Below are 55533 nucleotides of genomic sequence, written 5' to 3'. Positions count from 1 at the left end.
AGCTTCGGTGCTTTTTAAGTTCAGGCGGCGTCAGTAATCGACCTAACACGTCTTCGTATTCGGCTTGTGTGAGTTGTTGAGGTGCCCCCCGTAATCAGTGCCACCGGCAATTTAGTAAAGTCCGTTTTCGAGAAGGAGAATGGACTTGAAGAAGCGGTTTTCAGAAGAGCAGATCATCGGTTTTTTGCAGCAGGCGGAAGCCGGCGTGGCGATCAAGGAACTGTGCCGGCAACACGGCTTCAGTGACGCCTCGTTCTACAACTGGCGGGCGAAATTCGGCGGCATGTCAGTTCCGGATGCGAAGCGCCTGAAGGAACTGGAAGCCGAGAACGCCAAGCTCAAACGCCTACTGGCCGAATCGATCCTTGATGCCGAAGCTCTCAAAGCGGCCTTGGGCCGAAAGCGCTGAGCCCCCAGCAAAAGCGTGAGTCAGTCATGGTGATGCGGAAAGCGACAGCAATTTCCCAACGCCGTGCCTGCCAGCTGGTGGGTTTGTCACGCACGGTCCTGCATTACGTATCGAAGGCGCAGCCGGAGAACGAGCAGTTGCAAGCCAGGCTGGTCGAACTGGCCGGCGAGCGCCGCCGGTTCGGCTATCGCCGCTTGCATGCGCTGGTTCGGCGAGAGGGCGTTCGAGCCAATCACAAACGGATTTATCGGCTCTACAGTGATGCCGGTCTGTCAGTTCGGCGCCGCAAAAAGCGACATGGTGTGGCTGTTGAGCGGCAGGCACTGGAACGCCCTACCGAGCCCAACCAAGTTTGGTCGATGGATTTTGTCAGTGACGCGCTGGCCAATGGCCGCCGGATCAAGGTGCTGACCATCGTCGATGATTTCAGCAAGGAGGCCATCGATCTCGCGGTCGACTTCGGCATTTCAGGCCATTACGTTACGCGTGTTCTTGATCAGGCGGCTCGCTTCCGGGGCTACCCCAAGGCCATTCGAACTGACCAGGGACCAGAATTTACCGGCAAAGCGCTCGACCAGTGGGCCTGCCAGCATGGCGTTCAGCTCAAACTGATCCAGGCCGGGAAACCCACGCAGAACGCGTTCATCGAGAGCTTCAACGGACGCTTCCGAGATGAGTGCCTGAATGACTATTGGTTTACGAGCTTGCCACAGGCTCGTATCCTGATCGCCGCCTGGCGCCGGGACTACAACCAGCATCGGCCGCACAGCGCATTGAATTATCAAACCCCGGCAGAGTTCGCGGCCGAGCATCGGGCAACCACCTCTGCCCAGCCAGCCGCCGAAGAATGTCTTTAACGGTACAACCCAAGGACTTTTACTAAAACGCCCTTGGCACTAAAACCGGGGGCACCTCACAATCAATTTGGCATGTTGCCATTGAACCAATAGAGAGCAATATGACCTCAGCCATGCTCCTCCTGTGGATAGCCTTGGGCATTGTTGTTCAGCTGGCACTTTGGCTGGGCATTGTCTTCTGGCGCCACTGGCAGCGCTATATATCGTTGCAGGATCAGGCCAATGGCAAGAGTCCTGCAACTCTGTCCGATAGTTTGCAGACTGACACTGCTTCCGAGGGCTGGAAAGGATTCAGGACTTTCAAGGTTATTCAGAAAACCCTTGAAGATGGTAACGGAGCCATTTGCTCCTTCTATCTACGTCCAGAGGATCGGCAGTCACTTCCCGTATTCAAGCCAGGACAGTTTCTTACCTTCAAACTGGCCATCCCGACTCCAGGAGGCACGGCGGAAGAACTCATCCGTTGCTACTCCCTCTCGGATTCGCCTGCTCATGATACTTACAGGGTTTCGATAAAGCGCGTCCCAACGCCTAACGGCACCTCCCTACCTCCTGGCCGCTCATCCAATTTTTTCCACGACCATGTACACGTAGGCACATCATTGGCAGTTCGGGCTCCATCAGGACATTTTTATCTCAACCACGAAGCCTCTCCAGTTGTACTGATTGGCGGAGGAATCGGTATCACACCGATGTTGAGCATGCTCAACTGGATCGTGAATCACCAGCCTGAACGTGAAGTTTGGCTGTTTTACGGCGTGCGAAATAGCGCTGAAGTGATTATGAAGGCGCATCTTCTGGCGCTCGCAGCCCAACACCCGAATTTCAAGCTGCACATCTGCTTTAGCGCGCCGCTACCGGGTGACATGATGGCGCGCGATTTTCACCATAGGGGTCGTATTGATGTCGCGCTGTTAAGGACAGAGTTACCGCTGAAACCGTTCGATTTCTATATATGCGGTCCGACGCCGATGATGGAAAGCTTGGTCGATGCCCTTGAAGACTGGGGAGTTCCGGACTCACGAATTCATTTTGAAGCATTCGGACCTGCGTCGATAAAAAGAGGTGGCCCCGCGCAGTTGGACAGAAATTTGGTTTTCTTAAGTGAGTTCTCTGCGGGTTAAGCCGCTGCGGCGAGCAGCGGCTGGTTGAAGTAAGCCGTATCCGGGGTTTGCCCGTCAAGCGTTGAGTGCGGGCGACGACGATTGTAAAAATCGAAGTAGCGGGCCAGCGCCTGTCGGACCTCGGAAACGGTGTCGTAGCCGTGCAGGTAAATCTCCTCGTACTTGACCGATTTCCAGAGGCGTTCGACGAATACGTTATCGCGCCAGCAGCCCTTGCCATCCATGCTGACCTGAATGCTGTGCTCCTGAAGCAAGCCAATGAAGGCCGAACTGGTGAATTGGCTGCCCTGGTCTGTGTTCATGATTTCCGGTCGGCCATACTTCATGATGGCCTCTTCCAGAGCATCGACGCAGGGATCAGCCGTCAGGCTGTTCGACAGGCGCCAACTCAGCACCCGACGGGTTGCCCAATCAAGCACCGCGCTCAGATAGACGAAGCCCCGGCGCATCGGGATGTAGGTCGTATCCATGGCCCAGACCTGATTCGGACGCTCGATGGCAAGGCCGCGCAGCAGGTAGGGATAGATGCGGTGTGCCTGGTTGCGCCGACTGGTGTTGGCCTTGCGGTAGATGGCCTGGATATCGAGCTTCTTCATCAGCGTACCGACATGTTTGCGACCGATTTCATGGCCTTCGAGCTTGAGCATATCGCGCAACATCCGCGCACCGGCAAAGGGATGCTCCAGGTGCAGTTCATCAATCCGCCGCATCAGCATCAAATCGATTTCGGATGTGGGCTGCGGCTGGTAATAGACAGAAGAACGCGAAAGCTCAAGTAACTGGACTTGCCTGACGACAGGCAGATCGTGGGCCTTGTCGATCATCGTTTTGCGCTCGCATCGCCGATGCGACCGAGCGCGACGGCCAAAAAATCAATCTCCAACGCCTGCTGGCCTATCTTTGCATGCAAATCCTTCAGGTCCGGCGTGGCCGCCTGCTTCTCGGCAGCCGTCGCAAAGACACCCGAGGCGTTCTCGAGCAATTGTGTCTTCCATTGCGTAATCTGATTCGGATGAACGTCAAACTTCTCTGCTAACGCAGCCAGCGTCTCATCGCCCTTGAGGGCGGCAATCGCCACTTTGGCCTTGAAGGCGGCTGTGTGGTTACGGCGGGGTCTTCTCATTGCTTCTGCTCCTAGGCAGGCGATTTCCATCGCCCATTGAAGCAGAGATTTCACTTAACTCGATGTCCGGATTCGCGGAACCACCTCTATGCTCAGAGCGCCACGGCGAAACAGGAAAGTTTAAACACTTGCCTGAACCCCAGGGGGCTACTTTGTGGCCGGGGACTAGTTTGTGTCTTGGTGAATTTCGGGCTGCGGGGCTAAATTGTGGTCTTTGGGGGCCAAATTGCGGTCACAAAATAGGGAATCCAGGGTACTTATTCGTGTCACCTGACTTTGCCAGCAGTAAGGGAAGAGGATCTTAACTGATCTTTTTTCTGGCCATCATTTAACATAATACAAATTATGCGCACAACGAAGGCATTAAAAAAAGCGCCCACAGCGCCGATAACAAAACCTTTGTGCATAAGATCACCTCACCAGAACAAGAAGAAGCTAAGCGCCCGCAGATGCGCCTCGAAGGGCGCCCAGGCTTCCGGTGCCTCTTGAAACGCCGCTAACTCGCGCACGAATCCATAGCGCGCCGCGATGGTGCCTTGATCCCATTCGCTCGGGAACTGGCACACGACCCGCCTGAGCTTTTGCATCACCTCGGTACTGCCCGGTCGGCGTAGAAGGTTATTCATCTCCATGCGCCCGGTAGCGTTGGGGTCGGGGTCGGCGATCAGGTTTTTCAGGTGGTTCGAATCGCAACGCTGATCGTTCGGAGCACTGTCGTCGTTGATGAAACACCAGCCTTGGATTGGCAGGAAATCGGCATCGCTGAACTTGTAGCTGCCTTCGGCATTGAGATCGGCCCACACGGCTTCGGTGATTTGTCGCCAGTGGGCGGCATTGGCCGGGAGCGGGTCTTTGTCGGCGGCGTTCGGGCCGCGCCCGAGGTTGCGCCCGAAACGCAGCAGTTCATACCAGCCGCTGGGGCTGCTGCGGTTTCGGTCGGCTTGCGGCAAGGCATTGTGGCGGGTGTTGGCCGTGTTGTAGAGGTTGTATTCGCCTTCGTTTTCCAGTCGGGCATTGCCAATTGGCCGCCCTTGATTGTTGAAGGTGGTGAAGGTGCAGGAACCGCCGTCGTAATGCATCTTGACCCACACCGCTTCGCCCAGCGTGGTCTGGCTGGCGGCGCGCAGGTGGGTGGTGGGTGCGGTGCTCTGAGTTGGGGTGGATGCCGGTAGGTAGAGCCAGATGGCGCCAAACACGGCATCGATTCGCCCATCGGCGGTCGGTGCCGGGATATTGGCCGGATCAACCCAGGCGGGCGCATGCCTGAGTTATCGGTTATGGCTTATTCACAGCGGTCAATTTTTGTTAATTATTTTTCAATTCAAGATGGCGTGAATCAATACCTAACCGAATACTTCCTTTTAAAAAATTAACCACTTTTTTTGTGTTAATTTTTATTTCATAAGATTTCCCGGCATGACTGCTTGATTGGTCTATCTCGATACGGCTTGAAGCAAAGAATTTCCCTTTTGCATCAAAGTTCCGACTACAGGGCGTGTTTGATAAGAATACGTAGGTAACCCTTAAGCCATCTCCTCCATTTCCAATCAGATAGATATAATTGTTATAAAAATTTTTCGACCCAAACGGCGTTGATGCTTGTCGAGAAAAGCAAATTCCTATTGTGCCATCAGCAGATATCTTCTTTTTGACTTTTCCGTACAGGCTTAGATCTTCAATTTTAAGTACAGATCCAATCTCTATCGGAACAATGCTCTGGAATTCGCGATCTAGGTATTTTAGTTCAAAATCCTTAGCGTCAACGACATATCTAACCGATTCATCATTTTTCAACTCAAAATAGGTTATATTTCTATCTGTGTCTTCAACCAATATCCAGTCGTTTTTTTCGCCTGAATATGCGTAAGCAGATGGGAAAACCAGAGTCGACGAAAGCAGTATTTTACAGATATTCTTTTTTGTAGTTAAAGTGATCAACATAGTCTTTGTTCATTTTCCAAAAAATTGTTCCTGTGAATTTCTCAATCTCTTCAACAACCTTGTGGGGGTTTTTATCTTTTCCAATCACGGTTTTCTGTTTTTTTATTACATAGAAGCCACCGTAAGCTGCCGTTGATTCATATACCCATTCGCACTCTTTCACCAACTCTTTTTTCTTATCTTTTCCCCTCCCAGTTGTTTTGTACTTCTGGTAATTAACGCTACTCTCCTTAATGTCAAATATATTGTGCGAAGAATCGGAGAAATGTATCCCCTTTTTTACCTTGAAATGATTTTTATAATTTGATTTTATATCATCACCATCCCAGAAGTATCCGCCATTTGAATAATCTTTACCACCATCCAGTGCATGCTTTACTGCCTTAAAAGCAGTAGCCATAGGCTCTTTTTCAACCACATCGCTATCTGATGAGTCACTCACTAACTTATGCCGAGGATTACCATCGGAAAATGCAAAAGCAAAGCTTTTTTCGTTTTGAACAAACTCCTTCCAAGTATCTCTGCCTCGTGATTTCTTTTGCCTGATCAAAACTGCAGCAATTGCTGCCATCTCTTCAAATTTATTTAATAAAGACGACTTACCAAGGACCCCTCCAATAAGTATCTTTAAATCCGGGTCAATGTGATTATTTTTTTCAGACATAACGGCTCATCTTTCCAGAAAACGAATCAATAACCAAAGCAGAGTCTACGTCTTCATGCGACTTTCCATCCGGAATGTTGCTTGTTTTTCCTTTAGGATTCAATTTTGAAATGCCTATATGTTCGTTATTGCTATTAATGAGCGCATAGTCAGACAGATGATTTTTATTTCCGTCGATTACGAATTGGTAGTACTTGCATTCATTTGTGCGCTGATAATCAGGAATCAATATATTGGACCTTGGGAAATTAACGCTTTCCGGCGCCGCACTCTTCGGCCCTGTCCAATCCTTCTTTGATGCCTTGAACTCCACCTTCTTGGGCGCATGCAGTTCGATATTCCCGCCCTCGATCTTGAGGTAAGCCCCCTGGGCGGTAGCGAGGATTTTCTGTGTGGCGCTGGCCGTGAGTTTGCCGGTGGTGCTGGCAATGGTCACTTCCTTGTCGGCGGCGGCTGTTGTCTTGCCGCCCTGACTTTGCACGCTGACCGTGCCGCTGGCGGCGTGCAGGTGGATGCCGGTTTCCTGGTTGGGTTTTTGTTTGTTGCTGGCCTTGCCGACGGTGAAGAGCGCGATGCCGTCCTTGACGGCGAGGCTGTGGTTGCCCTGGGCGATGAGGTTGGTGTCGTGCTCGGTGGCGATGGCGAGGTTCTGGCCGGCGGCGATGAGGTGATGTTCTGGGGTGAGCTGGGCGATGCCGGCCGGGGCGGCGAACTGGAGGCGGGGTTGGGACCAGGCGGGGACGGTGCCCGTGCCGCCGAGTGTAGCCTTGATGCCTTCGTTGTTTCCTTGCATGCTGGTCCCGTGGGTGGCGGTGGCGCCCAGGGTGGCTTCGGCTTGTTTCAGGCTGTCGAGGGCGGGGATCTTGTCAGCCGCCGGGTCGCCCTTGAGGCCGGCGTTTTGTTTATGGGCGACATCGGCCAGGCTGTGGCTGAGGTTCCTGGCTTCCTGGGTCTGGGTGATGGGTTCGCGGCTGTCCAGCTGCGTGCCGCTGGCGTTGGGGCGTGCATCGGCGCTGAGCAGGAGGCCGTTCCCGGCGCGCAGCGCCAGACTGGCCTGGGTGTTGAGTTCGCCGCCATGGCCGCGGTCGGCGAGTCGGGCGTTGTCGGTTTGCTGCTTGAGGTGGCCGAGTTGCAAGGTGCTGTTGTATTGCGTCGTACCCAGTTCGATACGTGCTTCGCCTGGGGTGTCGTCGAAGACGAACTGGTTGTAGCCGCCCTGCCCGCTCTGGCTGGTGGACAGTTGCTGGGTTTTGATGCCGGAGAGGCTGGCTTGATGGGTGTGGGCGCTGTCCTTTTCTCCGGCGAAGAAGGCCGGGGCGTTGGCGCTGGTTTGCTGGGTGCCGCCAGCGATCCGGTTGCCTTGGGCGTCGGGGTTGCCGCTGCCGTTGTAGGCGCTGCCGATGACGATGGGGCGGTCGATGTTGCCGTTCTGAAAGGCGACGAGGACTTCCTGCCCGGGCCGGGGAACGAGATGCCCGCCCCAGTTGGCACCGGCGACCGGGGTCATGACGCGCAGCCAGACGCCGAGGCTGGCATTGGCCGGAGCGTTGTTGCTTCCCGTCGGGTGGTCGTGCCGGGCGCCGGCGTCTTGTCCGCGTTGCCACGGGAACTGGACGCGGATGCGGCCGTCGCGGTCGGTGTGGGTGGGGCTACCGTTCCCTACCACGATGGCGGTCAGGGTGCCGCTGGCGGTGGGTCGTGGGTGGATGTGTCTTCCCTGACTGTCGGCCATCAGCGGTTTCCAGGGGATCACGGCGCGGATGGCGGTGAGGGTGTTGCGGTAGTAGTCGACCTGGGGCCTGCCCTGCTCCGCTGGGTCGGTGGCGCCGATTTCCTTGAGCGCAGCGCGGGCTTCGTGGGTGACGGCGGTGATCAGGAAGCGGCACTTTGGGGTGGTCCGCTAGAATCAGGGATCAAAGGTAAACGTTCGTCGACACATCCCTCACCCACGGATCATTTGCCTCGATAGCGCATTCGTCCTCGACCCACTGCGGCCATTGGGGAATCTTGCTGGTATGCATCGCTATCCAGCGGAACAGGCTTTGGGGAAACATGAAGACCTGGGAGACGATCTGCAAGAGAATCCAGCCATTGAGCTGCAGGGTGATGCGCTCCCAGCCGAAGCGCCAGGTCTCGCGCTGGAGATCGAGCCGGGGAAGGCAGATCAGCGGTTTTTCCAGCACGGGCAGAACGGCCTGCGGCCCCTCCTCCATGTAACGGCGATAGAACTCCCACAGGGTTTGGAGTTGATCCTTTTCGCCGCTGGCGCCGAGGGCGAAGGTTTCGCGGACCGTGACTCCGTCGGCATCCATGACATGGCCGGCCACATACAGGTCCTTCCAGGTCGTTTCGCTGCCGCCGATGGTGAAGTAGAGATCGTCCCAGCACGCCTTCAAGACAGTGCCGTTGCGGCGCCAGACATAGACCTGGCGGTTTTTCCGGTTGAAGCGGATGGGAAAGTGGGTGTAGGTGAAGGCGTCTCGGGTTAGAAGCCAGAGTGAGGCAATCAATAACAGTAGAGCTATACCGATAGGAGCAATAAAAATTTGTATTTCGTCATATCCAAGCATCGTTACTAGCAATACAAGCGAAAAACAAATCCCGAATACTGATGACATCGCTACGAATCCACGTACTGGATAGAACTTATCAATCCCCTCCAGGAAGGTGTCATTCAAGCGAATCACCGAAAGGTTGTAATGCGGAACCACATCCAGCCGTTTCTTCGGTTTTAGTGTTGACGCTCGTTGAAAACTGACCAGAAAAGTGGGGGTGTGCGCGCTGAAAATTGACCAGGGTGATTAACTCGTCCGCTCATTTTTTGAGCAGGATTTTAGGAGATGATCACCATGAAGGATCTGGGAAGGATTCGGCGGTTGTTTTATCGGGATGGCCTATCGCTGTCCGAGATTTCGCGGAAGACGGGGTATAGCCGGAACACCGTCAAACGTTGGTTACGGACACCGGAAGGGGCGGAGCCGAAGTACGAACGGCAGAACCCGAACATCAAGATTGCCCCGTATGCGGCGCGCCTGATCAAGGCACTGGAGGCGGATGCCCGCCGTCCGAAACGGGATCGGCGCACAGCACTGAAACTGTTTGGCGAATTGCAGGCCGCCGGATTCACCGGTACCTACTGCCGGGTCACCGAATTCATCCGGCGCTGGCGGGCCGATGGCGGTGCAGCCGTCAGTAAAGCCTTCGTTCCGCTCCACTTCGAGTTGGGCGAAGCCTTCCAGTTCGACTGGAGCGAAGAGCATCTGGTCATTGGCGGGGTCTGGCGCAAGATTCTCGCCTCACATCTGAAACTCTGCGCCAGTCGGGCCTTTGTCGTTCAAGCCTATCCGACGCAAGGTCACGAGATGCTGTTCGATGCCCATACCCGCTCGTTTGCGGCGCTGGGTGGCATTCCCCGGCGCGGCATCTACGACAATATGAAGACGGCCGTGGATAAGGTGCAGAAAGGCAAATCCCGCATCGTCAATTCGCGCTTCTCGGCGATGGCCTCCCACTACCTGTTTGATCCGGATTTCTGCAATGTCGCCAGCGGCTGGGAGAAAGGCGTCGTCGAGAAGAACGTCCAGGATAGTCGGCTCCGTCTCTGGCAGGATGCCGGCAAGGAGCGATTCAGTTCATTCACCGAACTGAACGTCTGGCTGCTCGAGCGCTGCCGGGGGCTGTGGCAGGAATTGCGTCATCCCGAGTACGCTGACCTGACAGTGGCCGAGATGCTCGAACACGAACAACCGAGCCTGATGCCGATGGTCGCATCCTTCGATGGCTACGTCGAAACCTTGGGCAAGGTATCGAGCACCTGCCTGGTGACGCTGGATCGCAACCGCTACTCGGTACCGTGCGAACTGGTGGGCCAAGCCGTCAGCCTGCGTCTTTATCCGGAACGGATCGACATTGTGGCGCACGATACTCGGGTGGCCAGTCATCCCCGCAACTTCAGTCGGCAGCAAACCCTCTACGACTGGCAGCACTACATCCCGCTGATCGAACGCAAGCCAGGGGCCTTGAGAAATGGCGCGCCGTTTGCCGACATGCCGGAGCCATTGCAACGATTACGCAGCTTGCTCCTGCGCCGGGAAGGTGGTGATCGGGTGATGGCCAAAGTGCTATCGGCAATTTCGCAGTTTGATCTGGAAGCGGTGCTGGTTGCCGTCGATCTGGTGCTGGAGTCCGGCCTACCCAGTGCCGAGCACATCGAGAACATGCTCAACCGCCTGAAGTCGGGTCCCATGCCGCCACCGGTGGAAACGCCACTCACCCTCAGCGAAGTACCGATTGCCGATACCGGCCGCTATGACCGCTTGCGTACCGAGGTGACTGATCATGCGTGAGCTGATGAGCGAGTTCAAGGAACTGCGTTTGCACGGCATGGCCGGTGCCTGGGAGGAGCTGACAGCCAACGGTAGCAGCCGTGTCGAAGCCTCACGTTGGCTGATCGAACATCTACTGCAAGCCGAGCATACTGATCGAGTGATGCGTTCGATTGGCTATCAGATGCATGCGGCCCGCTTCCCGGTACATCGTGATCTGGCCGGATTCGACTTCGAACAATCGAAGGTGGATCAGAAGCTGATCCGGCAACTGGCCGACCTCTCCTTTGCCGAGGAAGCCCAGAACGTCGTGTTCATTGGTGGCACGGGCACTGGCAAGACCCACCTCGCGACGGCGCTGGGTGTCTCGGGCATTACCCATCACAGCAAGCGGGTGCGTTTCTTCTCGACGGTTGATCTGGTCAATGCGCTGGAACAGGAGAAGGCTGCTGGCAAAGCCGGGCGGATTGCCTTGGGGCTGCTGCGCATGGATCTGGTCATCCTCGATGAGTTGGGCTATTTGCCGTTCAGTCAGGCCGGTGGCGCCTTGCTGTTCCACTTGCTGTCGAAACTCTACGAGCACACCAGTGTGATGATCACGACCAATCTGACCTTCGCCGAATGGCCGAGCGTCTTTGGCGATGCCAAGATGACCACTGCCTTGCTCGACCGGCTGACGCATCACTGCCATATCGTCGAGACCGGGAATGAGTCGTTTCGCTTCCGGCACAGCACGGCAACGGCCAAGTCGAGGATCAAGGCGCGGGAGCAGAGCAAGCGGGGAAATCCACCCGAAGCAGATCCGTTCTGATCGAGGCCGCGTTGGGAAATCCGTTCCGGACTCCGTCCTCCACGGCTTTCCCAACGCATTCGTCGTGGCTCGGAAATCAGTTGTTCTGAGCTACACTTATCCACAAGCCCACCTATGTCAGGTGGCTATCACACCTGGTCAAAATTCAACGCGCACAGGTGGTCAAATTTAAACGCGCGCCGACACCTACATTCCGAGGTACCCCTGTTTTATAGTAGATTTACCGAAGGACGTTATATGAAGGGCTTCAAGCCCAGTTCACTCTCCACAGGTGGAAGTTTCGGCTGCCGGGAATGGTCCTACTACCTGCAAAGCGACAAGCACCCCTACATCGATGTGACCTCCTACGGCAAAGACCAGTTCGGCCCCTATTCCTACATCCGCCCCATTCTCGGCTGGGGCCGCTTCGACATCCCGCCCAAACCCGTCATCGGCAAGCACGGCAAGGTTTGGGTCTGTCTGCACGAATGCCCGAACGGCGAAGCGCCCGGCATCATTCCCGATATCAAGGCCTGGGCGAAGGCAAACAACTGGCCCGTTCCCAAACCTCCCAAAAAACAACCGATGTTCCCGGACAGAGAATTCAAGCGCGGCGAATTCATCGATTGATGTCCCAAGACATGTAATGCCGTTGTTCCGGACTTGAGATGCCGCATTGCAGCGGACAGCCAACCCGCTACGCGGTTTGTCTGCCGCTGAATGCTCGCTGGGGTAGCCACTTCCTGCCGCGCATCGGTACCGAGGTGATGGTGGACTTCCTCGACGGCGACATCGACCGCCCCATCGTCGTCGGCCAAGCCTACAACGGCGCCGACCTCCCCTCTTTCTCAGAACCTGTTCACGATCTTCTGAGCAAAAGCGCGAGGAAGGCGAGATGAATGAACTGTAGGCTGGTGTTCAGCTTGCGTTCGCAGTTCCTCCAAAGACGGCGGCACTTTTCAATCCAGGCAAATGATCGCTCGACAACCCAGCGTTGAGGTATGACGGCAAAGGTATGCAATTCGCTGCGCTTGGCGATTTGAACCTCGGCGCCCAGCAGTTCATCTACTGCTTGGGCAAAAGGCTGGCCGACATAGCCACCGTCGGCCAGGATGCTCTGAACGGCTTGTAAATCCGCTGCACAGCGGCTCAAAGCCTGCAATGCCCCCTTGCGGTCGGCTACATCAGCGGTCGTGACGGCGATAGCGTGCGGCAGACCTTGGGTATCGACGGCAATATGGCGCTTGATGCCGGAAACTTTCTTGCCCGCATCGTAGCCTTTCTCGCGAGCGCTATCGCTGTTCTTGACGCTCTGCGCGTCGACGATCAAGAAGCTCGTCGAGGATTTGCGCCCCTGTTTTGTACGGACCGCGCCAACCACATTTTTTTAAAGCCCGTTCCAGAACGCTGAAACCGTCTGGACCAGGCTCACTCCACTTGGCAAAATAGGCATGCACCGTGCGCCATTTCGGATATTCGCTCGGGAGCATCCGCCATTGGCAACCGCTCTTCAGCAAATACAGCACGCCACAGAACACTTCATATAAATCCACCGTTCGGGGCTTGGTCTGCTTGCGCACACTTTCCAGCAAGGGCCTGATCTCTTCAAAGGCTTCCGGGCTGATGTCACTGGGGTATCTCTTTCTCATGCCCCAGTCTACGACATCCAATTGATCGTGAACAGCCTCTCAGCCGGCCACGAAGCCGGGGCCAATCATCCCGGCGTGCTCTCCGGCTGGATGAGCCACAACCATGAAGCCGGCTTCAACCAGTGGGTGACCGACGATGCCCCCGGACAATTGCGCTCCCGTCTCGCCACCAGCGAGAACGCCGGCCAGCTCGGCTTGGGCCATCTCATTCACCAAGCTCCCGAATCCGCCACGCGCGGTGCCTGGCGCGGTAGCGGCTTCGAGTTGCGTACCGACGGCTGGCTGGCGGTACGGGCCGGCGAAGGCATCCTCATTTCGGCCACCGCCCGAAACAATGCCCAGAGCACCCAGATGGACGTGGCGGAGACGGTCGGCCAACTGAAAGCCGCTGCCGAAACCGCCAAGGCCCTCTCGGAAGCTGCCCAGGGGCAAACGGCATTGCCGCTCAAGGGCAATGCGGCACAAACGGATTTCATCAAGGCCATCGACCCGCAACAGGATGGCCACTACCCGGGTAGCGTCGGCGGTCAGGAAGCCCGAAAGGCCGTCCCCGGCGGCCGCGAATTGGGCGAACCGACCGAACGCTTTGCCAAGCCCTTCATCGTCAACGAGGCGCCATCCGACATCGGCCTCTCGACCCCTGCCAGCACCCTGCTCTTCGCCGGCGGTCATCTGCATGCCACGGTGCAGCAGGACCTGCATGTCGCCAGCGCCCATACCGTCTCCACCGCCGTCGGCGAAGGGGTGAGTTGGTTCAGTCATTCAGGGGGCATCAAGAGCGTCGCCCAGGCTGGAACGCACACCCTCCAGGCGCATACCGACCAACTGGAGATTCTCGCCGACCAGTCGATCACCATCACCAGTTCCAACGACGAGATTCATCTGCTGGCCAAGGAGAAGATCGTGCTCCAGGCCGGGCAGTCTTCCGTCACCCTCGAAGGGCAGAACATCACCTTTGCTTGTCCGGGAAAATTCTCCGTCAAGGGCGGGGGAATCGCTTTCCTCGGGCCGTGGAAAAATCCGGCCAGCCTGGAAGCGTTGCCGGATTCAAGAGTCAAGATGTTTGATGAGCAAATTCGTGCCTTGCACGCAGAAACAGGACAACCGATTGCCGATTTACCCTACAAAATTGTAACGAGTGATGGCGAAGTCTTCTTTGGGTTCACAGACCAAGAAGGAAAGACTATGCGGATTGGATCTGCTGAGCCAAGTACAATAAACGTATATTGGGGAGAGACGTCCCCCAGCGGGGCATGATATGGCTGGTGGCAAGAAACCTTTCCAAGCAACGACCAACGATACCTACAAGAGTGTCGTTGATGACAAACTGAAGCCAACCGCCGAGATGCATATCTTGGTTGGCGGGCCTTATACCGACCCAGCAGGTGAAGAACACAAATACGGCCATACAGCTCTACGCATAAAAACCAGAAAATCAGATTTTACATACGACTTCGGTCGATATGGCAAGATCACAGGTACCTTTGGTGAGAGCGGCGATGGAATACTAAGGGTATGGAGTTCATTTCATCATTATATAAACGGCGAAATATCTCTTCAGAGAAAAACAACAGGATTTGTGTACTCAATATTCGATCATCAGGCATCATTATCTAACGGATATTTTGACAGCCTTATAAAATCCGGGAAATATATTGACGGGAAAAGCACCGTCGCAAAGAGAGTTTATAAATTAGCCATGGATTACCATGCCCTCGGTCCAAACTGTACAACTCTAAGCATTGACGGCGCAAAGCAAGCCATTAAAAACATTGACCACGGATATGAAAAATACAACAAACCTGAAGACGTGCTTAATTTTGCAGAACGCATGGCACTAAAAGCAAAAGGAGGAGCACCCAGATTATTTTTGCCAGCAAATTTACTGGCTTTTTTATACACAGGCCAACCAACAAAGCCTCTACGAATTGATATTTATGGTAGTGGAAAATGAATAAAACCATTTTATCCATTGGAATCACCGCATTAGCTATTGCACTATACATTTGCACAAAATGCTACGCACCCGAGGGTATGAAAATGACCAAAATCCACAAATTAGAGTATCCATTAATAATATCTAGCGATGCAGCATCAAAAAACACGCATATGCTACCAAAGGGTACAGTACTATATTTTGATAAATCTTACCCAGAAGGATTCTCACGGTACAAGGTTTATATAAATATTGATCGCACGCCTTTAAAACTTGAAAACTTGAGCGACCCCACTGAAATTAATCCAATTGATGCATTCGCGCCCAGTAAAGAAGATTTATTAAAAATAATTCGAGATTATCCTTTAACAAAGAGCGACCTTGAGTCAATTTTGGATTCAAAGCGAATTTCAAAAGATGAAATAAGAGAAATTCTTGAAAAATTTATTCGTTCATAGCGATAGGATTTTTCACGGATTGGCTGAACAAACCGGATAATCACGACTGGCTTCGCCGGTTTCCAGCTCCTTCAGGCGCCTAGGGAAACTCTGCATAAGCGCCCATCATGCAGCGCAATTTGAGAAAATGACGGCATTGTCATTGAGTTGGTGAGGCAGATGAATCTGATGAAGCAACTGAGCTTGGCTGAGACGGGATTTTTGCCGAAAGCCGGCAAGCAAACCCGCAAGGCAGTGTTCCTGGCGGAGATGGAAACAGTGGTGCCGTGGTCGCGTCTTGAGGCGCTGATCGAGCCGTTCTATCCGAAGAAGGGAAACGGTCGTCCGCCGATGCCGTTGGGCACGATGTTGCGGATTCACTTCTTGCAGCAATGGTTTGGTTACTCCGACCCAGCAATGGAAGAAGCACTGCACGATGTTCCGTTGTTGCGTCGCTTTGCCGGACTGGATGCCTTCGAAGACGTGATGCCGGACGAAAGTACGATTCTTCGCTTCCGTCATCTGCTGGAGAAGCATGACCTGGCGGTGGCGATCTTTGCCGAGGTCAATGCCGTGCTGTCGGAGAAAGGCCTGTCGATGAAGCGCGGTACGGTGGTCGATGCCACGCTGATTGCAGCACCGAGTTCGACGAAGAACGAAGACAAGAAGCGCGATCCGGAAATGACGCAGACCAAGAAGGGCAATCAGTGGCACTTCGGCATGAAGGCGCACATTGGCGTCGATGCCGACAGCGGCTTGATACATACCGTTGAATGCACGACGGCCAAGGTCGCCGACATTGCGATGATGGAGAAGTGCCTGCACGGGGAAGAAGCCATTGCGCTCGGTGATCGCGGCTATCACAAGAAGAACCGGACGATTGACGCGTTCCAGAAGGAAGGCAATCTGTCTGTTCTGACACCGACCAAGAAGCCGGCTGGCGGCACGCTGACTGTGGAGCAGAAAGCGTTCAATCGGATGCTGTCCTCGGTGCGGGCAATTGTCGAACATCCGTTCCGAGTAGTGAAGCGCCAGTTTGGCTTTGTGAAAGTTCGCTACCGTGGTCTGGCGAAGAATACCGGGCAAATCGTGACGTTGTTTGCGCTGGCCAATTTGTGGATGGCGCGCAAGCGATTGTTGCCCTTGCTGGGCGAGGTGCGCCCGTGAAACGTGAAATACAGGGAAAACTCCCTGGATTTCCCGGTCAACGGTCGAAAATCGCCTATTTCTCATCGCTTTTATGACGACCTACCAGTAAATGGCCGGTTGTTCAGAGAGTCCCTAGCGTTCGATACGCTCATCCCGTCAAATTTGCTGTCACAGAGGTAGTAACTCGCTTCCGAGAAGGCGTGCCTGCGGCACAATTCCGCAACCGGCATCCCGGCTGCCGCTTCCCGCGGAAACCAATAATTTGCTCTTCGGTGAATTGTTTCTTCATATTCAATCTCCTTGTCGTAGCGGATTGGACGCTAAAGTCAGGCGCTACTCAATTCTGGCGGGACGTCGAGGGGGCCATTTTGGCTACTGGAGTTCGAAGCAGGTGCGGCGGTGCTCTTGCTGAGCATCGAGGACGATTCCAGCCTGCATAAATGTCTCTATTACCCCAAGGATCTGGTGGCCTGGGCAAAAGAAAATTCCGAGTGTTTCACGGATGGTGGTTTGAACGCCAGAACAGCAACGCCCCAACGTCCCCACCAGTTCCCCTGTCCCGAAACCGGCTCGTGGTTCACCACGGCCCAATCCGGCTCGCGCCGCTATTTGAAGCAAGATATCGTGATACCGGCGTTCGATAGTGATTACAGTGATACCTTCTGGCAGCGGTCGCCGGATCAGTCGGCATCGACGTGTAGAACGATCGATTTGTTCGTGAGTGGGAGCACTGCAACAGATGCTCCAGTCGCCACGCGGCGGGTCCGCCGCTGAAGCTTTGCCGCCTCCTCGCCGACGAGGGCAAGCCCTGCCGTTGCGCGCATGACCAATCGTCCTTTACCGACGATGCCTCGTGTCTTGGCCACGTATCCAGACACAAAAATGCCCCGGAATATTCCGGGGCATTTTTCAGCTACAACAAGGACAAAACCAGCAACGTTGCTGTTACTTTCAGGACGCTTCGTCGATCCAGGCCTGTTGAATCGCTTCGAGAATCTTCTCGCCGCAATGCTTGGGGTCGTCGTTGAAGCCGGGCAAGGCCATGACCCAGTCACGAAGGTCGACGAAATTGACGCCTAGCGGATCCTTGTCAGGGTGGGCTTCGGTCAATTCGATGGCGATGTCGTTGATGTCGGTCCATTTCATTTGCGATGCCCCTCCTTTGCCATGTTGATGCTGTATTTTGGAATTTCGACCGTCAGCGGCGTCTTGCCAACGACGGCCTGGCAGCCGAGGCGGGAGTTTGGCTCCAGGCCCCATGCCTTATCCAGGAGATCTTCCTCGACCTCCTCTGCCGGTTCCAGGGAGTTGAAGCCTTCGCGCACGATGACGTGGCAGGTCGTGCAGGCGCAGGACATCTCGCAGGCGTGGTCGAGTTCGATTTCGTTGGCCAGCAGGTTTTCGCAGATGGACTTGCCCTCCTCCGCTTCGATCACCGCGCCATCCGGACACAGTTCGACGTGGGGCAATACGATGAGTTGGGTCATGCCTTTTCTCCGTCTTCTCCAACCTGAATGTCATCGACGTTACGGCCGGAGAGTACTTTCTTGATGCTTTGATCCATGCGGCGATGGGCAAAGGTTTGTGTTTCGTAGCCGAGGTCGTCCATGGCGATGTTGATCAGGCGGCGGTTGTCGCCGGCCATGGTTTCGGCGAGCTTGGCGATGGTGGCCTTGATCTTGGCGATCTCGGCCGCGTTCAGCAGATGGGCATCTTCGGCCAGAGCCGCTTCGGTCGCCTCGATCATGCGCTGAGCTTCGACCTGAGCCTCCTTCAGCGCACGCGCCACGGCGTCGTCCTTGGCGTGTGCCATCGAATCCTTGAGCATGCCGGCGATTTCGTCGTCCGACAGGCCGTAGGACGGCTTGACCGTAATGCTCGATTCGAGGCTCGTCGTTTGTTCGCGTGCTGTAACCGATAGAAGGCCATCGGCATCGACCTGGAAGGTAACGCGGATACGCGCCGCCCCGGCAACCATCGGCGGGATGCCGCGCAGTTCGAAACGAGCCAGCGAACGGCAATCCGAAACCATTTCCCGCTCGCCCTGGACGACGTGAATGGCCATTGCGGTCTGACCATCCTTGAAGGTGGTGAATTCCTGGGCGCGAGCCGTTGGAATGGTCGAGTTGCGCGGAATGACCTTCTCGGTCAGGCCGCCCATGGTTTCAAGGCCGAGCGATAGCGGAATGACGTCGAGAAGCAGCCAGTCATCCTTTCCCGTCTTGTTGCCGGCCAGCAGGTTGGCTTGCGTTGCGGCACCGAGAGCGACGACTTTGTCCGGATCGAGGTTAGTCAGCGGCTCCTGGCGGAAGAAATCGCCGATCGCTTTCTGGATTTGCGGCATGCGCGTAGCGCCACCAACCATGACGACGCCCTTGACGTCATCCGCGTGCAGCCCGGCATCGCGCAAGGCTTTCTTGACCGGCTGGAGGGTCTTGGAAATCAGGGTCTGCGTGATGCTGGCAAAGGTCGCCACGTCGAGCTTGACGTCGATCATTTCGCCGCTGGCGAGACGCAGCGAGATCGGGGCTTCCGGATTATTGGTCAGAAATTCCTTGGCCTCGCGGCAGCGCATCATCAGGCGGCGCGAATCTTCCGGCGACAGCGGCTGCGGCTTGGCCTGCTCGATCACCCAGCAGTAGATGCGATGGTCGAAATCGTCGCCGCCCAGAGCAGAATCGCCGCCGGTGGACATGACTTCGAAAACGCCTTTCGTCAGCTTGAGGATGGAAATGTCGAAGGTTCCGCCACCCAGATCGTAAACCGCATAGACCCCTTCGGCGGCGTTATCCAAGCCATAGGCAATGGCTGCTGCGGTGGGTTCGTTGAGCAGGCGCAGGACATTGAGGCCGGCCAGACGAGCGGCGTCCTTGGTAGCCTGGCGCTGCGCGTCGTCGAAGTAGGCCGGGACTGTAATGACAGCCCCGACCAGATCGCCGCCCAGCCCCGCTTCGGCTCGTGCCTTCAGGACTTTCAGTATCTCCGCGGAGGTCTCAACCGGGCTTTTGATGCCGGCATGGGTTTTGACGCGGACCATGCCGGGCGTTTCGACGAAGTCGTAGGGCATCGATTCGATGTGGGCGATGTCCTTGGTACCCCGCCCCATGAAACGCTTTACCGAAACGATCGTGTTCTTGGGATCGACCGCCTGGTTTTTCTGGGCGTCGTAGCCAACCTCGGTCGTGCCGTCGGCATGATAACGAACCACCGACGGCAGCAAGGGGCGCCCCTGATCGTCGTTCAGGCAGACGGCGATGCCGCTGCGTACGGTGGCCACCAGTGAATTGGTGGTGCCGAGATCGATACCGATGGCGAGCTTGTGCTCGTGCGGCGCCGCCGATTCGCCCGGTTCGGCGATTTGAAACAAAGCCATTGTTTATTCTTCCAGCGACGCCAGCGCGTCGTCGATTTCGTGCAAAAGTTTTTCCAGGAACATCAGCCGGCGCACGCGGTCCGTCGCCAGAGTGAAATCACCCACATCGTCCAGCAACTGGCCGAGTTCTTCGTAGCGGGATTTGATATCGCTGCGCAGGCGGTTGTGCAGGCGTTCCAATTCATGATGATCGCCGCCGCCACGAGCTTCCATCACGGCCTCGCGCCACTCCATCTGTTCCATCAGGAAGTCGGCCGGCATGGCGGTATTGTTTTCTGCCTGGATATCGTGCCCGGCCAGATGGAGCATGTACTTGGCCCGTTCCAGCGGCTTTTTCAGCGTCTGGTAAGCCTCGTTGGCATGCGTCGCCCACTGCATGGAGAGGCGCCTTTCGGCTTCGCCGGCATGGGCAAAACGATCTGGATGCACCTGCGCCTGGATGTCGCGATAACGCGAGTCCAGATCCGACAGGTCGAGCCTGAATGTCGGCTTGATTCCAAACAGGACGAAGTGATCGGCCTTGAAATCCATCAGACGTTGAACGACTCGCCGCAGCCGCACTGGTCCTTGACGTTGGGGTTGTTGAACTTGAACCCCTCGTTCAGGCCCTCGCGGGCGTAGTCCAGTTCCATTCCGTCGAGGTAAGGCAGGCTCTTGGCATCGACGATCACCTTGACGCCAGCGCTTTCAAAGACCAGATCGTCTTCGTTCACCTCGTCGACAAACTCCAGCTTGTACGCCATGCCGGAACAGCCGCTGGTACGCACGCCGAGGCGCAAGCCGATACCCTTGCCCCGCTTGGTCAGGAAGTTGGCGACGTGTTTTGCCGCCTTGTCGCTCAAGGTGACGCCCATGCTTATTCTCCGTGCTTTTTCTTGTAATCCGCCACGGCTGCCTTGATGGCATCCTCGGCCAGGATCGAACAATGGATTTTAACCGGTGGCAGTGCCAGTTCTTCAGCGATTTCGGTGTTTTTGATGGCCAGTGCCTGATCCACGGTCTTGCCCTTGACCCATTCGGTCACCAGGGAAGACGAGGCAATCGCCGAGCCGCAACCATAGGTCTTGAACTTGGCATCTTCGATGACGCCGGCCTTGTTCACCTTGATTTGCAATTTCATGACGTCGCCGCAAGCCGGGGCGCCGACCATGCCGGTACCCACGCCATCGTCTTCCTTGCCGAAGGAGCCGACGTTACGCGGATTCTCATAGTGATCAATGACTTTTACGCTATAGCTCATGCTGTTTCTCCTAAATTCGGTTGTCTGTTGCGCGTGACCGGTCGCCGCCTAATCGCGAGCGCCTGGTAGCTGGCAACTTAATGGGCCGCCCACTGAACGGTGCTCAGGTCAATGCCGTCCTTGTACATTTCCCACAGCGGCGAAAGCTCACGTAATTTGCCAACTTTTGCATGCAGAAGATTGATTGCATAGTCAATTTCCTCTTCAGTGGTGAAGCGGCCAATGCTAAAACGGATCGAGCTGTGCGCCAATTCATCATCGCGCCCCAGGGCGCGCAGGACGTAGGAAGGCTCAAGGCTGGCCGAGGTGCAGGCGGAACCCGAGGAAACCGCCAGATCCTTGATGGCCATGATCATCGACTCGCCTTCGACATAGGCAAAGCTGATGTTCAGGTTGTGCGCCACGCGCTGTTCAAGATCGCCGTTGACGTAGGTGGCCTCGATATCCTGCAACCCCTTGAGCAACTTGTCGCGCAAGGCGCCGATGCGCTTGTTTTCTTCGGCCATTTCTTCCTTGGCCAGACGGAAACACTCACCCATGCCGACAATTTGGTGCGTTGCCAGCGTGCCGGAGCGGAAGCCGCGCTCATGACCACCACCGTGCATCTGAGCCTCGAGGCGGATGCGCGGCTTGCGGCGGACGTACAGGGCGCCAATACCCTTCGGGCCATAGGTCTTGTGTGCGGAGAAGCTCATCAGGTCGACCTTGAGTTTCTGCAGGTCGATTTCCACCTTGCCGGTTGCCTGGGCGGCATCGACATGGAAGATGACACCCTTCTCGCGGCAGATTTCGCCCAATTCGGCGATCGGTTGTATGACACCGACTTCGTTATTGACGAACATGACCGAGGCAAGCACGGTATCAGGGCGAATCGCGGCCTTGAAAGCCTCCAGATCGAGCAGGCCGTTTTCCTGGACATCCAGATAGGTCGCCTCGAAACCCTGACGCTCCATTTCGCGCACCGTATCGAGGACAGCCTTGTGCTCGGTCTTCACGGTGATGATGTGCTTGCCCTTGGTGCCGGCATAGAAATTGGCAGCTCCCTTGATGGCGAGGTTGTTCGACTCGGTCGCGCCCGAGGTCCAGACGATCTCCTTCGGGTCGGCATTGACCAGCGCGGCCACCTGCTCGCGCGCCTCCTCAACCGCCGCATCGGCCACCCAGCCGAAGCTGTGCGAACGCGAAGCGGGATTGCCGAAGTTCTCGCACAGGTAAGGAATCATTTTTTCCGCAACGCGCGGGTCGACCGGGGTCGTTGCCGAATAATCCAGGTAGATCGGGAGTTTCATCGTCATTCTCGCTAAGTCGGGTTGTTCAGACAGCCAAGGCTGTCAGTCCTTGCAGGCGTCCGACCGTAGCCTGCAGGGCGTTGATGAATTGTTCAATATCGGCCTCGGTGTTGCCGGCCCCCAGGCTGACACGTACCGCACCGCGCGCGCTTTCCGGCTCCACGCCCATCGCCCGCAGCACATGCGAGGGTTCGGGGTTGGCGCTGGAACAGGCTGCGCCGCTGGCTACTGCAAAACCCTCGCGGTCCAGCTTGCCGACCAGGGTTTCACCATCGATGCCGGGAAAAGCGAAATAGGTGGTATTGGGCAAACGGTCTGCGCCTTGGGCGAATATTCTAGCGCCCAGTCCAAGCAGTCCGGCCTCCAGTGCTTTTTGCATGGCACGCAACCGAGCCGGCAGTTCGGCAACGCGCTGTGCCGCAAGTTCCGCCGCCACGCCAAACCCGACAAGGGCCGCCACATTTTCGGTGCCTGAGCGCAAACCGCGCTCATGGCCGCCACCGGCAATCTGCGGCTGAATCTCGACACGCTTATCCAGAATCAGCGCTGCCGCGCCTTTTGGTCCGCAAGCCTTATGCGCCGACAAGGTCATCGCATGCAGACCGGCAGCATTGAGCGCCCGGAAATCAAGCACCTGCTTGCCCAACATCTGGACGGCATCGGTGTGAAACCAGCCACTTCCCTTTGCAGCCTCGGCAAGCCGTTCGATGTCTTGAAGAACGCCCGTCTCATTGTTGGCTGCCATGACGGACAGCAGCCTGGGCTTGAGTTGCAGCGCTTCGGCAAAATCCGCCGTATCGATACGCGCGTTTGCATCGACCGCCAGCGTACGCACCCGCCATCCTTGTGCCTGGAGTTGCAGCGCGGGTTTCAGGATGCAGGGGTGTTCGACGGCACTGACGGCAATGACACCTGCCTTCAGACATCCCGCCGCTCCCTTGACAAAAAGGTTGTTGGCCTCGCTCCCACCACTGGTGAAAACCACTTCGGTGGGGTGCGCATTCACCGCCGCAGCGACGCGCTGCCTGGCCTCGTCGATTGCCTGCCGCGCCTGCCGGCCATATTCGTGGCGACTCGACGCATTGCCGTGCTGGCTTTCCAGCCAGGGCAGCATGGCGGCCAGCACCGCCGGGTCAATCGGCGTCGTGGCGTTATGGTCGAGATAGACAGGGCGAAACATGGCGCGAATCAGATGGCGACGGAAATCTTGTCACGCGAAATCTTGGCTCGCGGCTGCGGACCGAGGCGGCGCTGATCCTCAACGACCGCCATGCCGGGAGAGCGTTTCTGCCGCTCGCGTTGAACCAGATGCTCGAGCGTCACCGAGGCGAGATATTCGTACATCTTCGTATTCAGCGTCGTCCACAGGTCGTGGGTCATGCAGCGATGCTCGTCGTGGCAATTCTCACGACCACCGCACTGCGTGGCATCGAGTTGCTCGTCGACGGCACGAATGATTTCCGAAACCGGCACCTGATCAAGCGGTCGGGCGATGCAGTAGCCGCCGCCGGGGCCGCGGACGCTGTCCACCAGCTTGTGACGACGCAACTTGCCGAACAACTGTTCGAGATAAGACAGGGAGATTTTCTGGCGCTCGCTGATGCTGGCCAGTGCCACAGGCCCTTCTTCGCCGCGCAAGGCCAGATCCATCATGGCCGTCACGGCGAAACGCCCTTTGGTCGTCAAACGCATTTTCGAACTCCTGAAAATAACCTAGTAAGCGGGTCAACTATAAGCAAGCAACAGCCGATTAGTCAACTATTTTACTCAGGTATTGCGGATCGAAAGAATCGGCAGCCTCAACCTCGCTGTCGCACTTCACGCCTTGCGCCGCCAGTTCCCGAACCAGGGAGGCAAGGCGACGATCGGTTTCCGCGGCGTGATCGAGCAAGCCATGAATGGCCTTGGCCAGCGGGTCATCCTGATCACGCCCGACCGCGTAGGCAGAGAAGCCCATCTTCTCGGCCTGCGCCTGCCGTTGGCGGCCCTGCTCCGTATTGTCCAGAATCCGTGCCGGATTGCCGACGGCCGTCGCGCCGGCTGGAACAGCCTTGGTCACTACGGCATTGGAGCCCACCTTGGCGCCGGCGGCGATGGTAATCGGCCCCAGGACCTTGGCCCCGGCGCCAATGACAACACCACTCTCCAGCGTTGGATGCCGCTTGCCCTTGTTCCACGAAGTGCCGCCGAGCGTGACGCCGTGGTAAAGCGTGACATCGTCACCGATGACAGCGGTTTCGCCGATCACCACACCCATGCCGTGGTCGATGAAAAACCGGCGGCCGATGGTAGCGCCGGGATGAATCTCGATCCCGGTCAGCATGCGCGACAGATGTGCCGTGAAGCGGCCCAGCCAGCGAAAGCGGTGCCCCCAGAGCCAATGGGCGACACGATGCAGGATCAGGGCGTGAATTCCCGGATAGCAGGTCAGGACCTCCCAGAACGAGCGTGCTGCCGGATCGCGGTCAAAGACCGCACGAATATCCTCACGCAAATTCCGGAACATGGAAGCCGATCTCCCCAATTCAAAGAGGGGCAATTTTAGAATACTCGAGTGAATTTGTCAGCTATTTCACCAATCGGGGCTCCAATTTATCCGCTTATAATCCACGCTTCATCAAGCAGCCGCCATCGATGCTCCCCCGCCATCTTCCGGCTGTTTTCGGCATTCTCGCCCTGCTTGGCAGGTGCACGATGGCACCTCCCGCTGCTCGGAAGCCGTCTATCGCGCAAAAACGAATTGAAAAACCATGAACGAACTGCATCAGGAACTGAAAGCCTTCATCATCGAGACCATGAATCTCGAAGACCTTAGCCTCGCCGACATCGGCGACGACACCCCGTTGTTTGCCGACGAAGGCCTGGGCCTGGATTCCATCGATGCTCTGGAACTGGTGCTGGCACTCAAGAAGAAATACGGGATCGTGATCGAGGCCAACGACGAAGGCTCGCGCCAGCATTTGCGTTCGGTCAATACGCTTGCCAAGCTTGTTGCCGAGCAGCGGAAGATTTGAATATCAACTGATCCGAACTGCTCCGGGCATTGAGGAAGTGCCATTGCCCAAGAAAACGGAGCCACGGGCAAGACAGGCAATACGCCCAGGAAAAGAAAGAACGTGCTGCCCACATGGCGCAAACGGCGTGCGAGGCTTGGCCCTTGAGCGCTCTGCGTTCGAATCGATCACCTCGAAGCGTACCCCCGGCTCGACACCGGGCATGCCTGTCAATGAAAGTCCCGGCTGAAAGTCTCCAGTCTGCCCAGCCAGGCGGACAGGTCAACCAGCCGCTTGGCGACCAGGTGGACGACCTCGCCTTCCACCTGTAATTGCCCGAAAACACCGAGGAGGCTGGCACCGAGGAGTTCGCGGCGCTGCCTGTCGACCAGTCGGGGGTGAATGACGACGTTGGTCAGGCCGCTTTCGTCTTCCAGGGTAACGAACACGATGCCGGTGGCGGTTCCCGGTCGTTGGCGTCCGACGACGATGCCGGCCGTGCGGACCAGAGCCCGGTTTCCGGAGCGCTTGAGCTCGGCGGCCGGAACGAAACGACGCCCGGCCAGCCGGGTGCGCAGCAAGGTCAGGGGATGGGCGCGCAGCGTGAGGCCGAGGTGCTGGTAATCGGCGACCAGATTCTCGCCTTCAGTCGGCGGTAGCAGTGCAATTTGCGGCTCCGCTGGCGCGATGCCGTCGAAAAGATCACCCTGCACCACTGCTGCCGTGGCAGCCCAGGCCGCCTGCCGGCGGTGCCCGGCCAGGCTGCGCAGGGCATCGGCGGCGCCCAGCAAATCAAGGTCGCGGCGTTGCAGCCCAGCGCGTGCCGCCAGGTCGGCGACATTGCGAAAAGGACTGTTCCGTCGTGCCGTCGCGATGCGCTCGGCGACGGACTGCGAGAAGCCGCCGATTTCGCGCAGGCCGAGGCGCACCGCTCCGGCGTGCTCCAGCGTGCTACCCCAATCGCTGGCGGCGGCATCCAGCGGCAGGACGTCGACACCATGGCGGCGGGCGTCCTGGATCAGCATCGACGGCGAATAGAAACCCATCGGCTGGCTGTTGAGCAGCCCGCACAGGAAGATGGCCGGGTGATGGCGCTTGAGCCAGGCCGAGGCATAGACCAGCAGGGCAAAACTGGCGGCGTGCGATTCGGGAAAGCCGTATTCGCCGAAGCCCTGAATTTGCAGGGTGATGCGTTCGGCGAATTCGGCAGGCAGGCCGTTGGCGGCCATGCCGGCGCGCAGCTTGTCCTGGTAGCGCTGCAGGTTGCCCTTGCGCCGCCAGGCAGCCATGGCACGGCGCAGCTCGTCGGCTTCGCCCGGGGTGAAACCGGCGGCGACGATGGCCAGCTGCATGACCTGTTCCTGGAAAATGGGCACGCCATAGGTGCGTTCGAGCACCTTGTCGACGGCCGGTGAAATTTTTTCGATGCGTTCCCGCCCCTGGCGTCGCTTCAGGTAGGGATGCACCATATCGCCCTGGATCGGACCCGGCCGGACGAGCGCCACCTCGACGACGAGGTCGTAGTAGCAGCGCGGCCGGAGACGGGGCAGCATGGACATCTGGGCGCGCGATTCGACCTGGAAGACGCCCATGCTGTCGGCGTGGCCGAGCATGGCGTAGGTGGCCGGGTCTTCGGCCGGAATGTCGCACAGGCGCCAGACCCGGCCGGTCGTCCGGCTCAAGGTGTCGAGCATGCGGCGCAGCGCCGACAGCATGCCGAGCGCCAGCACGTCGACCTTCATCAGGCCGACGGCATCGAGATCGTCCTTGTCCCACTGGATCACCGTGCGCTCCGGCATCGCTGTGTTTTCAACCGGCACCAGACGGGCCAGCGGACCGCGCGACATGACGAAGCCGCCGACATGCTGGGTCAGGTGGCGGGGAAAGCCACGCAGTTGCCCGGCAATCCACAACCATTTCTCGACGCGCGGCGACGCAGGGTCGAGCCCCTGCTCGGCAAAGCGCTCGGGCAGCTGTTCCCGTTTATCCCACCAGGCCAGCGAGGCGGTCAGGGCGTCGATGCGCGCCGCCTCGAAACCAAGCACCCGCCCCGCGTCGCGCAGGGCGCCCTTGGTCCGGTAGGTAATCAGCGCCGCGGTCAATGCCGTGCGCTCGCGGGTGTATTTGCCGTAGATGTAGGCGATGATTTCGTCGCGCCTTTCGTGCTCGAAATCGACATCGATATCCGGCGGCTCGCCACGCTCCTTCGAGATGAAGCGCTCGAACAGCATGGCGGCGCGCGCCGGATCGACCTCGGTGATGCCCAGCGCGAAGCAGACGGTCGAATTGGCAGCGGCGCCCCGCCCCTGGCAGAGAATGCCGAGCTTGCGCGCGTGGCAGACGATGTCGTAGACCGTCAGGAAATAGGCTTCGTACTTGAGTTCGGCGATCAGGGTCAGTTCGTGCTCGACGCGCTGCTGAACGGCAGCGGGAACGCCTTGCGGGTAGCGGGATTGCAGGCCGCGTTCCGTTTCGTGGCGCAACCAGGAGCTTGCCGAGTGTTGCGGCGGGACGATCTCCTCGGGGTATTCGTAGCGCAGTTCGTCGAGCGAAAATTCGCACTGTTCGGCGATCTTGAGGGTTTCGGCCAGCAACTCGGGCGGATAGAGGCGCGACAGGCGCAGCCGCGTCCGCAGATGCCGTTCAGCGTTGGGAAACAAGGCATAGCCCGCTTCGAAGAGCGTCGTTTTCAGGCGCAGGGCGGTCAGCACATCCTGTACCGGGCGTCGGTCGCGAGTGTGCATGTGAACGTCACCTGCCGCCACCAATGGCAGGCGACAGGCCGTGCCCAAGGCTTGCAGGTCGGCCAGCTTCGCCGCATCGTCCGGCCCGGCGTGCAGTTCGGCGGCAATCCAGAGGCGGCCGGGGAAGCGTTCGGCCAACCACCGCCCATCCTCGCTGGATGCCTTGTCATCCGGAATCCAGAGAACCAGGCAATCGGGCAGCGCGCCGTTCGGCGAAACGGCGGTCAGGTCGTGGCGCTGCAGCGTGTAATTCCCCTTTCCTGCCCGCCGCCGTGCCAGGGTGATGAGTGCCGAAAGGTTGCCGTAGCCCTCGCGGTTCCTGGCCAGGAAAACGAGCTTGAGGCCGTCGGCTGTCGTCATTTCGCTGCCGACGATCAGTTTCAGGCTGCTTCGCTTGGCGGCCTGATGCGCCCGAACGATGCCGGCCAGCGAGCATTCGTCGGTCAAGGACAGCGCCGCATAGCCCTGCTCGGCCGCGCGCTCGATCAGTTCGTCCGGATGCGAGGCGCCGCGCAGGAAGCTGAAATTCGACAGGCAATGCAACTCGGCATAGGCAGGCAACGACATGACTTCACCGTTTCAGGCAAACAGGCCGTGCAGGAACCAGCCCTCGGCATTGCGAAAAACCCAGGCCCACTGCCCCTGCGGGTTGCGGGCCACGAAATAGTCGCGTCGGACATCGCCGGTAGCCCCCTGCTCACCGGTGTCCCACCAGCCGCTTTCCAACCTTTCGGACCTCGACAACAGCTTGAGCGGCCCTTGCCAGTCCGGGCTGCCCGCCCGTTCGGCGAGCGGCTGCGGCTTCGGCAACAGCCACAGCGGGCGCGGCAGTCCGGGTTGCCCCGTCTGGTTTTCGGGCATTCGGCCTGCCGACGGACGTGGGGTGATCACAGCATCCCGCTCGCGGCTTGCCCGCTCCGGCCGATAATCGGCGACCGCATCCAGCCCCTGCACGGCGCACGCACCGAGGCGGGCGCGCAAGCGTTCCAGGCAGGCCAGATGGCCCTCACCGTTTGTCGTCGCGGCGAACAGGGAGGCGCTGCTTCCGGGCTTTTCCGCCAGCTCGTCGGCCTGCAGGCGAACCGCCTCGACCGGCGCCGGCAATTGCCAGCGCCCCAAGTGTTCGCGCAGCAGGCGCAAAAAACGCGCCTCGTCGGCGGCTGGCTCGGCAAAGCTCAAGGAAAGATCGCTCGGTGCGCCGTCATCGTGCCGGAAGCGCAAGGTGCAGCGGCGCAGCAGCAGCTGCCGCGCATTGAGCCAGCCGGCCAGCGCCGAGAACAGGCGTTGGCCGGAAAAGACGAGGGCTTCGGCATGCTCGACGCGGGATGGCAGCTCAAATTCGCTGGCAAAGCTTTCCGGAAAAGCGAAAGCCGCTTGCGGATCCGGCAGATCGCCCCAGGCACGGGCCAGATCGTCCATCGGCCGATTGCCGATGCGCCGTCGCAAGCCGCTTCCCGGCATGGCGCGCAAGGCGCCGAGCCGCCGCAGACCGAAGGATTCCAGGCGGGCGACGGTTTCGGCCGGCCAGTCGGGGATATGGCACGGTAAATCGGCGAGCACCACGTGCAGGCCGGCCGCTGCGCGATGGATCGTTCCGTTGCCGGCACGCGCCAGCCAGCGTGCGCCGAGCGGTGTCGGCGCCACCGCCCAGCCGGGGGCATGGCCTTGTTCGACGCAACCGGCCGTTACGGCGTCGACAATCGGCTCGATGCCGCCGAAAAGACGGAGGCAGCCGCCGATTTCGAGCAGGAGCTCGTTCGGCTGAGCCAGGCTGACGCAGGGAGTGAATCGCCCCGCCCAGCAGGCCAGGTTTTCGAGGGTTTGTCGCTCGCGCGCCATGTCACGCTCGAAAACCGATAAGCCCGGCAACAGGCCCAGCGCGGTCGACAGCTTCTGGGCGGGACGAATGCCGGCGGCGATCGCTTCCGCATCACCCAGCACGACCCGGCCACGTACAACCACCGCGCTAGGCGGCTGGCGCAGCGGCAAGGCTTCGATCGGCAATCGGGGAAAGGACAGGGCCAGCCACAGCACGCGAACGTCTCCCGGGACGGGGAATGGAGGATGCGTACGGCAAGTCCAGCGGCCGGGATGCCGGTCTGCCGCGCCGCTTCAGGATGCGGATGCGCAAGGCGTCGCCGTTGCCCGCCAGCGCCACCCGCAAGGGCGCCGGCGACGGCATAGCCGCCGCAGCCATCGAACGCCACAGGCAGGCCAGTGCCGAACGCCCTTCCGCCGCGACCTGCAGGCGGCGCAGCGCCTTGGCATCGATGCCCTCGCCCGGCCAAGCCAGCACGCCAGCGAAACCGCCGCAGGCGAGCAGTTGCTCGATACTCCAGGCCGTATCCATTCCGGCCCGGATGATGACCAGCCGTTCCAGCGCGACACCTGCCGCCGCCCAGGCCGGAGCATGTGGCAGCCACGGCGGCGTGACTAGGGCCAGCCAGCCCCCGGCCTGCGACAGCCTGACCAGCGCCGGCAGCAGCAGGCTCATTTCGCCAACGCCGTTGTGCTCGACAAGCAGTTCCGTCAGGGCGCCGCGCGGCCAGCCGCCGCCGGGCAATTCGGCGTCGAGTTCGGGATGGCCGCTGGGAATGGCGACCTCCGCCAGGGAGGCCAGCGTGTCGCCGCGCCAGACATCGCCTCTGGCCAGCACATCCGCCAAAGCGACCGGCAACGGCAAGGCGTTCATGACAGCTTGGAACCCGCCCCGCGTATCAGACCGACGGCCACGCCCTCAATGGCGAATTCGACTTCGCCGGGGCGCACGATGATGGGCTCGAAGTCCGGGTTCTCGGCAATCAGCTCGATATGCCCGCCCTTGCGCTGCAGGCGCTTGACGGTGACCTCCTCGTCGATGCGGGCGACGACGATCTCGCCGTCGCGGGCCTGGTTGGTCTTGTGCACGGCGAGCAGATCGCCGTCATAGATACCGACGTCGATCATCGACAGGCCGCGCACCTTGAGCAGGAAGTCGGCGCGCGGATTGAACATGCCGGCGTCGAAGGCGTAACGAGCCTGCACGTTTTCGACGGCGAGAATGGGCGAGCCGGCCGCCACGCTACCGATCAACGGCAGGCCCAGCTGTTCGACGAGGCGGATGCCGCGCGCCGAACCGGGTTCGAGATTGATGGCGCCCTTCTTGGCGAGCGCCTTGAGATGGTCTTCGGCCGCATTGGGTGAGGCGAAACCGAAGGCGGAGGCGATTTCCGCCCGCGTCGGCGGCGCGCCGAGTACCTCGACGGTGTTTTTGATGAAATCGAGAATTTCCTGCTGGCGTGGCGTGAGCTTCATGGTCTGCTCCCTGCAAAATTCGTTAGCTGTATTTTTGTACAGTAATCAATTTTTGGCAAGCGGAGAATCCTGGGTTGCCCATCAAGGCACGAGGCGATTTGCCAGTGAGTTGTTGTGGTGCGACAAGCCGATGCCCGTTCCATTGCTGCGGAGCACCGACGGCAAGGCACCGCAGAGCGACCGCTCGCGCTCGTACAGGCCCGCAAGGGCCGCCTGATGGACAATTCGGGATTAGGCTACACTCTGCCCCCCCTCACCATCCGGAAACCCCAGCATGAAGCTGCAACACCTGGCGATCGGCGATCGCTTCGAATACGACGGCAAGATTTTCGTGAAGACCGGCCCGGTCACGGCCTCTTCGGAAAACGGCGGGCAGCAGATGATTCCCCGCTATGCAATCCTCAAGCCGCTCGACGCTCCGGCCCGCGACGACGACAAACCCGGCCCGCGCCGTAAGGTGGAGGAGAAAAAGGTGCTCGCCGCATTCGACGATTTTTACCGGACCTGCAGCGAACTGCTCGACACATCCGCCCTGCCCGCGCTGGCCGAGGCGCGCGAACGCTTTCTCGGCCGCCTCAGGTAATCAAGCCGCAGCCGGGCGGGCCACCGGCGCTTCGCGGATGGGCAGGTTGAGCACGGCGGCTGCCGCCGCCAGTGCCATGTCGGCATACCACATCCAGCCGAAGTCGCCGAATTGCGTGATGGCCAGGCCGCCCAGCCAGGCGCCGAGGAAACCGCCGATCTGGTGCGACAGCAGCGTCATGCCGAACAGCGTCGCCAGGTAGCGGATACCGAACAGTTTACCGACGATGGCGGCGGTCGGCGGCACCGTGGCCAGCCAGGTGAAACCGAGACCGGCGGCAAAAACATAGAAGGTCCATTCGGTGCGCGGCATCATCAGATACCAGGCGACGAGCAGCGCCCGCGAACCGTACATCATCGCCAGCACGTACTTGCTGCGGTACTTGGCAACGCAGGAACCGGCATACAGGCTGCCGAAGATATTGGTCAGGCCGATGATCGCCAGCGACCAGCTGGCCACGGCGGGCGGCAGGCCGCATAAATTCACCTCGCCCGGCAGGTGGGTGACGAGAAAGGCAATGTGGAAGCCGCAGGTGAAGAAACCGGCATGCAGCAGCAGGTAACTGCGATCCTGCATAGCCGTGCCAAGCGCCTTCAGCACACCGCCGTCGTCATCCTGCACGTGCATGGCCTGCGTCGATTGCGTCAACTTGCCGACCAGCGGCAAGGCCAGCAACGCCGTGGCCGCCATCGCCCACATGGCATTCACCCAGCCCAGGTCCTGAATCAGTTTTTGCAAAATAGGCGCGAAGACGAACTGTCCGAAGGAGCCGCCAGCATTGATCAACCCGGAGGCTGCACCACGCGCCTCGACCGGCATACGCTGGGCGGCGGCGCCAAGCAATACGGAAAAACTGCTGGCCCCCGAGCCCATCGCACAGAACAGGCCCAGCGACACGGCAAGGCCGAAGCCGGTGCCCATGTACGGCGTCAGCGCACAACCGACGGCCAGCATCACGATGCCGGCGATCAGCACGACACGCGGCCCGTGGCGGTCGGCAACGGCACCGGCCAGCGGCTGGATGGCGCCCCAGGTGAACTGCCCGATGGCCAGCGCGAAACTGATGGTGGCGATGCCCAGTCCGGTCGTGTCGTTGAGCGGCGCGACGAACAAGCCCTGCGATTGGCGGATGCCCATCGAGATCATCATGATCCCGGCGGCCGCCAGCGCGGTGATGAGAATGTCGGGACGGTTCAGTGCGCGAAACATGGTGTGATGCCTGTTGGTTGCCAGCACGAACTATAGTCGCCAAATCGGTGACCAAATAGCTCATAATCGGCACCATATCGTCAACGGAAAATTGACAGATGAACTGGCTCAGCAGTTGGGAAAGTTTTGTCCGGGTAGTCGAAACCGGCAATATGGCGGGCGCTGCCCGCCGTCTGGATTGCACGCGCGCCCAGATCAGCAAGCAGATCGCCGAACTGGAGCGCAATTTCGGCGTCCGGCTGTTCGAACGCTCGACCCGCAAGCTGGCCCTGACACCTTCCGGCGAGGTCTTCTACCAGCATGCGTTGCGCGCCCTGGATGCCGTGGCCAGCACCGAAATCGCCGTGCGCAACCTCGGCGACACGCCCTGCGGCCTGCTGCGCATCAGCGCCTCGCTTGCCTTCGGCCGCCTGTACATCGCCCCGCTGCTGCCGCGTATCACGGCACAGTATCCGGAACTGGAATGCGAGCTGGTTCTTTCCGACCAATTGCTCGATCTGTTCGACAACAACATCGATCTCGCGCTGCGCCATACCAAGGCGCCTCCCGAAGATGCCGTTGCCCGCCGTCTGTTTTCCATCGAACGCGTCATTTGCGCCACACCGGACTATCTGGCGACGCACGGCAGGCCGCAACACCCGGGCGACCTGGCTTGGCATGCCTGCTTTGGCTACCTGCAGGCCGAAACCAGCAGTACGCTCGAACTGCTGGGAGGTAACGGCGAACGGACCAGCGTACCGATCTCCAGCCGCTTTCGTTTCAACAACCTGGACTGCATCTTCGGCGCCGTCATGGCCGGGCATGGCCTGGCCATCCTGCCCACCTACATGGCCGGCCCTGAAATCCGGCGCGGCAACCTGGAAACCGTGCTCGACGACTACGAGCCTCTGACCGGTCTCGGCCGCGACCTTTACGCCTGCTATACCCCGAGCCGGGTACGCCTACCAAAAGTTCGCGTTTTCCTGGAGGAACTGGAGCGCGAATTCTCCCCGGTGCCGCCCTGGGGAAACCTCAGGTCGGCAGATCGAAACCCTTAAGCTTGCGGTACATGTCGACCGCGTAGGAATCGGTCATCCCGGCGACAAAATCGGCAACCTGCAGGAGCCGGATGTACGGATCGGGATCCGGCTCGCCGTTGTGGCCAAGGAATTGGAGCGGCAGCAGTTTCATCAGCATGCGTTCGCGCGTCGTGAAACGTGTGCCCTGCACCCCGGCCCTGGCTTCGACGGCGTTGGTGAATAACCCGAGCAAGGCACCCAACACCTCGAAACCGGCGGTTTCGATCTCCAGTGCCGGACGCGCGGTATAGATGGTTTCCTTGGCAAGCTTGAGAACGGCCTGCAAGGGACGGGCAATCGGCGAGTTCTCCAGCAGTTCGTCATCGAATTCGCCGCTCAGGATCGCCGACTCATTGGCGAGAAAAACCGCCGCGGCACCATTGATCAGACAACCGATGGCCTTGGCGCGCAGGTACTCCAGGCGCTCCTTGGGATCATGCAGGTGGGCCAGGCGGCCGCCATTGACCGCGCTGCCCGCCAGATCGCCGAGCAGGCATTCGGCATCCTTGTACGGCACGAAGCCAAGGCGTGCCGCATCCTCGAGGTCGACAATCAGGTAACAGGTGTCATCCGCCACCTCGACCAGCGAGGCCAGCGGATGGCGGCGCCAGGCCTGGCCCGGAATGCGTTCGACCATACCGGTCGCGCGCGCCACTTGGGCGAAATTGTCCGCATCCTGCTGGAAGAATCCGAATTTCTTGCTGCTCTTGCCATCCAGTGCGCAGTCGATATGGGAGGGGCGTGGATACTTGGTGAACGTGGCAAGCACCGCGCTGGTCAGCTGCAGCCCTCCCGGATTGGCCGGGCTTTGCAGGCGGCTGACGATACGGAACCCCTGGGCGTTGCCTTCGTAGCGCTCGAAATCGGCCCGCTGTGCCGGTGTGAAGGCATGGCGTTCAAGCAGACCGGAGTTACGGAACCACTCGCGAATGGCATCTTCGCCGGCGTGGCCGAAAGGCGGATTGCCGATGTCGTGGGCCAGGCAGGCTGCCGCAACAATGGCGCCGAAATCGCCGGATTCCACATCCTTCAGCCCATGCCGGGCGATGATTTCGCGACCGATCACCGCGCCCAGCGAGCGGCCGACGCAACTCGCCTCCAGGCTGTGTGTCAGGCGGGTGCGGACGTAATCGCTCTTGGAGAGCGGGAAAACCTGCGTCTTGTCCTTCAGGCGACGAAACGCCGAGGTAAAGACGATGCGGTCGTAGTCCTGTTGAAAGGCGGTTCGCTCGGCTGACCCCGGCGCCTTGCCGGCACCGAGACGTTCGCTCGACAGCAGTTTTTCCCAGATTTTTCGTTGGCCCATGCGCTTCGGATTGTCGGATGCAATGGGCTGCGAGTTTACTCCGCTTCGAGCAATGCCCGCACGTGATCTGGCAAGGGAACCGATTTACCGTTCTGGGTATTCATCCACACCACCTTGGCGGCGCCTTCGGCATAGACCCTGTCGTCGCCCTCGATACGCATCTCGACGTAAGTCTGGCAGCTGGATCGGCCGATGGCACCGACATAGGTCCGCACTTCGACGGTGCCCGGGTAGTTCATCGGGATCAGGAAGGTGCAACTGGCGTTGATGATCACCGGGCCGTCGCCGCCGGGACGAACCTGTATCTTCATGTCCTCGATCCACTCCACTCGTGCCTGTTCCATATAGCGAAAATAGACGGTGTTGTTGACGTGTCCATAGGCATCCATGTCACCCCAGCGGATAGGCATACGGGTGACATGAATCAGCTTTTTCTTGTGTTCCATGAGTACGAATACTAGAGTGGGGTTGATCAAAAATTTTCCATACTGTACCGTATTGAAAATAAGCTCACAATAATTCGCTCAAGGAGACATCATGGAACGCGAATCCATGGAATTCGACGTCGTCATCGTTGGCGGCGGCCCGGCCGGTCTGGCCTCGGCGATTCGACTCAAGCAACTGGCGGCGGAAAAAGGCAAGGACATCAGTGTCTGCCTGATCGAGAAAGGTGCCGAGATCGGCGCCCACATCCTGTCCGGCGCCGTCATGGACCCACGCGCCCTGAGCGAACTGCTACCCAACTGGAAGGAAGACGGCGCCCCGCTCAACGCCCCGGTGTCCGAAGACCGTTTCTTCATTCTCTCCGAAACCGGCGCCACCCAGGTGCCGAACAGCGTCTTGCCCGGCTGCTTCCACAATGAAGGCAATTACGTCATCTCGCTCGGCAACGTCTGCCGCTGGCTGGGCGAACAGGCCGAGGCGCTGGGTGTCGAGATCTACCCCGGCTTTGCCGGCGCCGAAGTGCTGTTCGACGAGCAAGGCGCGGTCAAGGGGGTCGCCACCGGCGACATGGGGCGCCTGCACGATGGCTCGGAAGGCCCGAATTTCCAGATGGGCATGGCCCTGCTCGGCAAATACACCTTTTTCGCCGAGGGCTGTCGCGGCCATCTCGGCAAGCAACTGATCGAGAAATTCGACCTGAACCGCGACGCCGATCCGCAAACCTACGGTATCGGCCTCAAGGAGTTGTGGGAAATCCAGCCTGAAAAACACCAGCTCGGCCTGGTCGTCCATAGCGGCGGCTGGCCGATGCAGCCCGATACCTACGGCGGCGGCTTCCTCTACCACCTGGAGAACAACCAGGTCGCCGTCGGCTTCGTGGTCGGCCTCGGCTACGAGAACCCGCACCTCTCGCCCTACGAGGAATTCCAGCGCTACAAGACGCACCCGGAGATTCGCAAGTTCCTCGAAGGGGGCAAGCGCATCGCCTACGGTGCCCGTGCCCTAGTGGCTGGCGGCCTGCAGTCGCTGCCCAAACTAACCTTCCCGGGCGGCGTCCTGATCGGCGACGACGCCGGTTTCCTCAACGCGGCGCGCATCAAGGGCTCGCATTGCGCCATCAAGACCGGCGCCCTGGCCGCCGAAGCATGCTTTGACGCGCTCGCCGCCGAACGCCAGAACGACGAGCTGATCGCCTATCCAGAAGCATTTAAAAACAGCTGGTTATACAATGAACTTCACAAGTCACGTAACTTCAAGCCCTGGATGGCCAAAGGCCTGAAACTGGGTTCCCTGATGTTCGGTATCGACCAGATCGTGTTCGGCGGCAAGGCGCCGTGGACCCTGCGCCACAAGACGCCCGACCACGCCAAACTCAAGCCGGCCAGCGAATGTCCGAAGATCGATTATCCGAAACCGGATGGCGTGATTACCTTCGATCGACTGTCCTCGGTCTTCCTGTCCAGCACCAATCACGAGGAAGACCAGCCCTGCCATTTGCAGTTGAAGGATCCGGCAGTCCCGATCAGCGTCAACCTGGCCAAATACGATGCGCCGGAACAGCGTTTTTGCCCGGCCGGCGTCTATGAAATCCTCGGCCAGGAAGAGGGGCAGCCGCGCCTGCAGATCAACGCGCAAAACTGTGTCCACTGCAAAACCTGCGACATCAAGGACCCGACCCAGAACATCAACTGGGTTGTGCCGCAAGGCGGCGAAGGTCCCACCTACCCCAACATGTAATCGTCAACCTTCCGACATGCCACGGTTCTCGCCCGTAATGGACGCGAATTGTGGCTTATCGGTTTATAATCCTCGGGCTTAACCCCCCTAGGGAGAACAACACATGGGCTTTCTCGCCGACAAGAAGATTCTGATCACCGGACTGCTGTCCAAGCACTCCATCGCCTATGGCATCGCCAAGGCTTGCCATCGCGAAGGCGCCCAACTGGCCTTCACCTACCAGAACGAGCGCTTCGAAGACCGCATCAAGAAGTTCGCTGCCGAATTCGGGAGCGACATCACCATTCCGGTCGACGTCAGCAGCGACGAACAAATCGACAATCTGTTCGTCGAACTCGCCAAGCGCTGGGATGGTCTCGACGGCCTGGTGCATTCGATCGCCTACGCTCCGACTGAGGCCATCGAAGGCGACTTCCTGAACGGCATCACCCGCGACGCCTTCCGCATCGCCCATGACATCTCGTCTTACAGCTACGCCGCGCTGGCCAAGGGTGCCCGCCCGATGATGCAAGGCCGCCCGAACGCCTCGATGCTCGCCCTCTCCTATCTGGGCGCCGAGCGCACCATGCCCAACTACAACACCATGGGCCTGGCCAAGGCCAGCCTGGAAGCGGCGACCCGCTACCTCGCCTTCTGCCTCGGCCCCGAAGGTATCCGCGCCAACGCCATTTCCGCCGGCCCGATCAAGACCCTGGCCGCCTCCGGCATCGGCAACTTCGGCAAGCTGCTCGCCTACAACTCGCACAACGCCCCGCTGCGCCGCAACGTGACCATCGATGAAGTCGGCAACGCTGCCGCCTTCATGCTGTCCGACCTCGCCAGCGGCATCACTGGCGAGATCATGTACGTCGACGGCGGCATGAACACCGTCGCACTAGGCAACGCAGACCCGCTGCCGGCCTGATTCATTCAATCCGCTTCACAAAAAAGCCGATCAGATTGATCGGCTTTTTTATTGCCAGATTTTGGCAAAAAAAAGCGGGCCGCAGCCCGCTTCTTGAATTCACCTCGATGGAAGCTTACTTGTCCTTGGCTTCCAGTGCCGCTTGGTTGATTTCGACCTTGTAGCGGGCGCGCAAGGCGGCGAGGTAGAGCTGGATTTCTTCCTTGGCCATCAGGTTGCCCAGTTGCTGGGTCATGCCCTTGCGGGTTGCATCGTCGATCTTGTCGCCAGGAACGACCTTATTCAGCTTGACCAGCACGTAGCCAGCTCCCGGCAGCTCGACGCCGGTATAGGCCGGTAGCTTGCCAGTTTCGAGGCGGAATACCGCTTGTGCCTCGACCGGCGAAATGGCGCGGTGATCGAGGCGGGAAACGGTCTTGGCTGCGCCCCAGTTCAGCTTGTCTTCCCCCTTGTTGAGAGCAGCCAGGCGTTCGGCCCCCTCCTTGGCGGCCAGCGCCTGGGCTTCCTTGCGCTTAAGCAGGGTCTCGATGCTGGCCTTGACGCCTTCAAATGGCTGCAGGTCGGCCGGCTTGTAATCGACAATGCGGGCGGAAACCAGGGTGTTGGCGGCAACTTCGACGGCTTCGGTGTTGCGCTTATTCTTGACCGAATCGCCTGAGAACAGGGCGGCAAGAATCTTTTCGTTGCCCATCACGCCGTTGGCGGGCGAAGCCTGACGGCCGAGCCAGTCGGTCTGTTTTACCGTCAGTTTGAATTTCTCGGCAACAGGTCCGAGGCTATCGGACTGCTCGTACACCATGTTGCTGAAGGCTTCGGCAGCTTCTGCGAATTTGCGCGAGGCGGCGGTCTTCTTCAGTTCGGCCTCGATCTCGCCGCGGACTTCGGCCAGCGGCTTTTCCTTGGCGGCATGGATGCCGGTGACCTTGATGATGTGAAAACCGAAGTCTGACTCAACGACGCCGGAGATTTCACCTTCCTTGAGGCCGAAGGCGCTGTCCTCGAAAGACTTGACCATCGTGCCGCGACCGAAGAAGCCCAGATCGCCGCCCTTGGCTGCGGAGCCCGGGTCATCGGAATTCTTCTTGGCCAGATCGGCAAAGGCGGCCGGCGTTTTGCGGATTTCGGCCAGCAATTGCTCGGCCTTGGCTTTGGCCTTGTCCTTGCCCAGTTTCTCGGAGGCGACCAGGATGTGGCTGGCGCGGCGCTCCTCGGGTTGCTGGAAGCGATCCTTGCGGCTGTCGTAGGCGGCCTTGATTTCGGCTTCGCTGACACTCAGCTGGGCACCGATGGTTTCCATCGACAAAACGACGTATTCGGCCTTGGCCAGTTCCGGCGTCTGGAACTGTTTGCTGTTCTCGTCGTAAAACTTCTTCGCAGCGTCGTCGGCCAGCTTGACCTTGTCGAGATAGCTATCGACGTTCAGGCGGTATTCGACGATTTCGCGTTTTTCGGTTTGCAGGGCCAGCAGGCGGTCGCTGACGGAGCGAGCGACAACGCCGGACTGACCGAGGGCGCCAGCCAGTTGCTGGACGGTCAAATCCTGGCGCAACTGCGCTTCGAAGCCTTGGGGCGACATGCCCTGCGCCCGTAGTGCGGCTTCGTAGCGCTCGACCGAGAACTTGCCGTCGACCTTGAAGGCCTCGACCGAAGCGACCATCTGGCGAACCGCATCGTCGCTGGCAAACATACGGTTCTTGCCGGCCTCGATCAGCAGCAGGCGCTGGTTGATCAGGTCGTCGAGAATCGCCTTGCGGGCCTCGGGGTTGTCCAGCATCTTGGGGTCGAATTGCGCGCCAAGCTGGGTGCGCAGGCGCTCCTGCTGCTCGCGCAAGGTTTGCTGGAACTGTTGGTGGGTGATCTTCACATCGCCAATGGCGGCCACGTCGCTACCGGCTCCGGAATTGCGCACGTAGGAATCCACGCCGAAAAAGGCGAACGGCAGAGCGATCAGCGCAAGGAAAACCTGGACGATTCTTTTGTTGTTACGGACTGCGTCGAACATGAGCAGAAAAATCCTTCGGATGCGTTCAGAAAGGCAAAAAGCAGCTTGCCCAAAAAGGGCCAATCATACCCCAGTTTGCCCCAGCCCTATTTGATTTGGGCGCCGGAAAACAGGAGTCCGAGGCGTCGCACGGCATCCTCGATTTGCGGCGTGTGCGGATTGCCGCAATTCAGGCGCAGGCAATTACGATACATGCCGCTGGCAGAAAACAGCTCGCCCGGCACATAGGCAAGGTTCTCGGCGACGGCCTGCTCGTACAGCGCCGTCGTATCGGTCCCCTCGGGCAACTCGATCCACAGGACGAATCCCCCCTGCGGCCGTGAAATACGGGTGCCAGACGGGAAGTAGCGGGAGATGGCCATGCTCATCGCATCGACCTGCGCTTGGTAGCAGCGCCGCAAGGTACGCAGATGGCGCTCGTAGGCACCTGACTCGAGGTATTCGGCCAGCACGCGCTGGGTAATCGGGTTCGTTGCACCGCTGCCGATGGTCTTCTGCAACGCAACCGCTCCCCGACGATGCCCGGCAGCGACATAGCCGACGCGCAAGGACGGCGACAGGCACTTCGAAAACGATGAGCAGAGCATGACGTTGCCACTGCTGTCGAAAGCCTTGATCGGCCACGGACGCTCCTCGACAAGATGCAGGTCGCCGTAGATATCGTCCTCGATGACGGCGACGCCGCGTTCGGCAGTCAGCCTGGCCAATGCACGCTTACGCTCGTCGGGCATCTGGGAACCCAGCGGATTGCTGCCGTTCGCCACCAGCAGGCAGGCGGCAATGCCGCCGTTGCGCGTCGCCAGATCAAGCGCCTCGACCGACATGCCGGTTCGCGGATCGGTCGGAATCTCCAGGGCACGCAAGCCTAGTTTCTCCAGCAGCTGCAGCATCAGGTAGTAAGCCGGTGATTCGACGGCCACCGTGTCGCCTGTCTTGGTGACAGCCCGCAGACAGAGGGCAAGTGCCTCGGTGCACGAATTGGTGATGACGAACTCCTCGGCCGCCAGTGGGCCGCCCCAGGCCAGCGAACGCCTGACCAGTTGCCTGACCAGTACCGGATCGTCCATGTTGATATGGCTGCCGCTGCATAGCAGATCGGGATGGCGGCGCGCCACGCCGGCATACAAGCGGTGCAGCGCCGCGACCGGCATGAGTTCGGAGGCCGGCAAGGCTGCTGCCAGCGGTGCGACACCGGGGCGGATGCCAGCCTGCATCACACGTACCAGGCGCTGCGAGATATCGACCGCCAGCGGCGTGTCAGGCGTCGTCCGCAGCAAGGGCTCGGCGTGCGCCATCCGGGCGCGCCGGACATAGAAACCGGATTGCGGCCGTGCCTCGATCAACCCCTGGTTTTCGAGCTGCCGCATCGCCTGGACGGCGGTGCTGACCGAGACGCGGCGCTCCCGGGCAAGCCGGCGTACCGAGGGTAGCCGATCACCGTGATTGAGCACGCCGCTGGCCATCATTCTCGCCAACTCATCGGCCAGTTTTTCATATCGCAAAAGATCTTCAGGCATGCCGTACCAATACAATGGATTTCAAAACATAGCAGCACAGTTTCAAGTATCCGAAACTGTATTGATCACAATTTAGTTTTATTGTGACTGTATCAGCTATTGCGAGCCGCCTACACTCTTTACAAACAAAATGTGGAGAGCGAGATGAAAATCGAATGGCTGAACAGCGAACTTTTCCTGCGTGAAAACAGTCCGCTACGGGTTACTCGGGCGAGCGGCATACGCGTTTTCTGCCTACAGGGTACGGTTTGGATCACGACAACCGGCCAGAGTGAAGACATTTTTCTTCATGGCGACCAATGGCATGAAATCGACAGCGCGGCGCTGACGTTGATCGAGGGCGTGGGTGAAGCACGGATTCGCTTTGAACGCCCTGCACTCGTTCGGGCCGCGGCGAGACGGTGGTGTCGCCTGCGCGACGAATGGGTGAAGAGGATGCGTGAAAGTTTGGCGCGGATCAGTCGAACAGGCAGGGCTGCATCGGGGCGAGATTCTCTCGCTTGACGGTCAGCCGAACCGGTACGCCCTGACGACCGATCGCCTCGACCACCATCCGCCCGCCCGAGGCTTCGGCGACCACCCGAACATTGCGCTCGCTCTTGCCGCTACGCCCGCGATAGGCCACAAAGGTACCGGCAGCGGGAAACGAGGAGAATTTGTCACGGGGCATCTTGGCTTGTCCTGTCGATCTAGACGGCCAAAGGCTACCTCCGAACGGGATTTTAACGAACACTGTACATCCATACAGTTATCGTTTAATGTGCACCCACAGCCAAACAACTGGCTATTCATACAGTCAATCGCACATCCTTTCGGAGGTCACCATCATGGAACGCATTCAGAAACTCTTTGAACTGCTGGCCGGCATTTCCGCCGAAGAAGACGCACGCCTCGCCCGCGCCAAGGCCATCTTTGCAGAAGCCCCCTGGGATGCGACGGCACTCCACATCCCGGCTTGCTGGCGACGCAAGCAACGGGTCTGCATGCATTAAAAGTGAGTGGTCCAGCCGCAGCCCTCTATTGGCTGGCCATTTCCGGCACAATGGCGCTCCTCCGTTGAATAGCCGCGCCATTCCGCCGATCGCTCGGCCCAGCAAAGCGGGCAGCGTCGCATCGAAAAGCGTGAGGGAGCACCGCCCGACATGCCGCGATTAAGGAAAGGCGCCAAGCGTTTTCCGTAAGCGACGGGCCTGGTGGATTGGTCGCAAACCAGCGCTTCCTAAAACAATCGTCGCCGTCCCCCATTTGCCCAAGCGCCCCGCTGCGGCATAATCCGGCCTACGACTGGATTTGCTTTGATTTCCGGTCTTTTTACCCGGAGAAAACGACGCATGAAGCGTATCGACATCGACAGCGCCATACGCTTGCACAACCAGTGGCGACGGCAGTTCCTCAACGCCTTTGCCGGCGGGGACTATGCTGACATGCCCCTGTCGGAACATCGCTGCTGCTCGCTTGACCAGGAATTGTCGCCACGTGTCGCCAGTGGCAACAACAGCGTGCTGGCCGCCCTGCTCGCCGCCGACCGGCATTTCCACGCCCTGGCCAACGAGATCATCGATCTGAGCAACAACGGCCTTGGCGACTCGGCCGACCTGCTGCTTCCCGACCTGAACGAAGCTGCGCATCGGCTGATTGCCCATCTCGACGATGCTCGGGCCGTTCTCACCGACGGATAGGCAATCCTCCCCGCCTCTGGTTTGTACTCAACGAAGAGCAGCCTTGATGGCTGCTTTTTTATTGCCCAAACCGATTGAAGAGGTGCATCGCCAGGATGCTCCGATTCCTGTGGGTTCAATGCGGCACTATTCAGCTGTCTTCAGCCATTGTCCGGGCGACAGTCCTTTATTGATACGGAAAGCCCGCGCCAGGGCCGCTGCGCTAGCGTAACCAACTGCATCGGCAGTCCATGCCACCGACTTTCCCTGGCGCAGGTGCTTGCCAGCCAGATTGATTCGCCATGCCGTCAGATAAGCGCCGGGCGTGCAGCCGATAGTTTCCCGGAAAACAGTTGCAAAGCGCGCCCGCGACATCCCGGCAACATCGGCCAATCCCTCCAGCGTCCAGGCATCCGCCGGTTGTTCGTGCATGGCTGTGATCGCCTTCGACAAGCGCTTGTCAGCCAGGCCTGCAAGCAAACCCGTTGACACCGCGTCGCTAGTCATCAGGTAGCGCAGGAGATGAATCAGGAGCAGTTCCGACAAGCGATTCATCGCGGCCTGGCGCCCACACAACGAGCCATTGGATTCTTGAACCAGCAAATCCAGCGTCGCTTTCATTTCCGGAACCTTGGCAAATGGAACATGAAGGATATCCGGTAGGGCGCGCGCAATCGGATTTCCCGCCACCGAGCCGAGATCGATTCGGGAACAAATCAAATCCGCTGCTTCACCATCCTGCGTGATGAAAACATGGCGTGCCTGACGCGGATAAAGCAACAAACAGGGTTCATTCAAATGCAATGGCGGGTGCCGGTCGGAAGTCACCCGGACAGCCCCGCTCCGCAATAGATGCAGAAAACCATGCGGACTGTCGTAAACCGCCTGGCCGCAGAACTGGCCTGTATGAAAGACCTCCGTGCTCAGGGTGTAGTGCTGCAGCAGTACCGCAAGCCTGTCCATGAATGATACTCCTGGTATGCAATTTGATACGAATCGATTCGTATCGTATCAAAAAAAAGCCGATCATCCATCCCATGCACTTTTGCATGACATCACCAGGAGATCGAAATGCCTTTTATTCACCCCATCAATCCTGCAAACGCCAATGCCGAGGTAGCCAGCACGCTTTCCGCCGTCAAAGGCAAATTGGGCATGGTTCCCAATCTCTTTGCCACACTTGCCCACGCTCCGACGGTGCTGAAGGGCTATCTGGGTCTCGCCGACACGCTCGGCGGTGGGCGCCTGACGTCGGCACAACGGGAAATCATTGCACTGGCTGTCGGTCAAGCCAATTCCTGCCAGTATTGCCTGAGCGCGCATACCCTACTCGGACAAGGCGCCGGTCTCAATTCAAATGATATCGCCCAGGCTCGCAACGGCAATGCCGCGACCCGATTGGATGCGGCACTTGCCGGACTGGCCAGGAAGCTGACAGAACAACGCGGCATGCTGGAGTCGTCCGATCTGGAAGCGTATCGCCATGCCGGCGTCGATGACGGGCTGATGCTGGAAGTCGTGGCGGCTGTCGCCCTGAACACGCTGACCAACTACGCCAATCACGTAGCGGGCACTGAAGTCGATTTCCCGGCCGTCAAGGTCTAGTCCTGCCGCATTGTCGGAAACGCCTTCCTCAATGGCGTTTCCGACGGCAAACCGAGGTAAAAGGAGCGTAACCATGAAAACAAAACTCGTCATTGCAGCAATCGCGTCGACACTCGCCATGCCATTGTTGGCAGCAGATTCATTCTCACCTTACGTCGATGACAAGGGGCAGATCAGTCTGCCCAAGAATTTCCGCAGCGACTTCGTTCACCTTGGCTCGTGGGCTGTAACCGATGACAAATCGGCTGCTCGCGGCTTCCACGATGTTTACACCGAACGCAAGTCACTGGATCACTATCGCAAGACTGGAAGATTCCCGGACGGTGCGACCCTGGTCAAGGAAATCCGCCAACTTGAAACCGGCCCGCTAACAACGGGCAACCCGGTTCATTGGGCTGGAAAACCGGCAGTGTGGTTCGTGATGATCAAGGATTGGAAAGGCCGTTTTCCGGGCAACCCACTCTGGGAAGACGGCTGGGGTTGGGCCATGTACAAGGCCGATAAGCCGTTGGAAAACGCCGCCACCAGCTACAAGGCGGACTGCCAGGCTTGTCACATTCCGGCCGCTCGTACCGACCGTGTGTTCATCCAGGGCTACCCCTTGCTAAAACACTGAATCGGCTTTCGCTGAGCTCAAAAAAAAGGAACGCCGAGGCGTTCCTTTTTTTTGATCAGGCTATTTCGATCAACCCACCCAGCGGCGGGCATTGCGGAACATGCGCATCCACGGCGAATCCTCGCCCCAGTTTTCCGGGTGCCAGGACATCTGCACGGTGCGGAAAACGCGTTCCGGGTGCGGCATCATGATGGTGAAGCGGCCGTCGGCCGTGGTCACCGCCGTCAGACCGCCCGGCGAACCGTTCGGGTTGTACGGATAGACCTCGGTCGGCTCGCCCTTGTTGTCGACGTAGCGCACAGCCGACAGCACCTTGGACTGGTCGTTGGCGTTGTCGAACACCGCCCTGCCCTCGCCATGCGAGACGACGATGGGCACTTGCGAGCCTTCCATGCCGGCAAAGAAAATCGACGGTGTCTCGAGGATTTCGGTCATCACGAAACGCGCCTCGAACTGCTCGACCTTGTTGCGACGGAAAGCCGGCCAGTGCTCGGCGCCCGGGATGATCGACTTCAGCGCGCTCATCATCTGGCAGCCGTTGCAGACGCCCAGGGCGAAGGTATCCGGACGGTTGAAGAAGGCGGCGAACTCGTCGCGGCAGCCGTCATGCATCAGGATGGTCCGCGCCCAGCCGAGACCGGCACCGAGCACGTCGCCGTAGGAGAAACCGCCGCAAGCGACGAGGCCCTTGAAGTCCTTGAGGCTGACGCGGCCTGCCAGGATGTCGCTCATATGGACGTCGACCGAGGCGAAGCCGGCGCGATCGAAGGCAGCGGCCATTTCATAATGGCTGTTGACGCCCTGCTCGCGCAGGATGGCGACGCGCGGACGGCCGCTGACCTGGGCGTAAACCTTGGTGAAATCTTCCTGCGGATCGAACGTCAGCTTCGGCGTCAGGCCGGGGTCGGCGACGTCGAGGATGCGATCGAACTCCTGTTGAGCGCAGCTCGGGTTGTCGCGCATGGCCTGCATCTGGTAGCTGGTCTCCGACCAGGCGCGCTGCAGGTCGACGCGCTTTTCGCGCAGCACGCGCTTGGCGTTGCGGGTAACGCGGATTTCGTCCCACTCATTGAGCGTACCGACGAAATGGTACGGCACGCCGCAGGCACGCAGGATGGGCGTGACCTTTTCGCGGTCTTCGCGGCGAATCTGGATCAGGGCACCGAGTTCCTCGTTGAACAGGGCGCGGACGATATGCTCGAAATCACGGCCGGCCAGCAGGTCCGGACGCTTCTCGGCACCATCGACGTCGAGTGCGGCGGCGTCGAAGCACAGGCCGTCGAGGTCGAGTGACACGCCGCGACGGCTGGCAAAAGCCATTTCGCAGGCGGCAACGAACAGGCCGCCGTCCGAACGGTCATGGTAGGCGAGCAGTAGGCCGTCGCGGTTCAGTTGCTGCACGGCGTCGAACAGGCCCTTCAGCTTGGCGGGGTCGTCGACGTCCGGTGCATCGCTGCCGGTGGCGTTGTACACCTGGGCCAGTGCCGAACCGCCGAGGCGGTTCTGGCCGAGGTCGAGCAGCAGCAGTTCGGTTTCTCCCTGGTCGACGGCCAGTTGCGGCGTCTTGGTCTTGCGCACGTCGTTCACCGCGGCGAACGAAGTCACGATCAGCGACAGCGGCGATACCACCTGCTTCTTCTCGCCCTGCTCCTCCCAGGCGGTGCGCATGGACAACGAATCCTTGCCGACCGGGATCGACACGCCAATGGCCTTGCACAGGTCGGACACGGCTTCGACGGTGTCAAACAGGCGGGCATCCTCGCCCGGCACGCCACACGGCGCCATCCAGTTGGCCGACAGTTTGACCTTGCCGAGATCGCCGATGTCGGCGGCGGCCAGGTTGGTCAGTGCCTCGCCGATGGCCATGCGGCCGGAAGCCGGGGCGTCGAACACGGCGAGCGGGGTGCGCTCGCCCATCGCGAAGGCTTCGCCGAGGTAACCCTGGTAACCCATCGTCGTCACGGCAACGTCGGCCACCGGCACCTGCCACGGGCCAACCATCTGGTCGCGGGCGGTCATGCCGCCGACAGAGCGGTCGCCGATGGAGATCAGGAAGGTCTTGTCGGCGATGGTCGGCAGACGCATCAGGCGATAGGCGGCATCCTTGAGTTCGATGGCGGTGGCGTCGAAGGAAACGAAGGTTTCCGGCTGATGGGTCACGTCGCGCGTCATGCGCGGTGGCTTGCCGAGCAGCGCTTCCATTTCCATATCGACTGGATTGACGCCGAAATGCGCGTCGGTCACGGTCAGGTGGCCATCGCCGGTCGCTTCGCCGACCACGGCGAAGGGGCAGCGCTCGCGTTCGCACATGGCCTGGAATTCGGCGATACGGTCGGCCGGGATGGCCAGCACGTAGCGTTCCTGCGATTCGTTGGACCAGATTTCGGCCGGCGACATGCCCGGCTCCTCGGTCGGCACCTTGCGCAGATCGAACACGGCACCGACGCCACCCGAGTGGGCCAGTTCCGGCAGGGCGTTGGAGACGCCGCCGGCGCCAACGTCGTGCACCGACAGGATCGGATTGTTCTTGCCCATTTGCCAGCAACGGTCGATGACTTCCTGCGCGCGGCGCTGGATTTCCGGGTTGCCGCGCTGCACGGAGGCGAAATCGAGGTCTTCGGCATTGACGCCGGCGGTCATCGACGACGCTGCGCCGCCACCGAGGCCGATCAGCATGCCGGGGCCACCCAGTTGCACGAATTTCGTGCCGACCGGGAAGGTCTCTTCCTTGAACGACTGCTCGGCCTGGATGCTGCCCAGGCCGCCGGCGATCATGATCGGCTTGTGGTAGCCGCGCACGGTGCCGGCCACATCCTGCTCATAGGTGCGGAAGTAGCCGGTCAGGTTCGGGCGGCCGAATTCGTTGTTGAAGGCGGCGGCACCAATCGGGCCTTCGAGCATGATGTCGAGCGCCGAAGCGATGCGCGACGGGCGGCCGTAAGCCTTTTCCCAAGGCTGCGGCGCATCCGGCAGGTTCAGGTTGGAGACCGAGAAGCCGCACAGGCCGGCCTTGGGCTTGGAGCCCTTGCCGGTGGCGCCCTCGTCGCGGATTTCGCCGCCGGAGCCAGTCGATGCGCCGGGGAACGGGGAGATGGCCGTCGGGTGGTTGTGGGTCTCGACCTTGGTGAGGATGTGGGTCAGCTCTTCCTTGTAGCTGTAGCCACGATCGGCATCCGGGTAGAAGCGCTGGATGGTGGCGCCCTCGATGATCGAGGCGTTGTCGGCGTAGGCCATGACCGTGCCTTGCGGATGGGCCTGGTGCGTTTCGCGGATCATGCCGAACAGCGTCTTGTCCTTCTGCTCGCCGTCGATCACCCACGAGGCGTTGAAAATCTTGTGGCGGCAGTGTTCGGAGTTCGCCTGGGCGAACATCATCAGTTCGACGTCGGTCGGATTGCGCTTGGCCGTCGTAAAGATGTCGAGCAGGTAATCGATTTCATCGTCCGACAGGGCCAGGCCCAGCGAGCCGTTGGCCTCGACCAGCGCAGCCTTGCCGCCGGCCAGCACGTCCACGGTATTCAGCGGCTTCGGCTCGAAATGGCGGAAGAGCTCGCCGGCATCGGCAAAACCGGCCAGGACGGAATCGGTCATGCGGTCGTGCAACAGCGCGGCAACGGTCTTCTTCTCGTCCGCATTCAAGACACGGCCGCCACGTACCACGACATGGTAGGCAATCACGCGCTCGATACGCTCGATGGCGTCGAGGTCGCAGTTCCAGGCGATATCGGTCGCCTTGGACGACCACGGCGAAATGGTGCCGATACGCGGGGTCACCAGAAACAATTCGCCCTTGTCCTCGCCGGCCTGCTTTTCCTCCAGCAGTTGCGCCAGCTTGGAACGCTCGTCGGCGTTCAGCGCCCGGCGCAGCGCGGTGACGTGCCAGAAATCGGCGGCGACCGACTCGATGTCGGAGACGGCGGCAGTCAGGCGGGCTTGCAGGCGTTGCAGGCGGAAAGCGGAAAGAGCGTTGTCGCCCTTGAGGCAAAGAATATCGGCCATGGAGAGGTGAAATCGGGTTAGGCGGGAAGGCCGGCATTATACCTGAGGCGGGGTGCTCCCGGGTTTTGGCGAAACCCGGGCGACCGAACATCAGCCCCTCCCACCAGCGTTCCGACTTCGCAAGCTACCGAACGATTAAGCCGGCCAGGGCATCCTGATGCCCCATGACACGGTCGGTTCAGCTTACTCCCGCTGCCTGCCCGCTTTCCCCTGCTTGGTCCAATAAGCAAAAGGCTCTTCGTAGACCTCGACATCCAGTTCGGCAACCCGTGCCTGCAAGCGGGCCTGGGCGTCAGCTACTGCCTGGTTATAGACGACCGGCCCGATTTCCTTCAGGAAGAAACCGAGGAGCGCTCCCGCAGCCAGATTGCCGATTTCCTCATCGAGATTTTCGGAAAAATAACGCTGGATCGAGGCAATGGCAGCCTTGCTGGCCTCGTTGGAAATTTCGATGGTCATGGCTGTCGGCTCCCGACAATGGCTAATTGAGAGCAAAAACCCTGGTGGCGCATTTGCTTCATGCCTCTGCCAGCGCCTTCGTGATGAGCGGCAGCAGCGCCTCCGGCAGCTTGATACCACCGCTGGTCGCAAACGCACGCGCTGCTTCGGACATCTTTTTCCAGGTCTTGCGGATGATGCCCAACCATTTCTCTTCGTTGTATTCGGCATGCTGACCGGCGAAGCCCAGCATATAGTGCTCGATGAAAACCAGGCTGGAAACATCCTCCAGCAACTGCGTATCGGGATTGGTCTTGATCCCCTCCTTGCCGACCGCCGTCTTGACCTGCGCGATGGTCGCCTCGTCGTAGCCGGCCTGGCGCATCAGTTCGCCAGCCGTTTCCGCATGAAAGCGATAGAGCCCGGTTCGCCAGGCAAAGTAGCCCGGCTTGCCGAGTGGATAGTTGCTACGAGGCACCGTCCACCGTCGGATGTGCTGGGCACGCACGGCCAGTTGTGCGACTTCGCCGGCGTGCGGCGCGAAGCGGCCAATCATGTCGGTCATGCGCCGGGCGTACAGCAACTCCTTCGGCTGTCCGTCCTTCTGGTTGGGGTCTTCGGCGTTGGCGGCATCGAACAGGGCGATGGCGCGGTTGAAACGTTCCTGGCTGTTGGTCATTCGTATTCTCGAAAATGTGTCAGAGTCGCGTGTTGGACGGAAAGAGCGCAAGGGTAGCTTTGCAACGGAGTGCAGGCAATTTTTCGGCAATCACCGGGATTTTGAAAAAAATGCCATTGTCACCACGGGAAAAACTCGGCAACATCGCTGGCGCCCACGAAAGCGAGCGGGGAAGCTTGCGCTCGAGCGCTACAGGCTCATCGGCACTCTCCTTTCGTAGCTCATTTGTGACCATTTCTCCGAAAGCATCCAAGTTGATTCATATGAAAACCCCTATCCTCGTGACCTTGCTCGCTGCCGTCCTCCTTTCCGGTTGTGCTGTGGGCAACAAGCACGCTTACAACAACGTTGAGCCTGCAGTCAGCACCCGGACCGACAAATCAGTTTCCGTAGCAGCGGTCGACCAGCGCAGCTATGTCCTCTCCGGGCAAAGCGCACCCGATCTGGTAGGCATGCAGCGCGGTGGCTTCGGCAACCCGTTCGACGTAACCACCGCCAGCGGACGCCCGCTTTCGATGGAATTCGCGACGGCCATGAAGAACGCGCTGACAAAGAATGGCGTCAAGGTTGTGGCCATCGATACCAAGCCAGCCACATCGACACAGCCAGCCATGACCGACCTGATTGCCAGCGCCGGGGACAGGCTGTTGCTGCTTGGCATCCAGGAATGGATCGGCGATAGCCAGATCAACACCGAAGTCCGCTATGAACTGCAACTGGTGGTTGCCGACAGCAGCGGCAGAACGCTGGCCAGCAAAAAACTCAGTGGAACCCGGGCCTTGGGCGGCAGCCACATCAACCCACCTGGGCACGCCAAGGAAGTCATGCCCAAGGCCTTCAGGGAAACGGTGGAAACGCTGCTCAACAGCCCGGAAATCACGACCGCACTGAAATAAAGCCGGGAAAATCATTCGGCAGCAAGGACCGGGACTACTCCCGGTCTTTTTCGTTGACCGGGCTTTTCCGGAATAGAAGAGCGCTGGAGCACTGGCGAACAACCCGCATTTCCGGCCCTCTTCTGCTGACACCTCCCGAATTGCCGGTGGTGCCTGGCTTTGGACAAAGCGCTGACCCTGACACAAGTTTGGTGTAGCCTTCCGGCCTTTTTCGAGTTCGGTAACACCCTCGGCCATGACGCCAGGATTACAGCGCACCACCTTCAATCGCTCCGGCCTGGTCCGGCTCCTCTCCGAAATCACCCCGGAACCCGTTGATCCCAAATACGATTTTGGCGAGCGACTGGGCCAGTGGCTTGATTTCGCGGACGCCCTCGCCCTCTTTTCGGCGCTCAACGCCGGTGCCGCACCTACGGCAGCGCCGGCAAGCGACGCCAACGCCAGCCCTTTGGCGGCACAACTGAACCGCGTTCGTGAAAACCTGAGCAGCTCCATCCAGAACGATGGGGTGTTCAGCGAAGGAACCGTCCGCATCCGCTTCCCGACCCCACTGCCGCAGGCTACCGCCAAGGAAGCCGCCGATTTTGCTCCTTACCATCGCTACTACCTGGCTCACCAGCGTGACATGGCGAGCGCCATTTCCGCCTTGCGCGTCAACGCCCGCAAGGCACTCGCCGCCCGTTCGCCAGCGCATCGCCAGCTAGCCGAACTGGACGCCAATTTCGATAAAATACTGATCGTTCGCGAGCGCAACCTGCTCGGCAATATCCCGATTCTGCTCGCCCGGCGCTTCGCCCAGCGTTATCAGGAGCACCAGGCAAGCCTGCCGGCCGACGCCCAGGACGATCCGGCGCTCTGGACCCAACCGGGAAGCTGGCTCGAAGCCTTCTGCCAGGACACCCAGGCCATGCTGCTCGCCGAACTCGATCTGCGCCTGAAACCGGCCACCGGGCTGATTGCCGCCCTCGGCCAGGAAGACAACACCACGCCATGAACCGCAATTTCTGTATTTCCGCCTTCACTCTCGGCCTGCTTGCCGTTCTCTGGGTCGCCTCCAGCTATATTGGCGGCAGCCATCTGGCCCTGGCCGTCACCTTGGTCATCGCCGCCGTCTATATCGCCGGCGCGCTGGAACTGCGCCGCTTCCACGGCAACACCGAAGGCCTTGCCAAGGCCCTGCGTGCCATTCCGGACGACCTCGCCCACCTCGGCGAATGGCTGCAACAGGTGCCGGCACCGCTGCAGAATACGGTCCGCCTGCGCATCGAAGGCGAGCGTGCCGCCCTGCCCGGCCCCGGCCTGACGCCTTATCTCGTCGGCCTGCTGGTCCTGCTCGGCATGCTTGGCACCTTCCTCGGCATGGTCGTCACGCTCAACGGTGCCGTGCTGGCGCTGGAAAGCACCACCGACCTGCAGACCATCCGCGCCGCGCTGGCCGCGCCGGTCAAGGGCCTCGGCGTCGCTTTCGGCACCTCGGTCGCCGGTGTCGCCACCTCGGCCATGCTCGGCCTGATGTCAGCCCTCTGCCGCCGAGACCGTCTGCGTATCGGCCAACTGCTCGACAGCAAGATCGCCAGCGCCCTGCGTGATTTCTCGCTGACCCACCAGCGCCAGGAAACCTTCAAGGCCTTGCAGGCCCAATCGCAAGCCCTGCCCGATCTGGTCAGCACGCTGCGGGCGATGATGACGCAGATGGCCGAACAGAACCGGGAACTCGGTGCCAGTCTGCTCGCCGGGCAGCAACAATTCCACGCCGAAGCCAAGGCCCTCTACACCGACCTCGCCCAGTCCGTGGACCAGTCGCTGAAGGCCAGCCTGAAAGACAGTGCCACCGTCGCCGCCGAAACCATTCAGCCGGTCGTCACCGCAACCATGGAAGGCATTGCTGGCCAGACGCGCGACCTGCACGACAAGCTGTTCGGCACAGTGCAGACCCGCCTCGACGACGTTGCCGGCCACTTTGCCGAAACCCTCGGTACCGTCGGCGATACCTGGACGCAGGCGGTTGCCCGCCAGGAGCAGGCGACCGAAACCCAGCACCACAACCTGCAAGCCGCACTGCAAGGCTATACCGACAGCTTCGAGCAACGCTCGGGCGCCTTGTTGGCCTCGGTGGAAGGACTGCACGCCAGCTTGCAAGGCGATGCCGAACAGCGCAATGCGGCGCTGATCGCCGTCACCCGCGAGACCCATCAGCAGTTGGCCGACACTGTCACCCGCCAGCTGGATGGCGTCGCCAGCCGCTTCGACGTGGCCGTCGGGCAGGTTTCCGACACCTGGCGCAGCGCAGTCGACCAGCAAGGCCAGGCCAGCGACGTGCTGCATCGCAACCTGCAAACGGCGCTTGCGGCCTTTGCCGACACCTTTGCCGAGCGGGCCAATGCCCTGCTGGCAACGGTCGACAGTAACCAGGCTGCCATCCGCAGCGAGATCACCGCCGTCCATGCCGAGTTGGCCGCTGCCACTCGCGCCGAGCAAAGCGCCCTGACACAGCAGGTCGCCACCCAGCTCGACGGCCTGGCCCAGCGTTTCGACGGGGCCGTCGGTACGGTGTCCGAGACCTGGAGGCGCGCCCTGGCCAGCCATGAACAGGCCAGCGAACGCCTGACGACGGCGCTCGACAAGACCCAGAGCGGCCTGGTCGATACCTTCGCCGAACGCAGCGCCGGCCTGTTCGCCGAACTGCGTACCCAGCAGGCAGCCTGGCAAAACGAATGGAATGCCGGTGAAGCCGACCGTCAGCGCGCCTACACCGATGCCCTGCAAACGCTGGCCGGCCGTCTGGAAGGCCAGTGGCAGAGCGCCGGTGCAGCGACACTGGCGCAGCAGGAACAGATCACCCGCAGCCTGGCCGATACCACCCGCGATGTGGTCGCGACCACGCAAGCCCAGGCCCGGACAACCATCGACGAAGTCACCCGCCTGATGCAGACCGCGGCCGAGGCACCCAAGGCCGCTGCAGAGGTCATCGGCCAGCTGCGTCACGAACTCTCCGCCAGCATCGCCCGCGATAACAGCTTGCTTGAGGAACGCAGCCGCATCATGGAAACGCTGGCTGCCTTGCTCGACGCCATCAACCACGCCTCGACCGAACAGCGCAGCGCCATCGACGCGCTGGTCGCCTCGTCGGCTGAATTGCTCGAACGCGTCAGCGGCCAGTTCGCCAGCAAGGTCGACAGCGAAGCCGGCAAGCTGGTCGAAGCCGGTGCCAGCGTCGCCGGCAGCGCCATCGAAGTGGCCAGCCTGGGCGAGGCTTTCGGCACCGCGGTCCAGCTGTTCACCGAGGCCAACGACAAAATGATGGGCGCGCTGCAGCGCATCGAGGGCGGCCTCGCCAAGGCGCTCACCCGCAGCGACGAGCAACTCGCCTACTACGTTGCCCAGGCACGCGAACTGATCGACCTCAGCATCCTGTCGCAGAAAAAGATGGTGGACGACCTGCAACGCGTCGCCAGCCTCTCTGACAAACCGGTCGAGGCCTGAGCATGGAACAGATCGACGCCGGCGTCGAACACGACACCCCGATCTGGGCCGTCTTCGGCGAC

56 protein-coding genes and 1 pseudogene (1 of these 57 only partly in view) are annotated in these 55533 nt (G+C 59.8%); 25 read left to right on the top strand and 32 right to left on the bottom strand.

Translation table 11 applies throughout. The annotated features are described in order from the left end of the window. The first annotated feature begins 145 nt into the window (after nucleotides 1-145). A protein-coding gene (locus AB6Q56_RS06655; RefSeq protein ID WP_434517116.1) for an IS3 family transposase occupies nucleotides 146-1266 on the top strand; the annotation gives its coding sequence in 2 pieces (ribosomal slippage) (nucleotides 146-395 and nucleotides 395-1266; 1122 coding nt in all). Nucleotides 1267-1367: 101 nt separating this feature from the next. Beyond that, complete coding sequence (locus tag AB6Q56_RS06650; RefSeq protein WP_434516305.1) at nucleotides 1368-2390, top strand: FAD-binding oxidoreductase; 1023 nt, start codon at nucleotides 1368-1370, stop codon at nucleotides 2388-2390. Here the strand turns inward: AB6Q56_RS06650 and AB6Q56_RS06645 are convergent. The 6 genes from AB6Q56_RS06645 to AB6Q56_RS06620 form a co-directional block, all read right to left on the bottom strand. After that, a protein-coding gene (locus AB6Q56_RS06645) for an IS3 family transposase (RefSeq protein WP_374755713.1) occupies nucleotides 2387-3513 on the bottom strand; the annotation gives its coding sequence in 2 pieces (ribosomal slippage) (nucleotides 2387-3255 and nucleotides 3255-3513; 1128 coding nt in all). The genes AB6Q56_RS06650 and AB6Q56_RS06645 overlap by 4 nt on opposite strands. 416 nt (nucleotides 3514-3929) lie before the next feature. Continuing rightward, nucleotides 3930-4709 (bottom strand): hypothetical protein, encoded by a 780-nt coding sequence (locus AB6Q56_RS06640; RefSeq protein ID WP_434516304.1) that lies wholly within the window; start codon nucleotides 4707-4709, stop codon nucleotides 3930-3932. 109 nt (nucleotides 4710-4818) lie between these two features. Next, entirely contained in the window at nucleotides 4819-5454 is a 636-nt protein-coding gene (locus AB6Q56_RS06635) for a hypothetical protein (protein ID WP_434516303.1), read from the bottom strand. After that, entirely contained in the window at nucleotides 5417-6118 is a 702-nt protein-coding gene (locus tag AB6Q56_RS06630) for a hypothetical protein (RefSeq protein WP_434516302.1), read from the bottom strand. Before AB6Q56_RS06630 ends, AB6Q56_RS06635 begins: the two co-directional genes overlap by 38 nt. Then, a complete protein-coding gene (locus tag AB6Q56_RS06625) occupies nucleotides 6111-7850 on the bottom strand; it encodes a DUF2345 domain-containing protein (protein ID WP_434516301.1) in 1740 nt (579 codons plus the stop codon). Before AB6Q56_RS06625 ends, AB6Q56_RS06630 begins: the two co-directional genes overlap by 8 nt. Nucleotides 7851-8031: 181 nt before the next feature. Next, nucleotides 8032-8796, bottom strand: coding sequence for a DUF6708 domain-containing protein (locus tag AB6Q56_RS06620; protein ID WP_434516300.1), 765 nt, complete (start codon nucleotides 8794-8796; stop codon nucleotides 8032-8034). A 171-nt stretch (nucleotides 8797-8967) separates the two neighbouring features. Here AB6Q56_RS06620 and istA point away from each other — a divergent pair, with 171 nt between their 5' ends. From istA to AB6Q56_RS06600, 4 genes are all read left to right on the top strand, one after another. Further along, entirely contained in the window at nucleotides 8968-10464 is a 1497-nt protein-coding gene (gene istA, locus AB6Q56_RS06615; protein ID WP_434517118.1) for an IS21 family transposase, read from the top strand. Beyond that, nucleotides 10454-11254, top strand: coding sequence for an IS21-like element helper ATPase IstB (gene istB / locus AB6Q56_RS06610; protein ID WP_434517117.1), 801 nt, complete (start codon nucleotides 10454-10456; stop codon nucleotides 11252-11254). Before istA ends, istB begins: the two co-directional genes overlap by 11 nt. Before the next feature lie 237 nt (nucleotides 11255-11491). Beyond that, on the top strand, nucleotides 11492-11863 hold the full coding sequence (locus tag AB6Q56_RS06605) for a hypothetical protein (RefSeq protein WP_434516299.1): 372 nt from the start codon (nucleotides 11492-11494) through the stop codon (nucleotides 11861-11863). 38 nt (nucleotides 11864-11901) lie between these two features. Beyond that, complete coding sequence (locus AB6Q56_RS06600) at nucleotides 11902-12132, top strand: phage baseplate assembly protein V (protein WP_434516298.1); 231 nt, start codon at nucleotides 11902-11904, stop codon at nucleotides 12130-12132. Here AB6Q56_RS06600 and AB6Q56_RS06595 read toward each other — a convergent pair. After that, a protein-coding gene (locus AB6Q56_RS06595; protein WP_434513899.1) for an IS5 family transposase occupies nucleotides 12093-12882 on the bottom strand; the annotation gives its coding sequence in 2 pieces (ribosomal slippage) (nucleotides 12093-12621 and nucleotides 12620-12882; 792 coding nt in all). The genes AB6Q56_RS06600 and AB6Q56_RS06595 overlap by 40 nt on opposite strands. Before the next feature lie 27 nt (nucleotides 12883-12909). Between AB6Q56_RS06595 and AB6Q56_RS06590 the strand changes: the two genes are divergently transcribed. From AB6Q56_RS06590 to AB6Q56_RS06575, 4 genes are all read left to right on the top strand, one after another. Then, on the top strand, nucleotides 12910-14139 hold the full coding sequence (locus AB6Q56_RS06590; RefSeq protein WP_434516297.1) for a DUF2345 domain-containing protein: 1230 nt from the start codon (nucleotides 12910-12912) through the stop codon (nucleotides 14137-14139). Between the two features lies 1 nt (nucleotide 14140). Then, nucleotides 14141-14836 (top strand): hypothetical protein, encoded by a 696-nt coding sequence (locus tag AB6Q56_RS06585; RefSeq protein WP_434516296.1) that lies wholly within the window; start codon nucleotides 14141-14143, stop codon nucleotides 14834-14836. After that, nucleotides 14833-15276 (top strand): hypothetical protein, encoded by a 444-nt coding sequence (locus AB6Q56_RS06580; RefSeq protein WP_434516295.1) that lies wholly within the window; start codon nucleotides 14833-14835, stop codon nucleotides 15274-15276. Before AB6Q56_RS06585 ends, AB6Q56_RS06580 begins: the two co-directional genes overlap by 4 nt. 168 nt (nucleotides 15277-15444) lie before the next feature. Further along, on the top strand, nucleotides 15445-16422 hold the full coding sequence (locus tag AB6Q56_RS06575) for an IS5 family transposase (protein ID WP_205231579.1): 978 nt from the start codon (nucleotides 15445-15447) through the stop codon (nucleotides 16420-16422). A gap of 113 nt (nucleotides 16423-16535) precedes the next feature. On the opposite strand, the pseudogene AB6Q56_RS06570 reads toward AB6Q56_RS06575, so the two are convergent. Then, nucleotides 16536-16693 (bottom strand): annotated as a pseudogene (locus AB6Q56_RS06570) (transposase); the annotation flags it as partial. Nucleotides 16694-16809: 116 nt separating this feature from the next. Between AB6Q56_RS06570 and AB6Q56_RS06565 the strand changes: the two are divergent. Next, complete coding sequence (locus AB6Q56_RS06565; RefSeq protein ID WP_434516294.1) at nucleotides 16810-17178, top strand: hypothetical protein; 369 nt, start codon at nucleotides 16810-16812, stop codon at nucleotides 17176-17178. Between the two features lie 177 nt (nucleotides 17179-17355). Here the strand turns inward: AB6Q56_RS06565 and iscX are convergent, their stop codons facing one another. From iscX to cysE, 10 genes are all read right to left on the bottom strand, one after another. Beyond that, a complete protein-coding gene (gene iscX / locus AB6Q56_RS06560) occupies nucleotides 17356-17550 on the bottom strand; it encodes a Fe-S cluster assembly protein IscX (RefSeq protein ID WP_434516293.1) in 195 nt (64 codons plus the stop codon). Further along, nucleotides 17547-17891 (bottom strand): ISC system 2Fe-2S type ferredoxin, encoded by a 345-nt coding sequence (gene fdx / locus AB6Q56_RS06555; protein ID WP_434516292.1) that lies wholly within the window; start codon nucleotides 17889-17891, stop codon nucleotides 17547-17549. Before fdx ends, iscX begins: the two co-directional genes overlap by 4 nt. Then, nucleotides 17888-19777 carry a Fe-S protein assembly chaperone HscA gene (gene hscA, locus AB6Q56_RS06550; RefSeq protein ID WP_434516291.1) on the bottom strand — a complete coding sequence of 630 codons (1890 nt, stop codon included), beginning with the start codon at nucleotides 19775-19777 and terminating at the stop codon, nucleotides 17888-17890. Before hscA ends, fdx begins: the two co-directional genes overlap by 4 nt. Nucleotides 19778-19780: 3 nt before the next feature. After that, nucleotides 19781-20308: a Fe-S protein assembly co-chaperone HscB gene (gene hscB, locus AB6Q56_RS06545; RefSeq protein ID WP_434516290.1), complete on the bottom strand. Its 528-nt coding sequence runs from the start codon at nucleotides 20306-20308 to the stop codon at nucleotides 19781-19783. After that, complete coding sequence (iscA, locus tag AB6Q56_RS06540; RefSeq protein ID WP_150428908.1) at nucleotides 20308-20631, bottom strand: iron-sulfur cluster assembly protein IscA; 324 nt, start codon at nucleotides 20629-20631, stop codon at nucleotides 20308-20310. Before iscA ends, hscB begins: the two co-directional genes overlap by 1 nt. Before the next feature lie 2 nt (nucleotides 20632-20633). After that, nucleotides 20634-21017, bottom strand: a complete 384-nt coding sequence (iscU, locus tag AB6Q56_RS06535) for a Fe-S cluster assembly scaffold IscU (RefSeq protein ID WP_434516289.1) — start codon at nucleotides 21015-21017, stop codon at nucleotides 20634-20636. 77 nt (nucleotides 21018-21094) lie between these two features. Further along, nucleotides 21095-22306: an IscS subfamily cysteine desulfurase gene (locus tag AB6Q56_RS06530; RefSeq protein WP_434516288.1), complete on the bottom strand. Its 1212-nt coding sequence runs from the start codon at nucleotides 22304-22306 to the stop codon at nucleotides 21095-21097. Nucleotides 22307-22331: 25 nt separating this feature from the next. Next, nucleotides 22332-23486 (bottom strand): cysteine desulfurase family protein, encoded by a 1155-nt coding sequence (locus tag AB6Q56_RS06525; protein ID WP_434516287.1) that lies wholly within the window; start codon nucleotides 23484-23486, stop codon nucleotides 22332-22334. 8 nt (nucleotides 23487-23494) lie between these two features. Further along, nucleotides 23495-23998, bottom strand: coding sequence for a Fe-S cluster assembly transcriptional regulator IscR (gene iscR, locus AB6Q56_RS06520; RefSeq protein WP_434516286.1), 504 nt, complete (start codon nucleotides 23996-23998; stop codon nucleotides 23495-23497). 58 nt (nucleotides 23999-24056) lie between these two features. Continuing rightward, nucleotides 24057-24812, bottom strand: a complete 756-nt coding sequence (cysE, locus tag AB6Q56_RS06515; RefSeq protein WP_434516285.1) for a serine O-acetyltransferase — start codon at nucleotides 24810-24812, stop codon at nucleotides 24057-24059. 244 nt (nucleotides 24813-25056) lie between these two features. Here cysE and AB6Q56_RS06510 point away from each other — a divergent pair, with 244 nt between their 5' ends. Further along, nucleotides 25057-25320: a phosphopantetheine-binding protein gene (locus AB6Q56_RS06510; RefSeq protein ID WP_434516284.1), complete on the top strand. Its 264-nt coding sequence runs from the start codon at nucleotides 25057-25059 to the stop codon at nucleotides 25318-25320. Between the two features lie 209 nt (nucleotides 25321-25529). On the opposite strand, the gene AB6Q56_RS06505 is transcribed toward AB6Q56_RS06510, so the two are convergent. Genes AB6Q56_RS06505 through lexA form a run of 4 tightly spaced genes read right to left on the bottom strand, consistent with a single transcriptional unit; the run spans nucleotide 25530 to nucleotide 31337 of the window. Then, complete coding sequence (locus tag AB6Q56_RS06505) at nucleotides 25530-28610, bottom strand: error-prone DNA polymerase (protein ID WP_434516283.1); 3081 nt, start codon at nucleotides 28608-28610, stop codon at nucleotides 25530-25532. Between the two features lie 12 nt (nucleotides 28611-28622). Then, entirely contained in the window at nucleotides 28623-30077 is a 1455-nt protein-coding gene (locus tag AB6Q56_RS06500; RefSeq protein ID WP_434516282.1) for a Y-family DNA polymerase, read from the bottom strand. Then, nucleotides 30010-30735, bottom strand: a complete 726-nt coding sequence (imuA, locus tag AB6Q56_RS06495) for a translesion DNA synthesis-associated protein ImuA (protein WP_434516281.1) — start codon at nucleotides 30733-30735, stop codon at nucleotides 30010-30012. The genes AB6Q56_RS06500 and imuA overlap by 68 nt, the downstream gene beginning before the upstream one ends. Beyond that, nucleotides 30732-31337: a transcriptional repressor LexA gene (gene lexA / locus AB6Q56_RS06490; protein WP_150428919.1), complete on the bottom strand. Its 606-nt coding sequence runs from the start codon at nucleotides 31335-31337 to the stop codon at nucleotides 30732-30734. The genes imuA and lexA overlap by 4 nt, the downstream gene beginning before the upstream one ends. A gap of 274 nt (nucleotides 31338-31611) precedes the next feature. Between lexA and AB6Q56_RS06485 the strand changes: the two genes are divergently transcribed. Beyond that, the gene (locus tag AB6Q56_RS06485) at nucleotides 31612-31920 is read left to right on the top strand and encodes a hypothetical protein (RefSeq protein ID WP_434516280.1); all 309 of its coding nucleotides are present in this window, start codon (nucleotides 31612-31614) and stop codon (nucleotides 31918-31920) included. Here AB6Q56_RS06485 and AB6Q56_RS06480 read toward each other — a convergent pair whose 3' ends face one another. Beyond that, on the bottom strand, nucleotides 31921-33129 hold the full coding sequence (locus tag AB6Q56_RS06480) for an MFS transporter (RefSeq protein WP_434516279.1): 1209 nt from the start codon (nucleotides 33127-33129) through the stop codon (nucleotides 31921-31923). Between the two features lie 98 nt (nucleotides 33130-33227). Here AB6Q56_RS06480 and AB6Q56_RS06475 point away from each other — a divergent pair, with 98 nt between their 5' ends. Then, nucleotides 33228-34166, top strand: a complete 939-nt coding sequence (locus AB6Q56_RS06475) for a LysR family transcriptional regulator (protein ID WP_434516278.1) — start codon at nucleotides 33228-33230, stop codon at nucleotides 34164-34166. Here the strand turns inward: AB6Q56_RS06475 and dgt are convergent. Both dgt and AB6Q56_RS06465 read right to left on the bottom strand, forming a co-directional pair. Then, nucleotides 34141-35493, bottom strand: coding sequence for a dGTP triphosphohydrolase (dgt, locus tag AB6Q56_RS06470; RefSeq protein ID WP_434516277.1), 1353 nt, complete (start codon nucleotides 35491-35493; stop codon nucleotides 34141-34143). The genes AB6Q56_RS06475 and dgt overlap by 26 nt on opposite strands. Before the next feature lie 35 nt (nucleotides 35494-35528). Then, nucleotides 35529-35939: an acyl-CoA thioesterase gene (locus tag AB6Q56_RS06465; RefSeq protein WP_434516276.1), complete on the bottom strand. Its 411-nt coding sequence runs from the start codon at nucleotides 35937-35939 to the stop codon at nucleotides 35529-35531. Between the two features lie 91 nt (nucleotides 35940-36030). Between AB6Q56_RS06465 and AB6Q56_RS06460 the strand changes: the two genes are divergently transcribed. Both AB6Q56_RS06460 and fabI read left to right on the top strand, forming a co-directional pair. Beyond that, the gene (locus AB6Q56_RS06460; protein ID WP_434516275.1) at nucleotides 36031-37674 is read left to right on the top strand and encodes an electron transfer flavoprotein-ubiquinone oxidoreductase; all 1644 of its coding nucleotides are present in this window, start codon (nucleotides 36031-36033) and stop codon (nucleotides 37672-37674) included. 103 nt (nucleotides 37675-37777) lie between these two features. After that, on the top strand, nucleotides 37778-38578 hold the full coding sequence (gene fabI, locus AB6Q56_RS06455; RefSeq protein ID WP_434516274.1) for an enoyl-ACP reductase FabI: 801 nt from the start codon (nucleotides 37778-37780) through the stop codon (nucleotides 38576-38578). A 115-nt stretch (nucleotides 38579-38693) separates the two neighbouring features. On the opposite strand, the gene AB6Q56_RS06450 is transcribed toward fabI, so the two are convergent. Together AB6Q56_RS06450 and AB6Q56_RS06445 are read right to left on the bottom strand one after the other, a co-directional pair. Continuing rightward, nucleotides 38694-40580: a SurA N-terminal domain-containing protein gene (locus AB6Q56_RS06450; protein ID WP_434516273.1), complete on the bottom strand. Its 1887-nt coding sequence runs from the start codon at nucleotides 40578-40580 to the stop codon at nucleotides 38694-38696. Nucleotides 40581-40666: 86 nt separating this feature from the next. Then, nucleotides 40667-42097, bottom strand: a complete 1431-nt coding sequence (locus AB6Q56_RS06445; protein ID WP_434516272.1) for a PLP-dependent aminotransferase family protein — start codon at nucleotides 42095-42097, stop codon at nucleotides 40667-40669. Nucleotides 42098-42241: 144 nt separating this feature from the next. Here AB6Q56_RS06445 and AB6Q56_RS06440 point away from each other — a divergent pair, with 144 nt between their 5' ends. After that, nucleotides 42242-42601 (top strand): DUF2917 domain-containing protein, encoded by a 360-nt coding sequence (locus tag AB6Q56_RS06440; protein ID WP_434516271.1) that lies wholly within the window; start codon nucleotides 42242-42244, stop codon nucleotides 42599-42601. Here AB6Q56_RS06440 and AB6Q56_RS06435 read toward each other — a convergent pair. After that, nucleotides 42555-42767 (bottom strand): hypothetical protein, encoded by a 213-nt coding sequence (locus tag AB6Q56_RS06435; RefSeq protein ID WP_434516270.1) that lies wholly within the window; start codon nucleotides 42765-42767, stop codon nucleotides 42555-42557. The two genes, AB6Q56_RS06440 and AB6Q56_RS06435, sit on opposite strands and share 47 nt — an antisense overlap. A 157-nt stretch (nucleotides 42768-42924) precedes the next feature. Here AB6Q56_RS06435 and AB6Q56_RS06430 point away from each other — a divergent pair, with 157 nt between their 5' ends. Together AB6Q56_RS06430 and AB6Q56_RS06425 are read left to right on the top strand one after the other, a co-directional pair. After that, a complete protein-coding gene (locus tag AB6Q56_RS06430; RefSeq protein WP_434516269.1) occupies nucleotides 42925-43089 on the top strand; it encodes a hypothetical protein in 165 nt (54 codons plus the stop codon). A gap of 339 nt (nucleotides 43090-43428) precedes the next feature. Then, on the top strand, nucleotides 43429-43776 hold the full coding sequence (locus AB6Q56_RS06425) for a CZB domain-containing protein (RefSeq protein ID WP_434516268.1): 348 nt from the start codon (nucleotides 43429-43431) through the stop codon (nucleotides 43774-43776). A 126-nt stretch (nucleotides 43777-43902) separates the two neighbouring features. Here AB6Q56_RS06425 and AB6Q56_RS06420 read toward each other — a convergent pair whose 3' ends face one another. After that, entirely contained in the window at nucleotides 43903-44718 is an 816-nt protein-coding gene (locus AB6Q56_RS06420) for a cupin domain-containing protein (protein ID WP_434516267.1), read from the bottom strand. Between the two features lie 108 nt (nucleotides 44719-44826). On the opposite strand from AB6Q56_RS06420, the gene AB6Q56_RS06415 reads away from it, so the two are divergent. Continuing rightward, the gene (locus AB6Q56_RS06415; protein WP_434516266.1) at nucleotides 44827-45360 is read left to right on the top strand and encodes a carboxymuconolactone decarboxylase family protein; all 534 of its coding nucleotides are present in this window, start codon (nucleotides 44827-44829) and stop codon (nucleotides 45358-45360) included. Between the two features lie 73 nt (nucleotides 45361-45433). Beyond that, the gene (locus AB6Q56_RS06410; RefSeq protein ID WP_434516265.1) at nucleotides 45434-45976 is read left to right on the top strand and encodes a cytochrome P460 family protein; all 543 of its coding nucleotides are present in this window, start codon (nucleotides 45434-45436) and stop codon (nucleotides 45974-45976) included. A 69-nt stretch (nucleotides 45977-46045) separates the two neighbouring features. Here the strand turns inward: AB6Q56_RS06410 and purL are convergent, their stop codons facing one another. The 3 genes from purL to AB6Q56_RS06395 all read right to left on the bottom strand — a co-directional run bounded on the left by purL (nucleotide 46046) and on the right by AB6Q56_RS06395 (nucleotide 51092). Beyond that, the gene (gene purL / locus AB6Q56_RS06405) at nucleotides 46046-49975 is read right to left on the bottom strand and encodes a phosphoribosylformylglycinamidine synthase (protein ID WP_434516264.1); all 3930 of its coding nucleotides are present in this window, start codon (nucleotides 49973-49975) and stop codon (nucleotides 46046-46048) included. 183 nt (nucleotides 49976-50158) lie between these two features. After that, nucleotides 50159-50434, bottom strand: a complete 276-nt coding sequence (locus AB6Q56_RS06400; RefSeq protein ID WP_434516263.1) for a DUF2164 domain-containing protein — start codon at nucleotides 50432-50434, stop codon at nucleotides 50159-50161. Between the two features lie 58 nt (nucleotides 50435-50492). Further along, nucleotides 50493-51092 (bottom strand): DUF4202 domain-containing protein, encoded by a 600-nt coding sequence (locus tag AB6Q56_RS06395; RefSeq protein WP_434516262.1) that lies wholly within the window; start codon nucleotides 51090-51092, stop codon nucleotides 50493-50495. A 263-nt stretch (nucleotides 51093-51355) separates the two neighbouring features. Between AB6Q56_RS06395 and AB6Q56_RS06390 the strand changes: the two genes are divergently transcribed. From AB6Q56_RS06390 to AB6Q56_RS06375, 4 genes are all read left to right on the top strand, one after another. Next, on the top strand, nucleotides 51356-51988 hold the full coding sequence (locus AB6Q56_RS06390; RefSeq protein ID WP_434516261.1) for a hypothetical protein: 633 nt from the start codon (nucleotides 51356-51358) through the stop codon (nucleotides 51986-51988). A 235-nt stretch (nucleotides 51989-52223) separates the two neighbouring features. Continuing rightward, a complete protein-coding gene (locus AB6Q56_RS06385; RefSeq protein WP_434516260.1) occupies nucleotides 52224-52982 on the top strand; it encodes a DUF3348 domain-containing protein in 759 nt (252 codons plus the stop codon). Continuing rightward, entirely contained in the window at nucleotides 52979-55471 is a 2493-nt protein-coding gene (locus AB6Q56_RS06380) for a DUF802 domain-containing protein (RefSeq protein ID WP_434516259.1), read from the top strand. The genes AB6Q56_RS06385 and AB6Q56_RS06380 overlap by 4 nt, the downstream gene beginning before the upstream one ends. 2 nt (nucleotides 55472-55473) lie before the next feature. Next, on the top strand, nucleotides 55474-55533 hold the start of the coding sequence (locus AB6Q56_RS06375; RefSeq protein ID WP_434516258.1) for an OmpA family protein. 585 nt of this gene lie beyond the right edge of the window; only the first 60 of its 645 coding nucleotides appear in the window; its start codon is at nucleotides 55474-55476; its stop codon lies beyond the right edge, outside the window.

The organism is Dechloromonas sp. ARDL1, assembly GCF_051122455.1.
Taxonomy (GTDB): domain Bacteria; phylum Pseudomonadota; class Gammaproteobacteria; order Burkholderiales; family Rhodocyclaceae; genus Azonexus.
The sequence above is the reverse complement of the archived record's forward strand: the minus strand, read 5'-3'. Positions and strand labels throughout refer to the sequence as shown.

Coding starts and splice junctions, on each gene's coding strand:
- AB6Q56_RS06650 (WP_434516305.1), top strand. CDS start 1,368: ATGACCTCAGCCATGCTCCTCCTGTGGATAGCCTTGGGCATTGTTGTT.
- AB6Q56_RS06635 (WP_434516303.1), bottom strand. CDS start 5,454: ATGTTGATCACTTTAACTACAAAAAAGAATATCTGTAAAATACTGCTT.
- AB6Q56_RS06630 (WP_434516302.1), bottom strand. CDS start 6,118: ATGTCTGAAAAAAATAATCACATTGACCCGGATTTAAAGATACTTATT.
- AB6Q56_RS06625 (WP_434516301.1), bottom strand. CDS start 7,850: ATGGCCGACAGTCAGGGAAGACACATCCACCCACGACCCACCGCCAGC.
- istA (WP_434517118.1), top strand. CDS start 8,968: ATGAAGGATCTGGGAAGGATTCGGCGGTTGTTTTATCGGGATGGCCTA.
- AB6Q56_RS06605 (WP_434516299.1), top strand. CDS start 11,492: ATGAAGGGCTTCAAGCCCAGTTCACTCTCCACAGGTGGAAGTTTCGGC.
- AB6Q56_RS06600 (WP_434516298.1), top strand. CDS start 11,902: ATGCCGCATTGCAGCGGACAGCCAACCCGCTACGCGGTTTGTCTGCCG.
- AB6Q56_RS06585 (WP_434516296.1), top strand. CDS start 14,141: ATGGCTGGTGGCAAGAAACCTTTCCAAGCAACGACCAACGATACCTAC.
- AB6Q56_RS06580 (WP_434516295.1), top strand. CDS start 14,833: ATGAATAAAACCATTTTATCCATTGGAATCACCGCATTAGCTATTGCA.
- AB6Q56_RS06575 (WP_205231579.1), top strand. CDS start 15,445: ATGAAGCAACTGAGCTTGGCTGAGACGGGATTTTTGCCGAAAGCCGGC.
- iscX (WP_434516293.1), bottom strand. CDS start 17,550: ATGAAATGGACCGACATCAACGACATCGCCATCGAATTGACCGAAGCC.
- fdx (WP_434516292.1), bottom strand. CDS start 17,891: ATGACCCAACTCATCGTATTGCCCCACGTCGAACTGTGTCCGGATGGC.
- hscA (WP_434516291.1), bottom strand. CDS start 19,777: ATGGCTTTGTTTCAAATCGCCGAACCGGGCGAATCGGCGGCGCCGCAC.
- hscB (WP_434516290.1), bottom strand. CDS start 20,308: ATGGATTTCAAGGCCGATCACTTCGTCCTGTTTGGAATCAAGCCGACA.
- iscA (WP_150428908.1), bottom strand. CDS start 20,631: ATGGGCGTCACCTTGAGCGACAAGGCGGCAAAACACGTCGCCAACTTC.
- iscU (WP_434516289.1), bottom strand. CDS start 21,017: ATGAGCTATAGCGTAAAAGTCATTGATCACTATGAGAATCCGCGTAAC.
- AB6Q56_RS06530 (WP_434516288.1), bottom strand. CDS start 22,306: ATGAAACTCCCGATCTACCTGGATTATTCGGCAACGACCCCGGTCGAC.
- AB6Q56_RS06525 (WP_434516287.1), bottom strand. CDS start 23,486: ATGTTTCGCCCTGTCTATCTCGACCATAACGCCACGACGCCGATTGAC.
- iscR (WP_434516286.1), bottom strand. CDS start 23,998: ATGCGTTTGACGACCAAAGGGCGTTTCGCCGTGACGGCCATGATGGAT.
- cysE (WP_434516285.1), bottom strand. CDS start 24,812: ATGTTCCGGAATTTGCGTGAGGATATTCGTGCGGTCTTTGACCGCGAT.
- AB6Q56_RS06510 (WP_434516284.1), top strand. CDS start 25,057: ATGAACGAACTGCATCAGGAACTGAAAGCCTTCATCATCGAGACCATG.
- AB6Q56_RS06505 (WP_434516283.1), bottom strand. CDS start 28,610: ATGTCGTTGCCTGCCTATGCCGAGTTGCATTGCCTGTCGAATTTCAGC.
- imuA (WP_434516281.1), bottom strand. CDS start 30,735: ATGAACGCCTTGCCGTTGCCGGTCGCTTTGGCGGATGTGCTGGCCAGA.
- lexA (WP_150428919.1), bottom strand. CDS start 31,337: ATGAAGCTCACGCCACGCCAGCAGGAAATTCTCGATTTCATCAAAAAC.
- AB6Q56_RS06485 (WP_434516280.1), top strand. CDS start 31,612: ATGAAGCTGCAACACCTGGCGATCGGCGATCGCTTCGAATACGACGGC.
- AB6Q56_RS06480 (WP_434516279.1), bottom strand. CDS start 33,129: ATGTTTCGCGCACTGAACCGTCCCGACATTCTCATCACCGCGCTGGCG.
- AB6Q56_RS06475 (WP_434516278.1), top strand. CDS start 33,228: ATGAACTGGCTCAGCAGTTGGGAAAGTTTTGTCCGGGTAGTCGAAACC.
- dgt (WP_434516277.1), bottom strand. CDS start 35,493: ATGGGCCAACGAAAAATCTGGGAAAAACTGCTGTCGAGCGAACGTCTC.
- AB6Q56_RS06465 (WP_434516276.1), bottom strand. CDS start 35,939: ATGGAACACAAGAAAAAGCTGATTCATGTCACCCGTATGCCTATCCGC.
- AB6Q56_RS06460 (WP_434516275.1), top strand. CDS start 36,031: ATGGAACGCGAATCCATGGAATTCGACGTCGTCATCGTTGGCGGCGGC.
- fabI (WP_434516274.1), top strand. CDS start 37,778: ATGGGCTTTCTCGCCGACAAGAAGATTCTGATCACCGGACTGCTGTCC.
- AB6Q56_RS06450 (WP_434516273.1), bottom strand. CDS start 40,580: ATGTTCGACGCAGTCCGTAACAACAAAAGAATCGTCCAGGTTTTCCTT.
- AB6Q56_RS06445 (WP_434516272.1), bottom strand. CDS start 42,097: ATGCCTGAAGATCTTTTGCGATATGAAAAACTGGCCGATGAGTTGGCG.
- AB6Q56_RS06440 (WP_434516271.1), top strand. CDS start 42,242: ATGAAAATCGAATGGCTGAACAGCGAACTTTTCCTGCGTGAAAACAGT.
- AB6Q56_RS06435 (WP_434516270.1), bottom strand. CDS start 42,767: ATGCCCCGTGACAAATTCTCCTCGTTTCCCGCTGCCGGTACCTTTGTG.
- AB6Q56_RS06430 (WP_434516269.1), top strand. CDS start 42,925: ATGGAACGCATTCAGAAACTCTTTGAACTGCTGGCCGGCATTTCCGCC.
- AB6Q56_RS06425 (WP_434516268.1), top strand. CDS start 43,429: ATGAAGCGTATCGACATCGACAGCGCCATACGCTTGCACAACCAGTGG.
- AB6Q56_RS06420 (WP_434516267.1), bottom strand. CDS start 44,718: ATGGACAGGCTTGCGGTACTGCTGCAGCACTACACCCTGAGCACGGAG.
- AB6Q56_RS06415 (WP_434516266.1), top strand. CDS start 44,827: ATGCCTTTTATTCACCCCATCAATCCTGCAAACGCCAATGCCGAGGTA.
- AB6Q56_RS06410 (WP_434516265.1), top strand. CDS start 45,434: ATGAAAACAAAACTCGTCATTGCAGCAATCGCGTCGACACTCGCCATG.
- purL (WP_434516264.1), bottom strand. CDS start 49,975: ATGGCCGATATTCTTTGCCTCAAGGGCGACAACGCTCTTTCCGCTTTC.
- AB6Q56_RS06400 (WP_434516263.1), bottom strand. CDS start 50,434: ATGACCATCGAAATTTCCAACGAGGCCAGCAAGGCTGCCATTGCCTCG.
- AB6Q56_RS06395 (WP_434516262.1), bottom strand. CDS start 51,092: ATGACCAACAGCCAGGAACGTTTCAACCGCGCCATCGCCCTGTTCGAT.
- AB6Q56_RS06390 (WP_434516261.1), top strand. CDS start 51,356: ATGAAAACCCCTATCCTCGTGACCTTGCTCGCTGCCGTCCTCCTTTCC.
- AB6Q56_RS06385 (WP_434516260.1), top strand. CDS start 52,224: ATGACGCCAGGATTACAGCGCACCACCTTCAATCGCTCCGGCCTGGTC.
- AB6Q56_RS06380 (WP_434516259.1), top strand. CDS start 52,979: ATGAACCGCAATTTCTGTATTTCCGCCTTCACTCTCGGCCTGCTTGCC.